The sequence below is a fragment of the Kitasatospora sp. NPDC101157 genome (assembly GCF_044768255.1).
GTDB lineage: Bacteria > Actinomycetota > Actinomycetes > Streptomycetales > Streptomycetaceae > Kitasatospora.
This window is the reverse complement of the sequence record NZ_JBIWPL010000031.1, coordinates 1-56,809: the sequence shown is the minus strand read 5'-3', so window position 1 is coordinate 56,809 and position 56,809 is coordinate 1. Positions and strand designations below refer to the sequence as shown.

The window sequence follows — 56,809 nt, the reverse complement described above, 5'->3', positions numbered from 1 at the left end:
CCCGGACGGTCCGGTCGTCCACGTCAGCTGCGGCGGCCTCGATCAGTTCGAGGGCGGCCGGGTCACGCTGGTCGACCAGGTAGCGCAGGGCGGCCCGCCGGGCGCCGGGCAGGCCGTCGCGGGCGGCCTCCAGCAGGAGGGGACGGTCCTCGGGCCGGACGACGGCGGTCAGACAGCGGGCGGCCGCGGCTGCGCGGCGGTCCACGGCGTCCGGGCCGGACGGGTCCTCGTCGACGCGCACCGGCTCGGGGCGGCCCAGGAAGGCACCGGCGCCGAGGTCGCCCAGCTGTCCCCGGTCGGCCCAGGCCAGCACGTCGGCGGTGGACCAGCCCGGGGTGACGCCGCTGCGGTTGAGCTGGCGCTGCCAGAGGTCGAAGGGCGACTGCTCGCTGGCCGCGGCCACTCTGGGGTGGTAGGCCGCCCAGAGCCGCCAGGGCCGGGGCTCGTAGGCGTTGCGGATGAACTCGCGCAGCTCGGCGTCGCCCTCGGGGCCCGGTGCGAAGCGGTCCAGCACGGCGGTGCCGAGCAGCAGCAGGCCCCGGTCGTCGTCGCGCAGGGCGAGCTCGTCCAGGGCCCAGGCCCAGTTGGCACCGGTGGCGGCGTACTCGCGCAGCATCAGCAGCGCGTCGCGCCGGCCGTACGCGGCGAGGTGGCCCAGGACGGAGAGGGCGAGGCCGGTACGGCTCTCGTCGTCGCTGACGAGGTCCTCGGCGGAGTGGAGGTGGTCCTCGATGCCGTCGAGGGGGGCCTCCAGCTCCATGTAGAGGCGGGCGTAGTAGAGGGAGCGGCTCTCGACCTGCCAGTCGGCCCGCGGATCCCTGGTGACGCACTCCTCCAGCGCGGCGATGGCCTCGGCACGGTCGGCGGCCAGCGCGTGGAGCTGCCCGTCACCGCGGCCTCGCTGAAGGAGGCCGAGGAGGCTGGCACTAGGTGCTATCACTGGCTCGAACATGAGGTCAGCATCCGTTGCGGCGGTCGTAGTGGCAACGGGATTTCCGTCGCCGGGGTCTCTGGTCGGTACTGCGGTGGGCGCCCGGGCGCCGGAATCACCGAAGGTTACCGCCTCGGACCCCCTTCCGCACACAGGGCGACGAAGGCCACTGCCACAGTGGCATATGCCAGGGGAATTTTGCCTGCGTTCTGTCCAAATCGCCCACACCCGCGTGGACGCTGTGCGACAGTCTTCTCACCACCCCGACGACCCGCACGGGGGCCGCACCGAGTGATGGACCCGCCATGAACATGCCCTTAGGCGCCGCCCGCCCGCCGGACACCGCCACGGTGGACGGCGCCCCGGCGGGCGACCCGGAAGGCACCGCCGACGACTCCGACGGCGGGTCCGACAGCGGAACGGAGGGCGGAGTGGACGGCACGACGCAGGGGCCGTCCGGCCCCTTCCTCGACAGCGGCGGCCACCCCGGACGCCGCGACCGCGACGACAAGCCGATCATCGGCTCGGCGGAGTGGGACCTGCTGACCGACGGCGTCCGCTGGAACGCGGAGACCTACCTCCTCCTCGGCTGCGACCCGGGCCACGGCCCGCTCAGCCTCGACCGGCTGCCCGACCGCCTCCCCGAGGCGGACCGGCCGCTGCTGCGCCGGATGATGACCGACGCCCTGGTGCACGGACGCCCGGCCGCCGGCACCCTGCGGGTCCGCCGCCCCGGCGGACGGCACGACAGCGTGGAGTGCGCGGGCGAACCCGTGCTCGGCACGGACGGCACCGTCACCGCGCTGCGCATGCTGCTCCGGCCGGCCCCGTCGGCCTGATCCGGCGTCCGGTCCCGGGTCCGAACGGCGGCCGGAAACGCGGCTGCTCGCGGACCGCCGACCGGTCGCGGACCCCACGCCGGTCCCCGATCCCGGACTGCTCCCGAACCCCCGGCCGGTACCCGACCGGCGCCCCGCCGGCCGCCCCGTCTCACGACGGCCGCGGCCGGTTCTTGGCGTCCGCCGCCCGCAGCTCCCGGCCGAGTTCCGCCCGCAGCTCGTCCACCACCGGCAGCCCCCGGTACCGCGCGGTCAGCCGGTACATCTCGCGCAGCCGGTCCCAGGTCCGGTGCGAGGAGTTCTGGCCGATCAGGTTCATCACCATCTTGGCCTGGAACGCCGCCGCGTCCGGCTCCCCGGTGATCCACTGCACCGAGGCCAGGGTGATCCGGTCGAACAGCGCCGAGCGCAGCTGCCCGGTGCCCTCCCGCAGGGCGATCACCCGCTCCGCGTGCCGCCGGGCCCGGGGGGCGGCCGCCTCGTCGTGCTCGGCCAGGGTGCGCAGCACCAGCCCCTGCATGCCGCGCAGTTCGGCCTCGTCGAAGACCTGCATCCAGGACGGCGCCGGTTCCGGCGACTCCTCGGTGAACAGGTCCTCCGCCTCGCCGAGCAGCCGGTAGGTGTCCTGGGAGTGCCCGATCGAGGCGTGCGCCCAGGCCTCGACGGTGTTGAACATCGCACGGGTCCTGGGCAGCAGCAGACCGCCACCCGCCTTGGCCGCCGACATCAGGTCGATCGCGTCGTCGGCCCGGCCCAGGTGCACCATCTGCCGGGCCGCCCGGGAGATCGCCTCGCCGGCCCGCGGCCGGTCGCCGGCCTCCTTGGCCGCCTCGGCCGCGATCATGAAGTACCGCTGGGCGGTGGGCTCCAGGCCCACGTCGTGCGACATCCAGCCGGCCAGCACCGCCAGGTTGGCCGCGACCAGCCACAACCGCTGCTCCACCGCCGGGGCATGGCGGTGGGTCAACAAACCGCCCACCTCGTTGAGTTGACCGACAACCGCCTTGCGCTGGAGCCCGCCGCCGCGAGCGGCGTCCCAGGCCCGGAAAACCTGCACCGAGCGCTCCAGCGACTCCACCTCGTCGAGCCCGACCGGGCCCGCGTCGTACACGTCCACCACCGGGCGGGCGCCGCCCCCGGTGACCACCTGTCGGGGCCCGGGCACGGAGGCCGCGTACGCCACCGCGTCCCCGCCCAGCCAGCCCTTCAGCGAGTCGGCGATGACCGCCCCGGTCGTGAGCGCGGCTCCGGCGCCCATCAATCCACGTCGGTTCAGCATGAGGTCCATTCCCGTGAACTCGGTGAGGACCGCGGCTGTTCGATCCGGCGACCACGGCGCTGCTGCGGAGGGCTCCGCTCCGGACCTGGTGGGCCGGTGTCGTTCCAGACCGAGGTCCTCAGTGGTGACGACACGGCCGAGCCGCTCCGTGAACACGGCTGCCAGCACCCTCGGCACCGGATCGCGCGGGATCTCCCCCTGCTCGATCCACCGCCGTACCCTCGACGTGTCGGTGGACAGCTGCTGCTGCCCCAGCGCGGCACCGCGACGGTTGACCAGCCGCGCCAACTCGCCCTTGGACCATCCGGTCAGGACGAACAGATCGGCGAGTCGGGTGTTGGGTTCCCTGCTCAAATGAAGCCCCCAGGTTCCTCGGCACTTCGAGGCTAGAGGCTCCGGCAAGTGCCAGGCGAGCATTCGCCACCGTTCGCCAGGGCCCGCCAGACTACTAAGCCAGTGCCCGACGGGTGTGTTGTAGGGGTGCGCCACCTCGCCCCTCGGGTCGGGCGGCGTCCCACCAGGGCCGGGGCAGTCCCCCGACCGTGGCACGGGGCGCTCCCGGTCCTCACCCGAGGGGGTGGCGCGGCCGGGTGGCGCGGGGGCGCCGGGCACGGCCACGGCAGTCCGGCCGACCGCATTCCCCAGGGTGCGGACGGCCGGAGCACTGTCGAACAGGGGTTCCCGACCCCGCGTCCGTGCCCGGCGCCCGCGCTCCACCCACCGCCCGCAGCAGGGCCGCCGCCGTGCCAGGAAGCACCCGGCGGCGGCCCTCCCCGCCCCCGCGGGGCGCACCCGCCGACGGACCGGAAGGGACCACCCTCAGCCCATGTACTCCTCAGCGACGACCCCCACGCCGACCGCGACCCGCACCGCGCTGCGCCCCCCCAACGCAGCCGCCGGCCGTCCGGGGCCCAAGCAGGTGCCCCCGGCGAGCCGTCCGGTCGCCCCGCGCGGCACCGAGGGCCGGTCCACGGACGCCCGGGTCCCGGCCGGCCGTACGGCGCTGGGGCTGCGCGCCCCCGAGGCCGCCCCGCCGGTCGGCCACCGCCTCCCGCTGGCCCGGCAGGCCGACGGCCAGGTGCTGCGAGCCCGGCGGCCCGGCCAGCCGGTCGGGCCGGAGCGGATCGATCCGTCGGCGCTCCAGACCCCCGCGGTGCGGGCCGCGCTGGGCAGTGTCGCGCGGATATGTCCCGCGTTCACCCCGCGCCAGGTCCTGCGCGAGGGCAGCCGCCACATCCTGGTGGCGGGCACCATCGGGCGGGCTCCGGTGGTCGCCAAGTGCCTGGCGCCGCAGGCGGTGCGGAGTGAGTACTTCGAGCAGTTGGTGACCGACTTCCACCACGAGGTCGCGGTGTACCGGGCGTTCGTCCGGCACCGCCCGCCGGTGCGGCTGCCCCGGCTGGTCGCGGCCGACCACGACCGGTGCGTGCTCGTCATGGAGCGCGTTCCCGGGCGACCGGCCGCCCGGGAACGCCACCCGGTCAACGCGCCCACCCCGGGCGAGGTGCGGGCGCTGCTCGGCGCAGTCCGCACGCTGAACCTCTGGCGGCCGCCGAGCGACGTCTTCCAGCCGCGCCTGGACTACCAGTTGGAGATCGCCCGCTACCACTCGGTGGGCCAGCTCACCGACCGGGACGCCGGCGACCTGCGCGGCCTGCTGCACGGCCTGGGCCAGACCCCGCTGCAGCTGTGCCACGGCGACGCGCTGCTCAGCAACATGCTGCTGGCGCCGTCCGGCCCGGTGCTGGTCGACTGGGAGCAGGCCGGCTGGTACCTGCCGGGCTACGACCTGGCGGTGCTGTGGAGCGTCCTGTCCGGCGACACCGCCGCCCGCCGCCAGATCAGCCAACTCGCCCAGAACGGCGGCACGCTGGCCCGGGACGCGTTCCTGGTGAACCTGGTGCTGGTGCTGATGCGGGAGATCCGGCTGTACGACGTGCCGGGCGCCGGTGAGGAGCAGCGGATCATGATCCGCCGGCTCTACGACGATGCCGCGCTGGCCCGCCGGGCGGTCCGGGCGGCGGTCGGCACGCGCTGAACAGTGGTTGAACAGTGGTTGAACGGTGGCTGAACACTGCTTGAGCGGCGGGGGCCCGGCGGTCGGATCCGGCTGAACCGCCGGGCCCGCGGGACCCGTTGGACCACAGGGCCGCTTTACGGCCGGGCGCCGCGTTCCAGGGCGGCCCGGCCGGCGGCGTCCAGGACGGCCTCCTCGGGCGCCAGGTGCACCCGGCTGCTGAGGACGTCCCGCAGGTAGCGCTCCAGCGGGTGACGCCGGCTCAGCCCCGGGTTGCCGGTGAGCGCGACGGCCTGCTGGACGGCCGCCGTGGCGGCCCGGGTGGCCAGCAGTTGGGCGGGCCCGGTCCGGGCCACGGCGTCCGGCTCACCCCGGTCCACCCGGGGCGCCAGGCCGTGGACCAGCTCCTCGGCGCCGATCAGCTGGGCCTCGATCTCGCCGAGGGCGCAGCGGTAGCGCGGCAGGGTGCCGAGCGGTTCGGTCAGGTTGGCCGGAGTGCGCTGGTTCAGGAAGCGGACCAGCCAGCCCTCGGCGGCCCGGGCGACCCCGATCGCCACCGCGGCGAGCGCCAGGTCCTGCCAGGCGCGGGCGAGTTCGGCCTCCGCACCGTCCTCCCGGCCGGGTGTGCGCAGTCCGAGCGCGTGTTCGGCCGGGACCCGCACCCCGTCGAGCACCACGTCGTGGCTGGCGCTGGCCCGCAGGCCGAGCTGGTCCCAGGTCGGGTCGATCTCCAGGCCCTCGCTCTCGCCGCGGACCAGGAACGTCCCGACCCTGGGCTCGGGTTCGTCGGTCCGCGCGGTGACGGCCATCCAGGCCAGCGCCTCGGCGCCGGTGCAGTACGTCTTCCGGCCGGTCAGCAGCCAGCCGGCGTCGTCCCGCCGGGCCACCGTCCCGGGCAGCGCGTCCGGTCGACCGCCGGGCTCCACCCGGAGGGTGTTGACCAGCGCGGGCCCCCGGCGGGACTCGGTGAGCAGCCGCCGGTAGCCGGCCGCCGGCCAGCCGGCGCGGCGGGCCTGCTCGGCGTGCTGGAGCAGGGTGAACGCGGTGACCACGGCCACCGAGGCGTCGCCGCGGCCGAGTTGGGCCAGCACCCGGACGGTGTCGGCGAGCGTGCCGCCCGGTCCGCCGTACCGCGGGGAGACGGTCAGGGTGAGCAGTCCGGCCTCGTGGACGGCCTCGATGCCCTGGTACGGGAAGGTGGCGTCGCGGTCGTGCTCCTCGGCGCGGGCGGCGAGCAGGTCGACCACCCGGGGCAGGCCGGCCAGCGCGGCCTCGATCGCGGCACGGTCGGGCGCGGGCGCGGGCACGGTGGTCCGGGTGGGCGCCTTCGACCGCGCGGGCAGCGCGGGCTGCACCGCCGGGGCGGGCGGGGCAGGCTGCACCGCCGGGGCGGGCGGGACGGACGGCGCGGGGTGGCCGGAATCCGACGATTCGGTTCGAGGACGATCGTTCGGTGAACGATCGTTGGCGGCGATGGTCGTCATGGGGCTGGTGCCTCCGGGCGGCAGCGTGGCTCAGCGAGTGCGGGCGGCACGCCGTACGGGCGCGCGGAACCGGCCGGCGGCCCCGGAGGCAGGAACCCGACCCTCCCCCGGGATATCGGCGCCGACCCGGTCCGGTCGGCCGCCCGCCGCCACGGGGGCGGAATCCCCCTCAGCGGCCCGGACAGACCGCGCTGGCGGTCCGGCGCAGGTCCAGATGCCTGCGGCGGGTCAACAGCGGGAGACGGCACGGCATGTCCGCGACTGTACGAACCGGTGATCGATACCGTCAAGCAGCGTCCGAGGCCCGGGCGGCCCGGTCAGCCCTGCTGGAACATGTCGGCCGGAAGCGGCTTCAACAGCTGATACAGGTCGTCCGAAATCGGTCGGTCCCAGGACGCGATGGTGACCAGCACGCCGTCGCTGCGGCCGAACTGGGCGCAGAACACGCGTTCCTCGCTGACCTTGACCTTCTTCACGATCAGCAGGTCGTCCCCGAGCATGACCGGGAAGTCCTCGGCCGAGACGAACTCGACCGGCTCCTCGTTCTCCAGCGCCGCGAGCAGCTGCCGCACCTCGAAGGGCACCTCGTCGCCGGTCTCCCGGGCGGGCGAGCCCTCGGGGAGGTTGCCGATGAACATCGCCGGGCCTCTGCCGCCGAACAGGTCGTAGCGCAGGAAAATGCCCTGGCAGGAGCCGTCCGGGCCGGTCATCATGGCCGCACCGAAGTCGCCGGGCCAGTCGCCCGGGTCCATCGCGAGCACGTCGAAGTCCGGGCCGGCGGGCTGTCCGGAGCGACGGCGGAGAAAAGACATGGGAACATCGTACGTGTCCGGCACACCACACTCGCGAGGCGGGTGGGACCGCGACGGGGAACGGGCGGGAGGTCGACGCTCAGAGACCAATGTTGACTCTGAGCAACCGTCCGGGCTACGTTCGGTTCAGCACGACAGCCGTTCTGGGGTTCACCCTCCGGGGGGACGGCATGTCGCAACGCGGCCCTACACGCGTATCCCTCACTGTGCACTTGTCGTGCCGAACCGCCGAGCACCCAGCTTCGTCGTCGCACACAGCACAACACACAAGCCAACAGTTCCACTGCAGTTCCGTGCAACAAGAGCCAGATCCGCGGGGCCCCGGCCCGTCGCTCCCGTGGATCTGCTCGGGACGCCGCCGCGTGGGGGCGTGCGGGTCCCGAGCAAAAGGTGCCGTTGTCCGAGTCGCTCTCGGCTTCGGCGCCAGCCTCCCGGCGACTGCCGGCCCCTCGTGGGCCGGGACCGGCCGACGCACCCCGGTGCGCAGGGGATGACTGGGAGGTACGGCCTGGCAGTGCTGCCGGGCCGCACAGCAGGCGCCGTGTCTGGCCGCGTGGGGGCGGTGGGCACGGCGTCTGCCTGTGCTCATACTCTGAGCTGCGTTTGTCTAACAGTCAACAGAAATTCTGACGGGGCACGCTCAAAAGATCGTCAGTTGTGTTGCTCGGTCCCGGAATCAGTGCCCGCGCGCTCCCCGGGACCCACCTGCAACCACCCGCGGAGCGGCCCGGACGCTGCACGTGTTCCTGCAGCTCGGACCGCTCCGCGGGTGTGCCGGCCCAGGTGGAGCCGGCCCAGGGGGACCGGCTCAGGTGAGGTCGAACTCGCCGTCGCGGGCACCGAGCACGAAGGCCCGCCACTCGGCCGGGGTGAAGACCAGGACCGGCCCGTCCTCCTGGCGGCCGTCCCGCATCCCGATGTAGCCGTCCACGAACGCGATCTGGACGTCCCCGACCCCCTGGCTGCTGCACAGCCACTCGGCCCCGGTGAAGTCCACCTTCGGCTTCCCGTTCGGTGCGAGCTCCGGCCCCGCCCCGGCCGCACCGGCGTTCACCCCGATGTCCGTACCGCTGTTCACTGCCACTGACCGATCTCCTCCCGACGGCGTTCCACGATCAGCCTAGCCACACCCCCTGGTCCCGGTCAGCGGGTTGACGAGGTCTCCGCCGGGCGGGGAAGGAGGGCCGACGGAGGAGCGGTCGGGGCGTGGTGGGGCGTGTCCCGACCGGCGGGGCCCGGGGCAGCTGCCAGAGTGCTGCCAGGACGCGTACGGAGCCGCCCGCCGGGCAGGGGTCCGGTCGGCGGTGCCGTGCGGGCCCCGAGCCGTCGCCGCGGCGTCGCCCGGACACTCCTGGGCGGCCCGGGCCGTCCCGCACGTCGGCGGCGGTTCGCCGGCGGTCCGCCCACGACCCGCCCAGGACCCGTTCCTGAGCCGTTCACGACCCGCACACGATCCCGCCCACGACCCCGCCCTAGGGAGCAGCCGATGAGCCGCCGGGACGGCACCCGCACCCGCGCCGACGTCATCCCCATCTCCGACGCCCCCTCGGCCCACCCGCCGGCGCCCCGCACCCCGACCTCGCCCACCCCGCTGCCCCGGCCCACCCCGGCCCGCACCGCCGTGCACGGCCGGGTCGGGATCGTCCTGGTCTCGCACAGCCAGGAACTGGCCACCGCCGTACGCTCCCTGGCGCTCACCCTGACCGGATCCGACTCCCCCGCGCCGGTCGCCGCGACGGGCGGCGACCCCGCCGACGGGCCGGGCATCAGTGCGGTGCTGGTGGCCGCCGCCACCCGACGGGTCGACCAGGGCCACGGCGTGGTGGTGCTCGCCGACCTCGGCGGAGCGGTCACCACCGTACGGGCCCTGCTCTCCGACGCCGACGAGCACGGCCTGCCGTTCCCGGTGCGCTTCGCGAACGCACCCTTCGTCGAGGGCGCGGTCGCCGCCGCCGCGACCGCCACCGCGGGCGGGGACCTGGCGGCCGTGCTGGACGCGGCGGAGGAGGCCTACCGGCAGCAGAAGGGCTGAACGGGCCCTACGGGAGCTCCTTGCCCGCCCAGGTGAAGACCGCCGGGCCGCCGCACCGCAGCGCGTGGCGCAGCCGCTCGTGCTCGAAGTCGAGCATCGGCGGCAGCTCGTCCAGGGCGAACCAGCCCACCTCCAGCGACTCGTCGTCGTTCACCCGGGCCTCGCCGCCGACAGCCCGGCAGCGGAAGGTCAGCACCAGGTACTGCGTCACGTCGCCGTTCGGGTAGGTGACCGGCTGGGTGACGGTCACCGAGGCGAGCAGCTCGGGCACGACCTCCACCCCGGTCTCCTCCAGGCACTCGCGCACCACGCCGTCGGCCGGCTGCTCGCCGGGGTCGAGGATGCCGCCGACCGACGCCCACCGGCCGTCGTCGACCCGGCGGGCGAGCAGCACCCGCTCCCGGTCGTCCACGACGACGGCGCAGACGGCGCTCAGCCAGAGCGGACGGTTGCCCACGAGGGAGCGGAGTTCGAGGAGGAAGGGGGGAATCGCCATGCGGCGCAGCCTACCGAGGCGGCCGGCCGCTCCCTCCGGGGGCATTCACGGGAGAGGTTCGATGACGGGGAATGAAGCCGTTGTCCGAAAATGGTGAAAGAAGAGAGCGCGTGATTGTCGGATGAGATGTAATTCGGTCGTTCTGACCAATTTCGCTCGATCTGTTGATCAATCGCACCGGGGCGGCCGGTGGAGTGACCCGTGAATTTGTCGGGACGCCGTCAAAGTGTGGCGCCCCGCCGCCGGAGCACTCCGAAGACGATCCGGCCGAGCAACAGCACCCCCGCCGCCAGGCAGCCGGCCACTGCCATCGCCCACGCCGGGCCGTCACTGTCCGGAACCACCACGGCCACGACGATGCCCAGCGCGAGGCAGGCCACACCCGCCACGGCCAGCGGAATCCGGTGGGTGACCAGGGCTCCACCGCTGCACGCGCGGCCCCAACGGCTCGCACCGTGTAGGTGGAAGGGATCACGGTCCGCATCTGCCATGAGCCCAAGGTACCCCGGGCTGGCCGGGTGGGCAGCCCGCACGGAGTGAGCCCCCGGGCACCCCGGCCACCGCCCGTCCGGGAGTTCCGGCTGCCCGCGGAAGCGTGTGCGTGCTCCACAATCAGTCCACGAAAAATCCTCGTCATCGCGGTACAACCATCCGTCCGGTGCAGCGGTCTCAATGGCATCGAGTGATCCAGGAGCCGTTCACGGGACGGGTGAGAACCCCCCACCGAGAACCGGAATACCCAGGGGGCGGAGCCGCCGCCCCCTGGAGCCGGAGGCCGGGCTCCGTCCTCCGGCGGTACCGCCACGCCGCTCGGCGACCAAGGGGGAACCGTTGCCGCAGACCCAGTCCACCTCATCGACCTCCCCGGCCCGCGCCAGGCCCGTACCCGGCGTCCGGGCACTGCCACCACCCACCGGTTGCGCGTCCGACCACCACGGCGCCGGCCGACCCCGACCGGCCGTCGAGGCGAAGCGCTTCGAGACCACGCGCCTCGATGCCAAGCACCTCGACGCCAAGCACGTCGATGCCAAGCGCCACGACAACAGACGACTCGACACCAAGCGACTCGATACGACGCTCCTCGACGGTAGGCGTCTCGGCACGAGGCCCGTCGACGCGGGCAGCGTCGACACGCGGAGCGCTGGTACGAGGAGCGTCGGCACCGGGAACGCCGATGCTCCGGACGTCGGCGCGGGGAACGCCGACGCCGAGCGGCCCCAGACGGAACGGCAGGACGGACGGGGCGAATGGCTGCGGTTCGCCCCCGTACAGCCGCTGTTCCGGGCCCGGGCCGCCCAGCGACTCGCCGTCCTCGCCTACCACGGGGTCACCGACCACCGCTCCTTCGGCGCCCAGCTCGACCGACTGCGGCGACTCGCCACCCCGGTCTCGCTCGACGCCGTCCTCCAGGCCGTCACCGAGCGGCGGCCGCTGCCGCCGCGCAGCGTCCTGGTCACCTTCGACGACGCCGACCGGAGCGTCCTCACCCACGCCCTGCCCGCCCTCGACGCACGTGGCATCCCCGCGACCGCCTTCGTCATCTCCGAACTCATCGGCACCGAGCGCCCCTTCTGGTGGCACGAGGCCGACTTCCTCGCCCGCCACGGCGGCCGCGCCCGCTCACTCGACTGCGGCCACCCCTCCCAGCTGCTCCCGCGGCTCAAGGCCATGCCCGATCCGGACCGGCGCCGCAGCCTGCACGAACTGCGGGTCAGCGCCGACCGGCGGCCGCCGCGCCAGGAACAGCTCACCCCCGCCGACCTGCTCGCCCTGCGGGACGGCGGCGTCGCCATCGGCAACCACACCCAGGGGCATCCCTGCCTCGGCCGCTGCGACGATGCCACCGTTCGCACCGAGATCACCGGTGCCCACGAGGCCCTCACCGCCTGGCTCGGCGAACCTCCGATGGCCTTCGCCTACCCCGACGGTGGCCACGATCCCCGTGCCGAAACCGTTCTGCAGGAACTCGGCTACCGCCTCGGCTTCCTCTCCGACCACCGCCTCGGCCCCCGACTCCCCACCCACCCCCTCCAGATCAGCCGCCTCCAGGTCGACTCCACCACCAGCATCCGCCGCTTCGACACCATCCTGTCCGGCCTCGAACCCGCCTACCGTCGCTGGCGCCGCCAAGAGGTCGCCTGACCCCGACGGCGCTGTGCGGGGCCCGCTCCCCGCACAGCGCCGTCCCGTTCAAGCCATTCCCGCACGCCGGGCGCGCTGCCCCGCAGGCACACGCCATGCCCGTCCGGCACCACCCGGGCATCTGATCCAGCCACCTCCCGCACGAGCAGTCGGCCCGACCTTGGCCGAGTCAGACCCACAGCGGGCTCCCCACAGGTGCCCCCACCCATCCGCGGCTCTCCCCCAACCGCACGAAAGCCGGCCCGTTCGACTTCCTGCGCACGAGCCGGGCCTACGGCCTCGGTGGATTGTGCCGTTCGGGCGCCGCGTGGTCCGGTTGTTGTCGCTCGCGTGGATGCGGGCGCTCTTGCACGAGAAGTCGGCATGCTGACTCTGCTGGCGAAGTCGCTCGGGGTGGGTGGCCTCCGGCAGGCGCCGACCGCGGCCAGGCGGGTGGCCGCTAGCGGTCCTGTCGTTCAGGTACTGCGAGGATCCGGTCCGGTCGGGCCCGCGTGCGTGAGAAGTCGGCGTGGTCGACTTCCCGCGGCGGCCCGGCGTCAGCCGGGCGCCGGGCCGTGGCTCGGGTGGGCGGCGGGCGGTCGTGTCGTACAGGCGCTGCGTGGTTCGGTCGCTGGCCTGCGTGCACGGGAGGCGGGACCGGTCGGATCGGGGTGAGGTCAAGCGGTGATGGGGGTGAGGGTGAGGCCCTGGGGATAGAGGGTGGCGGTGGGGGGCAGGGTGGTGGGCAGGCCGGCGTGGAGGACGGTGAGGGTGCCGGTGCCGGTGCGGGTGGGGTCGGCGACGCGCCGGAGGGCCTGGGCGGCGACGGCGTCGGCGGAGCCGAGGAAGGTGAGCGCCGGGGAGGCGGTGGGGGCGACGGCGGCGCGGATGCGGTCCTCGACGAGTTCGTAGTGGGTGCAGCCGAGGACGAGGACGTCGGTGCCGTGCGGGGTGCGGGCGGCGGCGTCGGCGATGGCCGCGGTGACGGCGTCTTCGTCGCCGTGCTCGATGGCGTCCGCGAGGCCCGGGCAGGCGACCTCGGTGATGTCGGCGGTGCCGCCGAAGTCGCGGATCAGCCCGCGCTGGTAGTCGCTGCCGGTGGTGGCCGGGGTGGCCCAGATGGCGACGCGGCCGCCGAGGGCGGCGGCGGGCTTGATCGCCGGGACGGTGCCGATGACGGGCAGGCCGGGCTCCAGCTCGGCGCGCAGGGCGGCGAGCGCGTGGACCGAGGCCGTGTTGCAGGCGACCACCAGGGCGTCGGGTTCGTACGCCGCGGCGGCCCGGCAGCAGCCGAGGGCCAGTTCGGTGATCTCTTCGGGGGTGCGCGGTCCCCACGGCATCGAGGCCGGGTTGGAGGAGAGCACCAGATCGGCGTCCGGGCGCAGCTTCCGAACGGCGGCGGCGGCGGCCAGCAGGCCGATTCCGGAGTCCATCAGTGCGATCTTCACGGGGCAAGACTTTAGTCGATCCCCCGTGCCGGCCGGTTCTGCGGCAGACTGCCGGGGTGACCGTCCTGCTGTGGATCGCCGCGTTCTCCCTGCTGGTCTGGCTCTGGCTGGCGTGCTGCCACGGTTTGTTCTGGCGCACCGACGTGCGGCTGCCGCCGCGTCGTCCGCCGGTGCGGTGGCCGCAGGCGGTGATCGTGGTACCGGCCCGGGACGAGGCGGCGGTGCTGCCGGTGAGCCTGCCGACGCTGCTGGCGCAGAAGTACCCGGGGCGGGCGCGGGTGATCCTGGTGGACGACCACAGTTCGGACGGCACCGGGGCGCTGGCCGCGGCGCTGAGGACGATCGACGGGCTGGAGCTGACCGTCACCACGCCTCCCCCGCTGCCGCCGGGCTGGACGGGCAAGCTGTGGGCGCTGCGGCACGGGGTGGAGCTGGCCGGTCCGGACGCCGAGTACCTGCTGCTGACGGACGCGGACATCGCGCACGGGCCGGATTCGCTGGCCGAGCTGGTGGCCGCGGCCGAGGGCAACGGGCTGGACCTGGTGTCGCAGATGGCCCGGCTGCGGGTGGAGACCGGTTGGGAGCGGCTGATCGTTCCGGCGTTCGTGTACTTCTTCGCCCAGCTGTACCCCTTCCGCCGGAGCAACCGCCCCGGTTCCCGGACGGCGGCCGCGGCGGGCGGCTGCTCGCTGGTGCGGCGGGAGGCGCTGGAGCGTGCGGGCGGGGTGGCGGCGATCCGGGGGGCGGTGATCGACGACGTGTCGCTGGCCCGGGCGGTGAAGTCCTCGGGCGGGCGGACCTGGCTGGGGCTGGCCGGGGAGGTGGACAGCGTCCGCCCGTACCCGCGGCTGGAGCAGTTGTGGCGGATGGTGTCGCGCAGCGCGTACGCGCAGTTGCGGCACTCGCCGTTGCTGCTGCTCGGGACGGTGCTGGGGCTGGCGCTGGTGTACCTGGTGCCGCCGGTGGCCACGGTGGCCGGGCTGGTGGCGGGGGCGCCGCCGGTGGCGGTGGTGGGCGGGGCGGCCTGGGCGCTGATGGCGGGCACCTACCTGCCGATGGTCCGGTACTACGGGCAGCCGGCCGCGGCCGTGCTGCTGCTGCCGTTCACGGCTTCGCTGTACCTGCTGATGACGGTGGACTCGGCGGTGCAGCACTGGCGCGGCCGGGGCGCCGCCTGGAAGGGCCGGACGTACCCCGGGGCCTGACCGGGCAGAAGAGGCACGACCGGGCACGGCCCGGGCCCGTAGGGACACGACCCGGCCAGGGGCAGGGGCGGGGGCAGGGGCAGGAGCGGGCACCGGAAACCGCGGGCGCGCCGGGCCGGTCCGATCCATACTGCTCGGATGGACCGTCAGCGGATCTCCCGGCTCGCCCATGCCCACCACCCGATCGCGGCGCCGTTGTCGGACGGGTCGGTGGCCCGGTTGCTGGACCGCGCGCTGGCCGGGCAGGAGGCCGGCCGGGTGCTGGATCTCGGCTGCGGCGGGGGCGCCTGGCTGCTGCGGGCGCTGGCCGCGCGGCCGGGCTGGCGGGCGGTGGGGGTGGACGCCGACCCGGCGGCGCTGACCCTGGCCCGGGAGGCGGCGACCGCGCTCGGTGTGGAGCGCCGGATCGGCCTGCACCACCGGGACGCCCGGGAGTTCACCGACCGGGAGCCCTTCGACCTGGTGCTCTGCGTGGGCGCCACCCACGCCTTCGACGGGCTGCTGCCCACGCTCGCGGCGGCCCGTGAACTGCTGGCCCCGGGCGGGCGGTTGCTGGTCGGCGAGGGTTTCTGGGAGCGCGAACCGTCCCGGGCCGCGCTGGACGGGCTGGGCGCCGTCCCGGAGGACTTCGCGGACCTGGCGACCACCACCGACCGGGTGCTCGAAGCCGGTTGGACGCCGGTGTACGGGCACGTCAGCACGGCACGGGAGTGGGACGACTACGAGTTCTCCTGGACGGGTTCGCTGGCCGGGTGGGCGCTGGACCACCCGGACCACCCCGATGCGGCGGCCGCCCGCGAGGCCGCGGACCGCCACCGCACCGAATGGCTGCACGGCTACCGGGGCACGCTCGGCTTCGTCACCTACCTGCTGCGCCGCGGCCGGACTCCCTGACGCGACCCGCTACTTCTGCGTCCGCGCGAGGAAGTCGTCGATCAACGGGGCGATTTCGGGCAGCTTCTCCTCCAGTGCGAAGTGCCCGGTGTCGAAGACGTGCAGTTCGGCCCCGGGCAGGTCGCGCAGGTAGGCGCGGGCTCCGGCCTCGGTGAAGAAGGGGTCGTTCCGGCCCCAGACCAGCAGCGTGGGCGGCTGGTGGGCGCGCAGCCAGTCCTGCCAGTCCGGGTAGAGCTCGACGTTGGAGAAGTAGTCGAGGGCCAGTTCGACCTGGATGTCCTTGCGGCCGGGCAGGTCGAGGAAGTGCTGGTCGAGGGTCCAGCCGTCGGGGGCGACCAGGCTGGGGTCGCCGGTGCCGCCCTCGTACTGGCCGCGGGTGACGTCCAGGGTGAGGATCGACCGGGCGGCCTGCTCGGCGCCGGGGACGCCGCGCCGCTGGGCGATGAACTCCCTTGCCTGGTCGGAGAGTCCCTCCTCGTAGGCGTTGCCGTTCTGGACCACCAGGCCGGTGATCCACTCCGGTCGGCGGGTGGCCAGGCGCAGACCGACGGGTGCGCCGAAGTCGAAGACGTACAGCGCGAAGCGGTCCAGGCCGAGGGCGAGGCAGAAGCGCTCGATCACGTCGGCGAGGGTCTCGAAGCGGTACGGGAAGGCGTCGGGCGCGGGGCTGTCGCTGTTGCCGAAGCCGGGGTAGTCGGGGGCTATCAGCCGGTAGCGGGTACCGAGGGCGTCGAGCAGCCGGGCGTACTGATGCGAGGCGGAGGGGAAGCCGTGCAGCAGCAGGAGGACGGGGGCGTCGGCCGGGCCGGTCTCGCGGTAGAAGACGCGCAGGCCGTCGAGGTCGACGTGGCGGTGGTGGACGTGCGGGATCGTCAGCTCGCTCATGCTAACCATTAAACAGCATCTGAACGGTTAGACAAGGGCCTTCGAGCGAGCTGATCCTCCGTCATCCACCACCGGGTGCTCAGTGCTTCTGCAGCTGCTCCCGCTGCACGAGGTAGTCCAGCACCTCGGGCATGCCCTCGACGCCGCCGGCCTTGGTCGGCGAGGTGCGGTACTCGCCCTGGACGACCACCGTCGGCAGCTCGTTGATGCCGTAGCGGACGAACTCGACGGCCGCGTCGTCCACCGACCGCGCGACCTCGGCGGAGCGGTAGGCGATGCCGAAGCGCATGGCGTCGACGCCGTGGCGCACCGCCCAGTCGGTGGCGGCGGCCTCGGTGGTGAGGTCGGCCCGGTCGGTGTGGATCGAGCGGAAGGCACTGGTCTGCAGCTGCTCGACCAGGCCCAGGCGCTCCAGCGTGTAGTACAGGCGCGCGTGGGCGCGCTGCACGCCCTCGTCCGGGCTGCCCGGCCAGATCGCCGGCACCCGGCGCAGCTCGACATCGGCGCGGTGCTTCTCGGCCCAGGCCTGCAGTGGCTGCTCCAGCGCCTGGGAGTGGCTGCAGTCGTACCAGAAGAACTCGACGGCCTCGGTGCGCACGCTCTCATGCACCGGCTGCGGCTCGTCGAGCCGGACGAACTGGGCGCCCTCGGAGGGGTGTTGATGGGAGATCGCGCCGGCCTGGACGGGGGATGCGGCGATCCCGGCGGCAACGACGAGCAGGACGGTGGACCGCAGCAGCGACTTCGATTTCACACCGGGCAGTTTGCTGGTGACGGCCAGTTACCGACGAGTCGCGGCGGGACGGCGGGCCCGGGTTCACCCGAACGGCGTAGCTCCGGGGCGCGTCGTTCGGATCGGGCCGGGCAGGGCCCGTCAACTCGCGGGATCGGCCGTCCACACCTCGGCGACCAGCCGCTGCCAGTCGTCCACCACCGCGCCCAGCTCGAAGTGCTCCAGCGCGTGCGCCCGGGCGGCCGCACCGAGGCCCGCGCGGTTGCAGGCCAGCACCTTGCCCAGCGCCTCGGCCAGCGCCAGCGGGTCGCCCGGGGCGACCAGCGCCCCGGTGGCACCGTCCTGGACCACCTCGCGCACCCAGCCGACGTCGGTGGCCACGGCCGGCACCCCGGCGAGTGCCGCCTCGATCAGCGCGCCGGGCACGCCCTCGCTGTCGCTGGTGAGCAGCAGCGCGTCGGCGGCCCGGTAGAGCGGCGCCGGGTCGGGCAGCGGGCCGAGGAAGTGGGCGCGGGCGGCGGCCGGGTGGCGGGCCAGCGCCTCCAGCAACGGGCCCTCCCCGGCGACGGCCATCCGGACGTCGGGCAGCCGGTCGAGCACGTCGAGGGCGAGGTCGAGTCGCTTCTCGGGTGATATCGCACCGATCCAGGCGACCAGCAGGACGTCCGCCGGCAGGCCCAGCGCGTGCCGGGCGGCGCGCCGGGCGGCCCGGCCGTCGGCCGGTGGATAGCTTTCGGCGGCACGGGAGTTGGGTATCACGCGGACCTTGCCCTCGGGCAGCCCGAACTGCTCCTCCAGCACCTCGCGCGCCTCGTCGGTGAGCGTGGTGACGGCGGCAGCGCGGTGCATCAGTGCGCCGCCGCGCAGTCTGCGCAGCCGGGTGGCGGTCCAGTAGCGGGGGTGGCCGACGGAGACGTAGACGAAGGGGGTGCGGGTCCCGGCCAGGGCGAGGGCGCAGGCGGCAAGGGTGTCGGAGCCGTGGGCGAGCACGACGTCGGCGGCGCGGGCGGCGGAGCGCAGCGCCCGCAGGGTGCTGGGGCGAAGGCGGCCGGGGCCGAGGACGGCGGCGGCGCGCGGCCGGGCGGTGTCGGGACACCCCTCGCCGCAGGTCCCGGGAACGGCCGTCCCCGCGGTGCACACCCCCGACGCGTCCGCACCCGGCCGCGCGGGTGGCACGGCCGGGTGCGGGGCGAGGGCGCACAGCGCGGAGGCCTGGCCCCGGCGGCGCAGTTCCCGGTGGAGGTCACGGGCGAAGTTCTGGGCGCCGCCCCGGCGTTCGTCGCTGATCAGGTGCAGGACACGCGGGCGGGCTCCGGCCGAATCGGCCGCCGTGTGGTCGGGCATGGACCGACCTTGGCACAGCGCTCTGCCCGGTACAGCCCCTTCGCGCAACCTGGCGGTGGCCCGCACGCCCGCGCCCGTACACCCGGTGTGCGCTGAAGACCCGCCGTCGTGCGCCGGTTGCGACCGTCGTGCGCCCCGTCTCGCCCCCACCGCTCCGCGGTGCCGCCCTCCGCTCCCCCCGTACGCCGCGTCAAGTACCGGCTCACACCATCGGGTGGGGAACGAGCCGCGTGACGCCGGCGGAGCGGTACGCGGAGGGCCCGCCCGCCGCCCGGGCGCATCGGGCACGGGCCGGGGCGGGGGAACGGCCCGCGCCCTCGGCCGGTTACGCGGATCGGGTGAACGCTGGTTGGACCTCGGCCCCGGCCGCTCGGCAGGATGTCCGGCCGGGGCGGCCCCCGCGCTGCCCCATCTCCCCCTTTCCCGTTCGGATTTGGAGTCACCCGGTGTTCAAGGGATTCCGCAGCTTCCTGCTGCGCGGAAACGTGGTGGACCTCGCGGTCGGCATCGTGATCGGCGCGGCCTTCACCGCCGTCGTCACCGGGTTCGTCAGCGCCTTCCTCACCCCGCTGGTCGGGGTCGCCACCGGTGCGGTCGGCGACTTCACCCAGAAGACCTTCGAGGTGGGCGGCACCAAGTTCCCGTACGGCGTGTTCGTCAACGCCGTGATCGGGTTCGTGCTGGTCAGCGCGGTGATCTACTTCGCCGTGGTGGTGCCGGTCAGCAAGCTGCAGGACCGCTTCGAGAAGTCCAAGCCCGCGCCGGCCGCCAAGGTGGACTGCCCGGAGTGCCTGAGCTCGATCCCGGCCGCCGCGACCCGCTGCTCGTTCTGCACCACCGAGGTCGCCGCCCGGCCCGGCCTGCCCGCCCAGTCGCAGGCACTGCAGTCGCACTGACACCCCGACGGCGGTCCGTGCGGTGCTCGCGCGAGCGTGTCCGGATCGCCCGCTCCGGGCGCTGACGGGAAACTTATTCCCGAAACATTCACGAGCCCCCGTCGTACCGTCGGCGGGGGCTCGAATGCGCCGGGCGCACGCCCCGTCCGCAAAAGTTTCTCCATGGGCCCCGGGCAGCCACCGGCCGGTCACCGCAAGACCTCCCGGCCGCCGCGTCCGGGTGGTGTTCGATCACTGACGGGGTGCCAGAGTTGTCCGGAACTGAGCGCCGGTATGTCCGTTCTTACTACTTTCGAAACCTTTGTGCGAGCGAAGACTGTGTAAACACTCGAACTGCTCCCCCTCCCGCTCTCCTCAGCAGGCGCATTGTGGGCTTACCGTATGCCCCATGACCTCGCCCCGCTCCTACGACGGAGTCGGCTACCCCTCTCCGTCCTTCTCCTCCGGCACGCCGATCTACGACAGCCTCGTGGCTGAGCGCGGCGTCCCCCAGATCGCGCCCATCAACGTGCCGGCCGCCCTGCCGCCTGCACTGTCCTCCGGTTACGGATCCGGCCTCGGCCCGTCCTACGAGAACCGGTACGGCAACGGGTACGAGAATGCCGGCAGCAACCTCCCCGCGCTGCCGCCCGCCCGCCTCGCCCTGGGCCCCGGCCCGAGCAGCGGTCCCTCCGCCGGCCCGGCCACGGCATACATCCCGGCGCAGTCCGCGCCGGCGTACGCCTCCGCCCCGCAGCCACCCGCCCCCGGTTACGGCGCCCCCCAGCCGTACCAGCGGCAGCAGCCCGCCGCCCCGACCTTCGCCCAGACCGCCAGCGGCGGCTACCAGCCGACCGGCGGCCAGAGCTTCGGCGGCCAGAACACCTTCATCGGCCAGGGCGGCCAGCAGACCTTCGGCGCGCAGCCGACCGGCGGGCCGGCCGGTTTCGGCCAGGGCCAGCCCGGCACCCTGCCGCAGGGCGGTCCGCAGAGCTTCGGCGGCCAGCAGTCCTTCGGCGGTCCGAATCCGGCCGGCTCCGGCTTCCAGGGCCAGGGCGCCGACCAGGGCTTCGGTGGTGCCCAGCTGCGCCCGGCCATGGCGCCGGTCGCGCCGGTCCGCCCGATGCAGCCGCAGCGCCCGGGCCCGTACGGCGAGCCCGGTGGCTTCCAGCAGGGCGGCTACCAGCCGCAGGGCCAGGGCTACTGAGCACCGCCACCCAGGGGCCGTCCCCACCGGCCCGCACCCGCACCACCTGAGCACCACCCGGCGGCCCCTGAACGCCGGGCGAACGGAGAAACGGGTCATCCACGGACCGCCCGGAACGCCCCCCCACGGCGTACCGGGCGGTCCGTGCGCGTACCGGGCCCCGGAGGCGCCGCGACCGCCGTGGGACCGCGGTTGCCCGAGCGGTTCCCGGGGCCGTGCGTCCGGCCGCATCGCTGCTGGCAGGATGGGGGGATGCACCTCACCGGACTCCACGTCTACCCCGTCAAGTCGATGTACCGCCTGAGCCCCGACAACGCCGCGGTCCATCCCTGGGGTCTGGCCGGAGACCGCCGCTGGATGCTCGCCGACCCCACCGGACGCTTCGTCAGCCAGCGCGAGAACGCCGCCCTCGGACAGATCCGGGTCCGCCCGCTGGCCGACGGCACCCTCGTGCTGACCACTCCCGACGGCTCCCGGATCGAGGTCGCCGCCCCCGCCGCCACCACCGGGGACCCGGTCGCCGAGGTCGAGGTCTGGGGCACCCGCTTCCGCGCCGTCGAGGCCGCCAAGGAAGCGCACGTGTGGATCGGCGAACACCTCGGCGACTACCGCCTGGTGCACCTCGACGACCCTCGCGCCCGGCCCGTCGACCCCGAATACGGCGAGCCCGGCGACACCGTCTCGATGGCCGACGGCTTCCCGCTGCTGCTCACCTCCACCGCCTCGCTCGACCGGCTCAACGAGCTGATCGCCGCCGAGCACCCGGACGGCCACGAGACCCTGCCGATGGAGCGCTTCCGCCCCAACGTGGTGGTCGGCGGCTCCGAGCCCTGGGCCGAGGACGGCTGGCGCCGGATCCGGATCGGCGCGCTCACCTTCAAGGTGGTCAAGCCCTGCGGCCGCTGCGTGGTCACCACCACCGACCAGGAGAGCGGCGAGCGGCGCGGGCCCGAGCCGCTGCGCACCCTGGCCCGGCACCACAAGTTGCTGCGCAAGGCCGCGTTCGGGCAGAACCTGATCCCCGAGCGGCCGGCCCGCGTCGAGGGCGACGTCCTCGGCACGCTGCGCCTCGGCGACGACGTCCAGGTGCTGGAGGACGGGGCGCACTGGCCGGCCGACGGGCGCTGAGCGCCGCAGCGCCCCCTGGGGGGCGGTTCCGCGTCCCGCCCGCCGGTACGGAACTCCGGCTGTGCGCGCTCGTTGAAACAAGTGGTCGGAACCTGTGGCCGCGGTGGGCTCCCCCGGTGTCCGCGCGGCGGCGGGCCGCCGGGCCGGCCGTCCGGGCGGGCCGGAACGACCGGACGGACCACCCGCCGGGGCGCGCTACGGTGGGCGGACGGCCCGCGCGCCCCCGCGCCCACGGCCCGTTGATCGCCGGCACGACGAAGGTGGGGACGACAGACCGTCATGGCTGAGCACAGGGTCCGGGTCACCCAGGACAGCGCATCCCGCTGGCGTCGCCGCGCGGGCGAGTACGACACGCTCGCGGAGGCCCTGGCGGCCGCCGAGCCGGGCGACACCGTGACCGTCCGGCCGGGCACCTTCCGGGAGAACGTGCTGCTGGACAAGCCGGTGACCATCGTCCCGGCCCAGGGCCCGGGCACCGTCCGGATCGAACCGTCCTCCGGGGTGGCGATCACCGTCACCGCCGCCGCAACCGTGAAGGACCTGGTGGTCGAGGGCGGCGACAGCTCCGCCCCGGCCGTCCTGGTCACCGGGCCGCAGGCGACGCCCGCGTTCAGCGGCTGCCGGATCGAGACCCGCTCCGCCACCGGGATCGAGATCGGCGGCGGGGCCCGGCCGACCCTGCGCGGCTGCGTGGTAGCCAACCCGGGCGGGCTCGGGCTGCGGCTGCGCGGCGAGGGGACGGCCGCCGCGTTCGAGGACTGCGAGGTCGCCGCGGCCGGCCAGGCCGGACTCGCCGTCCTCGGCGGGGCGACCGCCGTGCTGGACCGCTGCCGGGTGCACCACGCCTCCGGCGCCGGGGTGCTGCTCTCCGACCCGGGCAGCGCGGCCGAGCTCACCGGCTGCGAGATCTACGAGATCCGCGGCAGCGGCGTGCAGGCCGAGGCGCAGGCGGGCGGACGACTGGTCGACTGCGACATCCACCGGGTCACCGGCAACGGCCTGACCCTGGACGGCGAGGCCGAACTGGTGCTCACCGGCTGCCGGGTGCACGACCTGCCGGAGAACGGCGCCGACCTGCGCGGGCGCGCCAGGCTCAGCCTGGTCAACAGCACCGTGCGGGACTTCGGGCGCGGGGCGCTGTCGGTCTGGGACCAGGGCACCGAGGCGGTCGCCGAGTCCTGCCAACTCCACGGCTCCAACGGCGAGTACCCGGCGCTGTGGGTCAGCGACGGCGCCCGGCTCACCCTCACCGACTGCTCGCTGCACGACCTGCCGGACGCGCTGTTCGTCCTCGACCGGGACTCCGCCGCCGTCGCCCGGGGCTGCTCGTTCAGCCGGATCCGCAGCTCGGCGGTCTCGGTCAGCGGCGGGGCCACGGTCACGCTGGCTTCCTGCCGGGTGCAGGAGGCCGGGACCGGGCTCTGGTTCCGCGACCACGGCAGCGGGGGGCTGCTCAGCGACTGCGAGATCTCCGACGTCTCCACCGGGGTGATCGTCACCAAGGGCGCCGACCCGGTGCTGCGCGAATGCACCGTACGGGCGAGCACCGACGCCGGGGTGTACGTCTCGGCGCAGGGGCGGGGCACCTTCGAGGACTGCCGGGTCTCGCACGGCAAGGGCTTCGGCTTCCACATCATCGACGGGTGCCGCACCCGGCTCACCCGGTGCCGGGCGGAGCAGAACGAGCGGGCCGGGTTCGAGTTCTCCGAACCGGGACCGGTCGCCGAGGGGTGCACCTCGGACGACGTCGCACCGGCCGTACCCGCGGGCGCGAAGACCTCCGGGCGACCGGACCTGCCTGGTCCGCGAGGCGGACAACTGGCCCCGGGCACGCCCGCGTTGACGGCCGCCCCGTTGTCCTCGGCCGGCTCCTCCGGCGGATCGGCGGCTTCGGCTCCAGCGGTTGCAGCGGCTTCGGCGGCTGCGTCGGCGACCGCGGCGATCGCGCCCATCCCGGACTGCCGGCCGGCCGACGAGGCGCTCGCCGAGCTGGACGCGCTGGTCGGACTGGCCACGGTGAAGGAGGAGGTGCGCACCCTGATCGACCTGATCTCGGTCGGCCGGCGCCGCCGCCAGGCCGGACTCAAGGCGCCCTCGCTGCGCCGGCACCTGGTCTTCACCGGCGCCCCCGGGACCGGCAAGACCACCGTCGCCCGGCTGTACGGCGAGATCCTCGCCTCACTCGGCGTGCTCCAGCGCGGGCACCTGGTCGAGGTGGCCCGGGTCGACCTGGTCGGCGAGCACATCGGCTCGACCGCGATCCGCACCGCCGCCGCCTTCGACCGGGCGCGCGGCGGGGTGCTCTTCATCGACGAGGCTTACGCGCTCGCGCCCGAGGACGGCGCACGGGACTTCGGGCGCGAGGCGATCGACACCCTGGTCAAGCTGATGGAGGACCACCGGGACGAGGTGGTCGTCATCGTGGCGGGCTACACCGCCGAGATGGAGCGTTTCCTGTCCGCCAACCCCGGTGTCTCCTCACGGTTCTCACGTACCATCAGCTTCCCCGACTACACGGCGGACGAGCTGCTGGAGATCGCCCGGGCGCAGTGCGCGGAGCACGAGTACGCGCTCTCCGAGGAGGCCGAGGGCGCGCTGCTGGAGCACTTCGCCCGGCTGGAGCGCGGCCCCAACTTCGGCAACGGGCGCACCGCGCGGCAGATCTTCGAGACCATGGTCGAGCGCCACGCGGTGCGGGTGGCGGCCCTGGCCGACCCGTCCACGGAGGAGCTGCAGCTGCTGGTCCCGGCGGACCTGCCGACGGCGCCGCTGCCGTAGGCGGCGGAACTCCGCAGCGGCTGCGGGCCGTTGGGTGCGCATGGGCATGTTGTTGACGGGCGCGGCGGGCGGATTGCTGTTACCGGCCGGGCTGGTGGTGCTGTTCTTCCTCGGCGCGGTGGTGCGGCGGTTCCGCAGGCGGCCGGCGGTGGGCGGACCGGGCACCCCGAGGGACGGCCGGGGCGCCGGAGCGACCGCGACGGAGGAACTGCACGCGCTGCTCTACCCGAGCAAGCGGGTGCAGCTGGAGCAGCGGCGGGTCGAGCTGGTGCTGCGGGACGACGAGCACGACGGTGCGCCGAAGCGTACGGGGATCGACCTCGCGGGCCGGCGGGCGGTGATCCGGCGAGGGGCGGGACCCGGAGCTGACAGAGGGGCGGGACCCGGGGCTGACAACTGACAGCAGACGGATAACAGCTGACAGATGACAGATTTCAGATTCTGTCGTCTGTCATCCGTCAGCTGTTAGCTGTTGCCTGTTGCCTGTTGCCTGTCAGCCCGTCCAGGCGCCGCCCGCCAGGAAGGACTCCATCGCGGCCCGGTACGGCGTGATGTCGATCCGCTCTCCGGCCAGCCAGTCGTCCGAGTAGTACTTGTCCAGGTAGCGGTCGCCCGGGTCACAGATCAGGGTGACCACGCTGCCCGTCCGCCCGGCCGCCCGCATCTCCGCGACGATCCGCAGCGCGCTCCACAGCCCGGTCCCGGTGGAAGCCCCGGCCTTCTTCCCCAGCACCTGCTCCAGCACCCGCACCGCGGCGATGGAGGCGGCATCCGGCACCTTCATCATCCGGTCGACCGCTCCCGGCACGAAGCTCGGCTCCATGCGCGGCCGCCCGATGCCCTCGATCCGGGACCCGCTCCCGCACACGGCGTCCGGATCGTGGTCGACCCAGCCCTCGAAGAAGCACGAGTTCTCCGGGTCCGCGACGCAGATCCGGGTGTCGTACTGCATGTAGTGCACGTACCGGGCGATGGTCGCCGAGGTGCCGCCCGTCCCGGCGGTGGCGACGATCCAGGCCGGCTCGGGGTGCGGCTCCAGGCGCAGCTGGGCGAAGACCGACTCGGCGATGTTGTTGTTGCCGCGCCAGTCGGTGGCCCGCTCGGCGTAGGTGAACTGGTCCATGTAGTGCCCGCCGGTCTCCTCGGCGAGTTGCGCGGAGGCCGCGTACACCTCGTCCGGGCGCTCGACCAGGTGGCACTCGCCGCCGTGGAACTGGATCAGGTCGATCTTGGCCTGGCTGGTGCTCTTGGCCATGACCGCGATGAACGGCACCCCGATCAGCTGGGCGAAGTACGCCTCGGAGACGGCGGTCGAGCCGCTGGAAGCCTCGATCACCGGCTTGTCGGGGCGGATCCAGCCGTTGCAGAGCCCGTACAGGAACAGCGAGCGGGCCAGGCGGTGCTTGAGCGAGCCGGTCGGGTGGGTGGACTCGTCCTTGAGGTAGAGGTCGATCCCCCACTCGGCCGGCAGCGGGAAGCGCAGCAGGTGGGTGTCGGCGGAGCGGTTGGCGTCGGCCTGGACCTTGCGCACCGCTTCGTTGAGCCAGGCCCGGTAGTTCGGGTCCGAGCGGTCGACGTCGATGGTCGGCTCGATGCCGGGGCTCACACCGGACTGGGTACTCATGGTCACTACTCCCTCGTTGCGGCCCCCCGCTGCTCACTACGAGTGTACGAGGGTCACGATAAGTGACCGTTTTCAAAGACCCAGCTTCCGCTTATCGCCCGTGGCCCCGGCCCGTCCGCTGACGGGTGCCACCGCTCCGCTACACCGGCACCGACTGCGGGTCCGCCAGGTACGGGCCCCAGCCCAGCTCGGCCGCGCCCGCGAGCGCGCCGTGCGCCAGCTCCGCGCCGACGATCGGCACCCGGCCGCTGCGCCCCCACAGGCTCCGCTCGGCGACCACCGCGCGCAGCCGGTCGGGGGCGGCCTCCAGGAGGTCGAGGTGGAGCCCGCTGAGCACCACCCGGTCCGGGTTGAGGATGTTGGCGACCCCGGCCAGTCCGAGTCCGAGCCGGTCGATCACGTGCTCGACCGCCGCCCGCGCCCGCTCGTCGGTCGCGGCGGCCCAGCACAGTTCGCGGGCCTGGTCGAGCAGCGGACGGCCCGGCGCCGGGGTGAGGCCGGCGGCGGCGAACAGCGCGTCCGGGTCGGTCTCGGAGTTGAGGCAGCCCCGGTTGCCGCACACGCAGGGACGGCCCTGCGGGTCGACGGTGAGGTGGCCGACCTCCAGGGCGAGCCCGGCGCTGCCGGTGTGCAGGTGGCCGTCGATCACCAGGGCGCCGCCGACGCCGCGGTGGCCGGAGGTGACGAAGAGCAGGTGGCGGGCTCCGCGCCCGGCGCCGTGCCGGTACTCGGCGAGCGCGGCGAGGTTGGCGTCGTTGGCGATGGCGGTGGGCAACGGGTGCACCGCCAGCGGGCCGTGGTCGGCGCGACCGACCTCGACGTCGTACAGGTCGGCGACCGGGGTGCCGCTGGGCCAGGCGAAGTGCAGTGCGGCGAGCGCGGTGCCGTCCGGTTCGGTGACCGGGTTGGGCAGCGCGAGCGCGGCCGCCAGGCAGCGGCGGCTGGTCGAGCGGGCCAGTTCCGCACCGGCCTGGGCGACGGCGCGCAGCATCCGGACCGGGTCGGTGGCGGCGGGCAGCGGCAGGTGGACCGGCGGGTCGAGGAGTCCGCCGAGACCGGCCAGGGTGACGCTCAGCCCGTCGGCGTGGATCTGGCCGGCGACCACGACCGGACCGTGGGGGTCGATCGCCAGCCGGTGCGAGGGGCGGCCGCGACCGCCGCCGGCCGGGCGCGAGTCGACGGTGATCAGCCCGAGCGCCTCCAGCTCGGCCGTGACCGCGCCGGCGGTGGCCCGGGTGACGTCCAGCGCGCGGGTGAGCGCGGAACGGGTGGGCGTCTGACCGGTGTGGATCAGTGAGAGCGCAGGGCCGAGCAGCGTCCGACCCCGGTCGGGGGCCGCGCGGCGGTGGGCGTCGCGCTGCGCGTCGGGGTCGACCCCAGAGCGGGGCCGCGGGCTTGATGGTGAGAGCTGCACGCCCCTATTGTGACTTTGTGCCGCTTCGAAACAAAATCCGTTCCCACCGCCACGCAGACGAATCCCTCCCCCAGTCTCGCAGCACACCCCCGGCGCCCGACAGACCCTGGGGCGCCGCACGACTCGCACTCACCGCCTTCTTCGCCGTCGACGGCTTCCTGTTCGCCGCCTGGGTCGTCCGCATCCCGGACGTCCGAAGCCAGGTCAATGCCTCGCACAGCGCCCTCGGGCTCGCTCTGCTCTGCCTCTCCATCGGCGCCGTGCTCACCATGCCGCTGGTCGGACGGCTCTGCCTCCGGTACGGCTCGCGGCCGGTCACGGTGGGCTCGCTCGCCCTGCTCAGCCTCGCCGTACCGCTCCCCGCGCACGCCCACTCGGTGCTGTCGCTCGGTGCCGTGCTGCTGCTGTTCGGCGCCGGGTACGGGGGCGCCAACGTCGCCATGAACAGCGCCGCCGTCGACCTGGTGGCGCAGCTGCGGCGGCCCGTCATGCCCAGCTTCCATGCCGGGTACAGCCTCGGCGGACTGGTCGGCGCCGGGTTCGGTGGGCTGCTCGCCGACCGGCTGACCACCGCCTGGGCTCTCGCGCTCGGCGGGCTGCTCGGACTGGCCGTCACCGTCGGCGCAGGCGTCGTGCTGCTGCGCAGCCCGGCGGCGCCAATGGTCGCGCCGGAGCGTGGCGGGGCAGGGACAGGGACGGAGCCCGGGACCGGGGCCGAGACCGGGGCCGGGGCCGGGGAAGGGGCCGGGGCCGGGGAAGGTGGCGCCGCCACGGTACCTGCCGAGGACTCCACCGGCCGCCCGGCCGGGGCGCCCGTCCGACTGCTGGTACTGGTACTCGGGCTCACGGCGCTGTGCACGGCGTACGGCGAGGGCGCCATCGCCGACTGGACCACCCTCCACCTCACCGACGACGTGCACGCGAGCGCGGGGACGGCCGCCGCCGGGTACGCCGCGTACGCCTTCGCCATGACCAGCGGGCGGGTGGGCGGCACCTGGCTGTCCATACGGCTCGGCCAGAACCGGCTGATGCTGCTCGGCGGCCTGACCGCGGCGGCCGGGATGCTGGTGGCCGCGCTGGCCCCGGCGGTGTCGGTGGCCATCGGCGGGTTCGTCCTGGTCGGCCTGGGGTTGGCCAATCTGTTCCCGCTCGCGATCGCACGCGCGGGCGCGGCGGGCGGACCGCAGGGCGTCGCGCTGGCCTCGACGCTCGGGTACGGGGGCATGCTCATCGGGCCGGTGGTGATCGGCTTCCTCGCCGACGCGGCCGGACTGCCGCTGGCCCTCACCACGGTCGCGGTCGCGGCGACGACTGCGGCCCTGCTGCCGTTCGCGGTCGGGCGGCGCGGCCGACAGCGAACAGATGACAGATGACAGATGACAGATGACAGATGACAGATGACAGCGAACGGATGACAGATTTCATCATCTGTCATCCGTTCGCTGTTCGCTGTCATCTGTTCGCTGTCACCTGTTTCCGGCCGTCCGCACAAGTGGGAGGATGCGGCCTCATGACCACCAGCGGACGCATCCAGGTACTGCGGGCGAGCGAGCGCCCGGCCACCCCGTGGCTCAACGGGGGCGGGGTGACCAGGGAGGTCGCCGGGTTCCCCGCCGGGGCCGGGCTGAACGACTTCGACTGGCGGGTCAGCCTCGCCGATGTGGCCTCGGCCGGGCCCTTCTCGCCGTTCCCCGGGATCGACCGGGTGATCACCCTGGTCGAGGGCGCCGGCATGGTGCTCACCGTGGACGGCGTGGAGCGGTCGGTCGACGCCCCGTTCCGCCCGTTCGCCTTTCCCGGCGACGCCACCACCGACTGCCGACTGCTGGGCGGTGAGGTGGTGGACTTCAACGTGATGACCCGCCGCGGCCGGACCGAGGCCGCCGTGGACCTGGTCACCGAGCCCGGCGCCGTCCAGGTCCCGCCCGCCACGACGGTGCTGCTGGTCTGCCTCGCCGGTTCGGCCTCCCTCGACGGCGCCGAACTGACCCGCTACGACGCCGCGTTGCTCGACGCACCCGGCACCCACCAGCTGCGGCCCGATGGCGTCACGGCCGTCATCACCTTCCGCACCGCCATCACCTTCGGCAGTGTCGCCACTGCGGAGGCCACCACGAGCTGAGCAGCGCGCTGCCCGTGCCCCGGAGCGCCCCGGGGACACGGGCGGCGCGACTCGGCCGTGCCGACCGCGAAGCGTCAGCCGCAGAACACCGGCGTGGCGTGCGCCGGGTCCAGGGCATTGGTCACCAGGTGCAGCGCCGTCGGCGAGAAGGCGATCGCCACGTGCTCGGCCGGCGTGACCGGGCAGTGGTCCTGCAGCACCTCGTTGTCCACGTCCGGCCCGTTGAGGAACTGGGTCCGCCACGGGGTCACGACTTCGTCGTACACGGTCGAGATCACCGTGTAGTGCACGCCCGGCACGGTGTCCGGTCGCGAGGCCATCGTGGCGTTGAATTCGGAGCCCACCGCCTGGTCACGGCAGGCCTGGCAGACCGTGTAGATCAGGTCGGCCACCCCGGGGAAGTACGGCGCCAGGTTGGTGATCCCGTCGAGGCTCGTGCCGTGGTTGGACGGCGCCAGGCCGATCAGCCTGTCCACCTTCGAGGCACCGCCGAGGAACTTCAGGTAGTAGTTCGGCAGCATGCCACCCTGCGAGTGGCCGACGATGTCGACCTTGGCGGCACCGGTCGTGGTCCTCACCAGATCGACGAAATGGGCGAGTTGGGCCGCCGAGGCGGGCACCGCCCCGAGGCCGCCGATCGGCAGCAGCAGGCCGCTGCCGGTGGAGGTGATGCCGGGGACGGTGCCGTAGTCGAGGGCGAAGACGCAGTACCCGAGGCCCTTCAGCAGCGGGGAGAGCGTCAGCCAGTTCTCGTAGCGGTTGGCGAAGGTTCCGTGCACCAGCACCACCGGGTCGGGGTGCGCGGCGGACGGCCGGCAGCTCCAGTCGTTGGCGCCGGGCGGCGAGGCCACCGTGTCGCCGTCGGGCGGGAGTTCGGTCGCGGTGGCGGCGGCCGGCGCCGCCGCTGGGGCCGCGGAAGCGGGCACCGCCGCCGCGCCGACCAGCAGCGCGCCGGCCAGTACGGCCACACCGAAGGCTCCTCCGAGCCGACGGCGCAAGGGAGTTGCGGAGAAGCGGAGAAGTGGGGTTCTCAACTGTTGCCTCCACGGCGGAAGTTTGTTACCAACAGGTAACCCGAGTGGCTCAATGATGCGGTCGCCCCTCCGGCCCGGCCCTTGGGCGTTCCCCAGACCTGGACGGTGTTCTCTGTGACCGGTCACAACGCACCCCACTGCACCCCCACGACCCACTCCGCCCCAGCGCCCACCACCCGCCCCGGCGAGCCCTCCGCCGACTCCCCCACCGGCACCGGCCACCCCACCCGGTGGCGCGTCCCGGTGATCGGCGGACTCCCTGCGGACCAGCGACTCCTGGGCGGCGCCCGTGAGTTGGCCACGAGCGTGGTCGCCGCCCTGCTGGACCGTGTGCCGCTCTACCGCCGCCTCCCCCGCGAGCAGCTCACCGGCGAGCTCACCCGGGACGCCGAACGCCGCATCCGCGCCCTCGCCCACGCCGTGCGCACCGGATCGCCGGCCCCCGCGGAGGAGTTCACCGACGTACGGGAGGCGGCCGCCCGCCGCGCCGAGGAGGGCCTGCCACTGGACGCGGTCCTGCTCGCCCACCACCTCGGGCTCGAAGTCTGCTGGGAGTTCCTCACCCGGGACGCCCACGCCGGTGACGCCGCCGACCTGCTGCTGCTCAACCGCCTGCTGCTCGACCAGCTCCGCCGGGCCGCCATCGCCGCCGGTGCCGGCTACCTGGACGGGCAGCGTTCGGCCGGCGACCGACGCTCCACCGCCCGGCAGTCCCTGCTCACCGCACTGCTCGCCGGCACCCCCACCGAGGAGGCCGCCGCCCGGGCCGGGACGGAGCTTCCGCCGGGCTACGCCGTGCTCTGCCTGTCCCTCGCCGACCACCCGGACGAGCACTCACCCGGCATCGACCCGGGCATCGCCGCCCGCCGCAAGCTCCGCCGCTTCGGCGCCGAACTCGACCACCGCACCCGGCGGTCGGCGCTCACCTCACTCACCCCCTCGGGCGGCCTGGTACTCGTCCCGCTCGACACCGCGCCGGACCGTTCCGCCGATCCGGCGGACGGGCGGGTGGCGGACGAGCCGTGGCCTCAACTCTCCGCCGCCCTCGCCGCAGCGGCCCGCGCCGCCGGTGTACCCGTCCTGGCCGGAGCGGCCGCCGCGGCACCGGCGGAGATACCCAGTGCCGCTGCCCTGGCCTACGAAGTCCTCGACGTGGCACGGGCGTTCGGCCGACCGCCGGGGCTGCACCGACTGGACGACGTCCTGCTGGAGTACCAGCTGACCCGGCCCAGCCGGGCCCGCTCCCGGCTCGCCGCGCTGCTCGAACCGCTCGGCGACGGCGGGGAGTTGCTCACCACCCTGCGCACCCACCTGGCCGGCGGCCTCAACCGCCGCCACACCGCGAGCGCCCTGCACCTGCACCCGAACACCGTCGACTACCGGCTGCGCCGGATCGCCGTCCTCACCGGCCTGGACCCGGCCCGCCCGGCCGACCTCCTGCGGATCACCGCCGCCATCGCCGCACGGACCGCGGAACGGTCGGCCCCGGCCCGCCGCTCACCGATCGAACCGCCTTCTCCCGCAGTCCAGTTGTGACATGACGCGGCCCGCTCCACCGGATACGGGATGGCGCGGGCCGCGGTGACACGCCGGTGCTCAGCAGTTCAGAGCGCTGGAGGGTCCGGACGGCGGCGTCGGTCGCCGGGCCAGGAAACGGGAGAGTTCGTCCAAAAGATCTGCAGAACGATCCTCAGGCCCGCTCCCCCGGCAACCGCAGGTCCCACCCGACCAGGGCCCGCAGCTGCTCCGCCGTCACCCCGTCCGGCACCGGCCGGGGCGGTTCGTGGCGCAGCGGCGGCTGCCAGCCCTCCTCCTCGCTCCAGCGGCGGACCACCTTGGCCGGGGCTCCGGCCACCACGCTGTGGTCGGGCACCTCGCCGCGCACCACGGCGCCCGCCGCGACCACCACGTTGCGCCCGATCCGCGCCCCCGGCATGATCACCGCGCCGGTGCCGATCCAGCTGCCCGCGCCGATCTCCACCGGCTCGTTGCGCGGCCACTGCTTGCCGATAGGCAGCTCGGTGTCGCGGTACTCGTGCGCCTGGTCGCTCACGTACACGCCGGGGCCGGTCCAGACGTCGTCGCCGATGACGATCGACTGGTGGCCCACGATGTGGCTGTCCCGGCCGATCACGCAGCCGCCGCCGATCCGCACGATCGGCTCCGGGCCGAGGTCGAGCCCGGGGAGGAAGCCCGCGCTGATGGTGACCCGCTCGCCGATGATCGAGAACGGCCCGATGGTGATCCACTGCTCGTTGAACACCGCCCCGAGCGGGAATGCGAGGCTCGTGCCGTCACCCAGCTCGCCGAACCGGTACGGGCCGGGGTTCCGGTTGGTGACCGCACCGGTTCGCTGCATCCAGCGCCAGCCCCGGTGGACGAGGCGTCCTGCGGCCCGGCGGCCACCGGCCCGGACGGCGGAGAGGAGGGAACGGGTTATCGGCATGCGCTCACGTTACCGGCCCGTAGCATCCGCCCGTCGGCCGGGAGGCCGACATCACACCCGTCCCGGTAGCCACTCCCGTTCGCGTCGGCGCGTCGCTCCGACCGGCCTTCGCGCACCGGCCCCCGGCCGTCCGAACTCCGCCACGGCTGTCGGACCCCGGTGCGAGACTCCGCCCCATGGAGATCTCCGAGCACATCGACGCGCTGCGCCGCGAGGGCGCCCTGCTCGCCGACGCCGCCGCCCGCACCGACCTCACCACCCCCGTCCCGACCTGCCCGGACTGGCGGCTGGGCGACCTGGTGCGGCACGTCGGCCAGGTGCACCGCTGGGCCGCCGCCTACCCGGCGAAGGGGCTGGGGGCCGTGCTGGACGAGGTCGGCGAGAAGGCCGTCATCGGTCCGGACCCCTCGGACGCCGCGTTGCTCGACTGGTTCCGCGAAGGCCACGCGGCGCTGGTGACGACGCTGTCGGAGGCGCCGTCCGACATCCAGTGCTGGACCTTCCTGCCCGCACCCAGCCCGCTGGCCTTCTGGGCCCGCCGCCAGGCCCACGAGACCGCCGTCCACCGCTTCGACGCCGACGTGGCGGCCGGCTCCCCGGGCCCGGCCGTGGACACCGCGCTCGCCCTGGACGGCATCGACGAGCTGCTGCGCGGCTTCATGGCCCGCGGCCGGGCGAAGGTGCACAGCGACAGCCCCCGGACCGTTCGGATCCGAACCACTGGCGGCCCGGGCTCCTGGCGCCTGGCCGTCTCCCGCGAGCCGCTCGCCGTCACCACCGAGGAGAGCCCCGAGCCGGCCGACCTGACCGTCACCGGTCCGGCCCGCGAGCTCTACCTGCTGCTCTGGAACCGACTGACGGTCGAACAGGCCGAACGGCAGGCGCAGCCCCGGCGGATCGAGCTCAGCGGGGACCGGAGCCTGCTCGGCCTCTGGCGGGACGGTGCGGCGATCCGCTGACCCTCCGGTGGCCCACCGGTGCCCCACCGCGCCGGCCCGCCCGGTCACCGACACGGGCGGGCCGGGCCCGAACCACGGGCCCCGAGCTCCAGGCCCGCCGGCCGGCCGTCCCGCCGGCCGGCTCGGCCCGGCGCACCGTCCTCGGCGCCCTACCTCGGCGCGCCCGACCTCAGCGCACCCAGGCGGCCGGCCGCTTCTCCAGGAACGCCCGCATCCCCTCCTGCGCCTCCGCCGACCCAAACAGCCGCGCCGACAGCTGCACCAGCTCGTCCGCGTCCCGCTTGAAGGACCGCACCACCTCGGCGTTCGCCAGCCGCTTCGACTCCGCCAGCCCCTGCGGCGAGCCCTGGCGCAGCGCGTCCAGCAGGCCCTTCAGCACCACTCCGGTGTCCTCGGTGGACCCGGCGGCCTGGGTGATCAGCCCGATCCGGGCCGCCTCGGCGGCGTCGAAGACCTCACCGGTGAGGTAGTAGCGGGAGGCGGCGCGCGGCTCCAGCTTGGGGCGCAGCGGCAGCGAGATGACGGCGGGCGCGAGGCCGAGGCGGACCTCGGTGAAGGCGAAGGTCGCGGCCGGTCCGGCGATCGCGAGGTCCGCCGCGCCGATCAGGCCGAGGCCGCCTGCCCGGGCGTGCCCGTCGACCACGGCGATCACCGGCTTGGTGCAGTCCACGATCGCCTTCTGCAACTCGACCAGGCCGCGCGGGCCCACCGTCGGGTCCGCGCCGGTCGCCTCGGAGAGGTCCGCGCCCGCGCAGAACACCTTGCCGGTGTGGGTGAGCACCACCGCACGCACGTCCCGGTTCGCCGCGGCCACCGCGAGTCCGGCGTGCAGCTCGGACATCAGGCGGGAGGAGAGCGCGTTGCGGTTGTGCGGCGAGTCGAGGGTGAGCGTGGTGACGGCGTCGGCGGTGGTGACGCGGACGAGGGGCTCTGCGCTGGTCATCGGCGTGGGCCTGCCTTCCGGCTGAGGGTGGGTCGGACTGCGGGCGCGGTCCGGGGTATCCGGACCGCGCCCGCACGACTCTGGCACGCCCACCCGCCCCTCGGCCAGAGCCAACCGCGGACCGGCGGACCCAAGCGACCGACGGCCGGACAAAAAACCGCTGGTCGCGGCGGTCCGCCGCCCGGCAGCATGGGCGCCATGGCCACCGAGACCCCCGTCCTGCTGCTCGCTCCGCGCATCAACGAGACCGGCCTCCAGCTGCGCACCGCTGCCGGGCTGCGCGGACTGCGGGCGTTCACCGCCGCCTCCTGGCGGGCGCCTCGCGAACTGCTCGGCGCGCCGGTGCACGTGTACGGCGGTCCGCTGTTCGCCGACGCGGTCGGCCGGGAGCTCGGTCTCGCCCTGCTGGAGCCCGCCGAGGACTGGCCGGCCCGGCTGCCGCTCGCGCTGACCGGTCGACGGGTGTCCGCGACCACGCTGGCCGAGGCCCGTACGCTGCGCGGCCCGGCCTTCGTGAAGCCCCCGGCGGACAAGCTGTTCGCCGCCCGGGTCTACCCCGACGGCGGCGCGCTGCCCGGTCCCGACCTGCTGGACGGCGACACGCCGGTACTCGTGAGCGAGGTGGTGCGGTTCCACGCCGAGTACCGACTGTTCGTCCTGGACGGTGCGGTGCGGGCGGGTTCGCGCTACGCGGTGGACGGCGACCTGTCCGTGGCTCCGCTCGGGCGGGACGCCTCCGAGGTGCAGGCCTTCGCCCGCGACGTACTGGCCGCCTCGGCCGAGCACGCCCCGCTGCCGAGCGGGGTGGTGGTGGACATCGGACGGACGGACCGCGGCTGGGCGGTGGTGGAGGCCAACGCGGCCTGGGCGAGCGGGGGTTACGCTGCCGAGCCGGAGGACGTCCTGGACGTGGTGCTGCGCTCCTCCGGCCCGGACGCCCAATTGTCGAGCGCCGACGGGCCGTTCCGACGCGCACTGCCCGAAGTGGTGCGCTGAAGGACCGCGTTGGTCACGCCGGAGCGATCGGCCGGCGCCACCACTTGCGCCACCGCCTGCGACACCACCTGCAACACCACCTGCAACATCGCCCGTCGGCACCGCTTGCGGCACCGACGGGCGATGGCCCACGATCGTGCGCCATGACCACCAAGCACCTCACCCACATCACCGAGCCGCCCGGCGTCGCCCCCGGGACCGGCTACACCCAGGTCGTCACCGGCAGCGGCCGACTGGTCCAGGTCTCCGGGCAGGTCGCCTTCGACGAGCACCGGAACCTGGTCGGTGCGGGTGATCCGAAGGCCCAGGCCCGCCAGGTCTTCGAGAACCTGCGCCGCTGCCTGGCCGCCGCCGGGGCCGACTTCTCGGACGTCGTCAAGTTCACCTTCTTCATGACCGACATCGCCCACCTCCCGGCGATCCGGGAGGCCCGCGACGAGTACCTGGGCGACCTCCCGCTGCCGGCGGCCTCCGCGATGCAGGTCGCGGCGCTCTTCCGGCCGGACGTACTGATCGAGATCGAGGCGATGGCGATCGTCCAGGAGTAGCCGCGGCTCGGCGCGTCACGGGGACGCGACGCGTCAGGCGGCCCGCAGCTGTGCGTCCCGCCGTCCGGCCCACCGGACGGCGGGGCCCATCGCCAGGCCGGCCGCCGCCAGCACCGCGCCCAGGACTGCCCATCCGGCCGGCCCGAAGCCGATCACCGCCGTGCTGACCAGCGCCGGACCGGCCATCATCGCGGCCGCCGTCCCGGCGTTGAACACGCCCTGGTAGGCGCCGTGGCCGCGCTCGCCCGCGAGGTCGTAGCTCAGCGCCCAGCCGCCCGCCTGGCCCATCACCTCGGCGAGCGACTGCAGCGCGACCCCGGCCAGCGCCACCACCGCGGCGACGATCCCCGGCAGTCCGTGCGCGAGGGCGATGACCAGGCAGGAGGCGGCGAGCAGCAGCCCGGCCCGACGGCACGCCCGGGCGGCGGCCGTCCGCTCCTCGGTACCGCGGGTGGCCCGCACCTGCAGGGCGATCACCATCAGGGTGTTGACGACCAGGCTGCCCGCGACGGTGATCCGCGGCGCTTCCGTGTGCTGGACGATCCACAGCGGCACGCCCACCTCCAGGACGGCGAACTGCAGGCCGAGCACCGAGCACAGCAGGGTCACCATCAGGAACGGCCCGTCCCGCAGTGCCGGGTTGCCCCGGCGGCCCTGCTCACCGCCCTTGTCGGCGGGGCCCGACGGCTTCGCCGTACCGGACCCGCTCGCCGGACCCGTCACCGCGGGCAGCCGGTGGAGCAGGAGCGCGACGGCCACGTAGGACACGGCGTCGGCCAGGATCGCGGTCAGGTAGACCGCCCGGGTGTCGAGTTGGAGCGCGATCGCGCCGAGCCCCGTTCCCAGGCAGATGCCGATGTTGGTCACCACCCGCAGGTGCGCCCGGCCGGCCACCCGGCGGTCGGCGGGCAGTACCTCGGCGTAGAGGGCGTTCCGGGCCGCGGAGGATCCCCGGTCGACGGCGGAAACGGCGCAGGCCAGGGCCACGAAGGCCGGGTAGCTGTGCACGAACGCGTACCCCGCGGTGCCGATCGCCTCCGCCGAGACCAGTGCCACCAGGACCCTCCGGGCGCCCCAGCGGTCGGCGGCCCGGCCGGCCGGCACGCTGGCGACGACCCCGCAGAGGCCGGCCGCGGTCATCCCGAACCCCAGCTGGGCGGCGCTCAGGCCGAGCACCCGGGTGAAGAACAGCACCGCGACGGACAACGAGAGGCCGTTGCCCACCGTGTTGACCAGGGTGATCCCGGCCAGTCGGCGGACCGTCGGGTCCGGGTGCAGACGGCGTCGGAGGGCCTCGGGAAGGCGGCCGGGCCGGACGGGTTCGGGCATGGCGAAGGACGGTGCGGAGGACTCCGCCGGTGAGGTGGTCACGCGACGATTCCACCGGCGGACGGGGTGGACCAGCTATTCCTTTAGGCTCTGGCTAAAACTCCGTGGGTCGGCAGTCGGACGTCGGCAGTCGCACGTCGGCAGTCGCACGCCGGCGGTCGCACGCCGGCTGCCGTACGTCGGCATCGGAAGGACAACGCCCGTGCACCGCTTCACCCTCCGCCTGGCCGACCTCGCGACCACCTGGTTCGCCTACTCCCCGATCCTGGAGGCCACGCTCAGCCTGCGGATGTGGACCCACCCGGGCGTGTACCGCCTGCAGAGCCGGGCCTTCGAGCGACTCCGGCCCTCGTTCGAGCGCCTGGACTCCCGGCTGCTGCTGTCACTGGTCACCGACAACCGCTGGGTCCCCGACTTCCTGACGCCCCGCCCGTCCGCCCCCGCCCCCGAGTTCCGCACCGAACTCGCCACCGTGCGTGGGCTGCCGCCGGAGCTGCTGCGCGGCGAACTGGAGCAGACGTTCCTGCCGAACGGACAGCCGCTGCCCGCTCTGCTCGAAGCCGGACTGGCCCGGCCTGAGCGGCTGTTGGCGCGGATCTGCGACGCGCTGGAGGAGTACTGGGAGACGTGCCTGGCGCCGACCTGGTGGCCGCAGGCCCGCACGGTGCTGGAGGCCGACCTGGTGTACCGGGCGCGGGTACTCGCCCAGCACGGCGCCGCGGCCCTGTTCACGGACCTGGACCACCGGCTGCAGTGGAGCGACGGCGTGCTGTCGATCAACCGGCAGTGGACGGACGGGGACGTGGAGACCGCGGTGGACGGCCGCGGGCTCGTCCTCTGCCCGACCTTCTTCGTCCGGGGCGCGATCACCATGATCGACAGCAGCCGCGCGCCACAGATCAGCTACCCGGCACGCGGGCAGGCGGGCATGGCCGACCAGGGCTCACCGGTGCCCCCGCAGGCCCTGGAGGCGCTGGTCGGCGCACCGAAGGCCCGACTGCTCGCACTGCTCGTCGAACCGGCCTCCACCACCGAACTCGCCTACCGCCTCGGCGTCACCCCGAGCGCGGTCAGCCAGCACCTCTCGGTCCTGTCGGCCACCGGGCTGGTCACCCGAGCCCGGCACGGCCGCTCGGTGCTGTACCGGCGCAGCGTGCTCGGGGACGAACTGACGGGCGGCAGGTAACCGCGAACAGATTTCAGCCGACAGCTTTCAGATGACAGAAAACAGATAACAGATTTCAACTTCTGTTCGCTGAAAGGTGTTACCCGTCGGCCGACACCTCACGCCGCCCACCGCCCGCCGCCCACCGCCCACCAGTAACTCCCCAGTGGTACAGACCTGTTGACGCATTGGTCCAGTCCTCCTACAGTGCCCATGCCCCGCCTCCCCACGGTGCGGGCACCCGGTCGCACCCGGACCACCCCGGTTCTACGCCCCTGTCCAACCCCCACAGCCACAGGGAGAACCATGTCCGCTCGATCCCGGGCGGGACGCCCTCGCGTGCGCAGCAGACTGCTGGCACTGCTGTCCGTCCTGCTCCTCCCCCTAGCCGCGCTGACCGCACTCGCCACCCCGGCGAGCGCCGCCGGCAAACTCACCGCCACCTTCACCACCGCCGACAACGGCTCGTGGTGGCAGGGCACGTACATCGTCCACAACGACAACGCCACCGCCGTCTCCGGCTGGACCCTGGACTTCGACCTCCCGGCCGGCGTCACCATCGGCAGCAGCAGCAACGGCACCGCGACCGTCAACAGCCGGCACGTCACCGTCGCCGCCGCGTACTACAACTCGACGGTCGGCGCCCACAGCACCACCGAGCCGTACAGCTTCTGGTTCGTCGGCAACGGCCCGGTCTCCACCCCGCTCAACTGCCGCGTCAACGGCGACAAGTGCGACGGCACCCCCGACGTCCCGCCGTCCGCCCCGGGCGCCCCCACGCTCACCGGGTCGACCGCGCACACCCTCGCCCTGGCCTGGCCGGCCGCCACCGGCGGGGACTTCCCGGTCGCCTCCTACGACGTGCTGAGCGGCTCCACCGTGCTCGCCTCCAGTCCCACCACCGGCGTCCTGGTCACCGGGCTCACCCCGGCCACCTCGTACACCCTGACCGTCCGGGCCAAGGACAGCCGCGGCAACACCGGCCCGCTCAGCGCGCCCCTCACCGCCGCCACCTTCGACCCGTCCACCGACACCGTTCCGCCCACCGCTCCGACCGACCTCCGTGCCACCGCGGTCGGCTCCTCGGACGTGACGCTCGCGTGGAACGCCGCCACCGACAACGTCCGGGTCGCCGCGTACGACGTCTACCAGGGCGACACCCTGGCGACGACGGTCGGCGACGGCACACTGACCGCGACCGTCTCCGGCCTCTCCCCGTCCACCGCCTACGCCTTCACCGTGAAGGCCCGCGACCCCGCCGACAACTCCTCGCCCGCCTCCGCCCCGCTCAACGTGACCACCGCGGACATCGTCGGCGCCGGGAAGTACGCCCGGGTCGGCTACTTCGTCCAGTGGGGCATCTACGGCCGCCAGTACTTCGTCAAGAACCTCGACACCTCGGGCGCCGCCGGCAAGCTCGACATCATCAACTACGCCTTCGAGAACATCGATCCGGTCAACCTGACCTGCCTGGCGGGCGTCACCAAGGGCACCTCCAGCAACCCGGAGGACCCGGACCAGGGCACCGGCGCCGGTGACGCCGACGCCGACTACGCCCGCCCGATGAGCGCCGACCAGTCGGTGGACGGCGTGGCCGACGACGGCTGGCGCAAACTCCGCGGCAACTTCAACCAGTTGAAGAAGCTCAAGGCCAAGTACCCCAACCTGAAGGTGGTCGTCTCGCTCGGCGGCTGGACGTACTCCAAGTTTTTCTCCGACGTGGCCGCCACCGACTCCTCCCGGCAGAAGTTCGTCAAATCCTGCGTCGACACCTGGATCAAGGGCAACCTGCCCGCCTACAACGGCGCCGGCGGCGACGGCACGGCGGCCGGGATCTTCGACGGCATCGACCTCGACTGGGAGTGGCCCGGCTCCGGCGACGGCCACCCCGGCAACCACTGGAGCGCCGGCGACAGGGCCAACCTGACCCTGCTGGCCGCCGAATTCCGCAAGCAGCTCGACGCGTTGGGCGGCCCGCACAAGCTGCTCACCGCCTTCACCCCGGCCGACCCGGCGAAGGTCGCGGCGGGCTGGGACCTCGGCAGCATCTTCAAGTCGCTCGACATCGCCAACGTCCAGGGCTACGACTTCCACGGCTCCGGCAGCGACAACTCCTGGGAGCCCAACCGCACCGGCCACGCGTCCAACCTCTACCAGGACCCGAACGACCCGTACAACTTCCACTTCAGCGTGGACGCGGCCGTCCGGACCTACCTGGGCGCCGGGGTCAACCCGCGCAAGCTGACCATCGGTTTCCCGTTCTACGGGCGCGGCTGGCAGAGCGTGGCGGACGGCGGCGCCCACGGCGCCTGGCAGTCCGCGAACGGCGCGGCACCGGGCCAGTTCGCCGAGGAGGCAGGCACCCGCGGCTACCACAACCTCGTCACCGGTGTCCCCGGCCTGACCGTCTACCACGACGCCAAGAGCGTTGCCACGTACGGCTACACGGGCGCCAACGGCCAGTGGTGGACCTTCGACGACCCCTGGTCGATCGCCCAGAAGACCGCCTACCTCAAGTCGAAGAACCTGCTCGGCGCCATGATCTGGGAGATGTCCGGCGACACCCCGTCCGGCACCCTGATGAGCTCGCTCGACACCGGGCTCAAATAGCCGACTCCGCAAGGCGGCCGGGCCGGCGCTCCTCTTCGATCGGAGGAACGCCGGCCCCGCCCGCGCCCCGAGAACCCGCGCCCCGAGGCCCGGCAACCGCTACCGCTACCGCTACCGCTACCGGAACCGCTACCGCGCGGCCATCGCCATCAGCTTGCGCGCCGCCCGGTTCTGCCGCAACAGCTGCGCGAAGGTGGTGTGCCCCTGGGTGGTCCGGGCGAACGCCCGCCACGCCGCCGGCACCAGGCAGACCGCCGCGTGGAACAGGTACGGCCGCCGCTCGAAGGCCCCCAGCAGCTGCTTGCCCGCGCGCATCTCCACACCCAGCCCGGCCTTCACCGCGAACGCGTAGTTCAGCGCCTCACGCCGCACCGCCCCCGCGTCTCCCGCCTCCGCGACCCGCACCGCCCACTCACCGGCCAGCCGGCCGGAGCGCAGCGCGTACGAGATGCCCTCGCGGGTCCACGGCTCCAGCAGCCCGGCCGCGTCCCCGGCGACCAGCACCCGGCCCCGGGAGAGCGGCGAGTCCTCGGCCCGGCAGCGGGTCAGGTGCCCGGACTCGACCCGCGGGGTGAAGCCCGACAGGCCCAGCCGCCGGATGTAGTCGGCGAGGTACTGCTTGGTCCGCTCGCCGTCGCCGCGCGCCGAGATGACGCCCACGGTCAGGCTGCTGGTCTCGGTCTTCGGGAACACCCAGCCGTAACTGCCGGGCAGCGGACCCCAGTCGAGGTGGATCCGGTCCGACCAGTCGGCGGCCACCTGCGGCGGCACCGGGATCTCGGCCTCCAGGCCGAGGTCGATCTGGTCGAAGGTGACACCCACGTGGCGGGCGATCCGGCTGGCGCTGCCGTCCGCGCCGACCACCGCGCGGGCCTCGAAGCTGCGCCCGTCGGCCGCCGTCACCAGCGCCGTCCGGTGCTCGCCGCCGCGCTGCTCGACCCCGGTGACGGTCACCCCGGTGACCAGCACCGCCCCGGCCTGCTTGGCCGCCTGCACCAGGCGCAGGTCGAACTCGTCCCGGTTGACCAGCCCGAACAGCATCCGCCGATTGCGGCGCGTCCGGGTGTACCGGCCGTCGTACGCGAAGGTGACGGCGGACACCCGGTCCTGCAGCGGCAGTTCGAAGTTCGGCGGCAGGCTGTCCCGGGACGGGCCGATGATCCCGCCGCCGCAGGTCTTGTAGCGGGGGTGCTCGGCCTTGTCGAGCAGCAGCACCCGGCGGCCCTGCGCGGCGGCGGCGTGAGCGGCCGAGGCCCCGGCCGGTCCGGCGCCGACCACCACGACGTCCCAGACGCCGTCGGGCGGCAGCGGCACCCCGTCGAGCGGGCTGTCGAGCACTCCGTCGAGCGGGGTGTCGAGCGGGCTGTTGAGCGGGCTACGGGAATCGGGGCTTCCGGAGTCAGTCACGTCGAGCAATCCTATGCGTCCGACCACCCGCCCGGACGCCGCACCGCCCACCGATCCCGAAGCTCCCCGAAGGCTCCCGAACGGCTCCCGAGCAGCTCCGCCTATGATCGGCGGTACCCCAACCGACCTCCTCCGTCCGAACCACCCCCCGGGCGGACCTCCCCCTCGGAGCACCGATGTCACAGCCCCTGGCCGACGCCGTCCGGTCCTTGATGGACCGTGCCCGCACCGACCTCGCCGAGCTGGTCGCCTTCCCGTCGGTCGCCGACCCGCGCCAGTTCCCGGTCGAGGAGTGCCAGAAGGCCGCCCAGTGGGTCGCCGACGCCTTCGCCGCCGAGGGCCTGGGCAACATCCAGCTGCTGGACACCCCGGACGGCACCCAGTCCGTCTACGGCGAACTGCCCGGCCCGGAGGGCGCACCGACCGTCCTGCTCTACTCGCACTACGACGTCCAGCCCCCGCTCGACGAGAACGACTGGCTCAGCCCCGCCTTCGAGCTGACCGAGCGTGACGGCCGCTGGTACGGGCGCGGCGCCGCCGACTGCAAGGGCAACATCCTGATGCACCTGACCGCCCTGCGGGCGCTGCGCCAGGTGTACGGGGACGGCTACCCGGTCGGCCTGAAGATCATCGTCGAGGGCTCGGAGGAGCAGGGCACCGGCGGCCTGGAGCGCTACGCGGAGGCCCACCCCGAGCTGCTCGCCGCCGACGTGATCGTGATCGGTGACACCGGCAACTTCGCTCCCGGCCTGCCCACCGTGACCGCCTCGCTGCGCGGTATGACGGTGGTCGAGGCCTCGATCACCACCCTGGCCGGCAACCTCCACTCCGGTGCCTTCGGCGGCGCCGCCCCGGACGCGCTGCAGTCCCTGGTCCGGGTGCTCGCCTCGCTGCACGACGAGAACGGCGACGTCGCGGTCGCCGGGCTGGCCTCCGACCAGACCTGGGAGGGCGTGCAGTACCCGGAGGAGCAGTTCCGCGCCGACGCCAAGGTGGTCGACGGCGTCGCGCTGACCGGTACCGGCACCGTCGCCGACCGCCTCTGGGCCCGCCCGTCCGTCACCGTCCTCGGCATCGACGCCCCGCCGGTGATCGGCGCGACCTCCTCGGTGCAGGCCACCGCCAAGGCGCTGATCAGCCTGCGCGTCCCGCCGGGCATGAGCTCGGACGCCGCCCAGGACGCCCTGGTCGCCCACCTGGAGGCACAGGTCCGGCTGGGCGCCCGGCTGACGGTCCAGCGCCAGGGCAACGGCGCCCCGTTCCTCGCCGACACCGACGGTCCGGCCTACGAGGCGATGGGCGAGGCGATGGCCGAGGCCTTCGGCACCCCGATGGTGACGGCCGGCGAGGGCGGCTCGATCCCGCTCTGCAACACCCTGCGCTCGCTCTACCCGCAGGCCGAGATCGTGCTGATCGGTGTCGAGGAGCCGACCACCCAGATCCACGCCGTCAACGAGAGCGTCGACCCGCAGGAGCTGGAGCGGATGGCCCTCGCCGAGGCCCTGTTCCTCCGCCGCTACGCCGAACTGCGTTCCAGCTGACGCGAGTTCGCACCGGGCCCGGGCCGCCCGCCACGCCAACGGCGGGCGGCCGCGACCACCGCCGCGTAGCCGACCGCGCCCACCGCGAGTCCGGCCCCGGCACCGAAGCACACCTCCGGGACGAAGTTGCGCCGCAGCGGGCTCAGCCGGTGCAGCACCCCGGCCGCCGTCGCCGCGCCCAGCGCCGCGGTGGCCAGCCGCCGGGTCCGCGGCGCGAGCCGCACGGCCGGGCGCACCGGTTCCACGGCCCGTACCGCGCGCGCGGCCCAACCGCCCATCGCGGCCAGCGCGAGCGCCGAACTCCCGTACTGCAGAGCCTCGTAGACCGGGACGCCGGCCACCTTCCGGTCCAGTACGGGCAGCAGCCGCACGCCCAGCCGACCGCCGTGGGTGAAGGCGTCCCAACCGACGTGGGTGGCCGCTCCGACGGCCGCGGAGGCCAGGAACCACGCCGCGTCGACGCCCCGCGGGCCCGCGCCCGAGCCGCCCGGCCGCCGGACCGTCAGCGCCTCCGCGCCGGCCGCCCAGTGCTCGGGCAGCAGTCCCACCAGCGGCGCCCGCAGCAGCCCGTGCCACCCGGCCACCAGCGCACCGGCGATCGCCACGTCCAGCGTCGGGACCGCCCACCAGGCGTGCGTCAGGCCGCCGTGCCCGTACACCCCGGGCACCAGCGACTCCGCGAAGAACGGCACGTCGGGCGCCATCGACCCGGCCACCAGCGCCGAGGCCACCAACGGCCCGCGCTCCCCGGCGGCGCGCAGCAGGGGCAGGACGGCGGCGGGGTGGCTCAACGTGAAGGGCATGTCCCCATCCTGACGCCCCCACCGCCCGCCCGACCAACCAGGGCCCGCGCTCCCACCGCACCGGCCGTCCCCACCGCACCGGCCGTCCCCACCGCACCGGCCGTCCCCGCGAGTCCTACACGGCGTCCGCCGTGCTGGCCAGGCCGAGCGCCACCCGGCACCCCGCCTCCAGGTACCGCAGCTCCCCGCTCCGCCGGGCGTCCAGCGCGGCCGCGAGGCGCCGGTAGCGGCTCGGCGGCAGCAGGTCGGCCGCCTCGTCCAGCGTGACGAACCGGCAGCCGCGCAGTTCCTCCTGCTGGAGCAGCAGGTTCTGCCGGCCGGCGTCGTCCAGCAGACCGCCGTCGTACATCAGCCGCAGGCCGCCGCGGCGTGGGCCGGTGCGCGGTTCCCAGTCGACGGCGAGCAGGCGCAGCACCGAGGGGTCGAGCCGCAGCCCCAGTTCCTCGGCGGTCTCGCGCAGGGCGGCATCGGTGGGGGCCTCACCGCGTTCGACCACGCCGCCGGGGAAGTCCCAGTCGGGCTTGTACACCGGGTCGACGAGCAGCACCCGGTCCTGCTCGTCGAAGAACAGCACGGCCGAGGCGACGGTGTCCCCGGTCTGGTCGGGGGCCTGGACGATCGGGCAGCGCGCGTCGCCGACCCGGACCAGCTCGGCTATCCGGTGCGCGGTCTCGCGCGGGGTGAGCGCGCTGGTGTCGAGCATCCGGGCGTCGCCGACCAGCCAGCGGCGGGCGGCCCGATAGCGGGGCAGGTGTTCGAAGCACCAGGTCCGGACCCGCTCGCTGGCCTCCGGGTCGCCGGGGCACTCCTCGCGGCTCGCGATGCGGTCACGCAGGATCGTTTCTTCTGGGTCCAGGACGAAGTGGTGCACCGCGATCCCGTGCGCGGCGAGGTCTCCGAAAATCTCGTCCCGGTAGTCCTCTCTGAGCAGCGTCATCGGTACCACCAGCGGGCCGCCGACCTCGCCGAGCAGCGCGGCCGCCGTTTCGGGCACGAGCCGGCGCCAGGCCGCGAGGTCCTGGAAGTCGGACACCGTGGCCAGCCGGTCGGCCGGGAGCATCCGGCGCAGTGCGAAGCCCACCAGCTCGGGATCGAAGAGCACGCTCCCCGGCAGCAGTTCCACCAGCTCGCGGCAGGCGCTCGTCTTGCCCGCCCCGAATGTGCCATTGACCCAGACGATCACAACGTCCCCTGCCCTCGACTTGCCCCGATGCCGTTCGCACCGGGCAGCGCCCCCGTCGGCCGAACCAGCGCCACCCGTGGTGGTACCCGCGCCGAGCCGCTCCCCAAAACTGCTCGCCGCGCCCGTCCGCGCGCCCCGGCCCTCCCCTTGACAGGGGCATGTGCCCAGGCCACGGGCCCGATACGGACATGTGTCGGAGCGGCCGACATCAAAGCCGCACCCTGCGGCCACGCCATGCGCACGGGAACCCGGACCGGCCGACTTCCCGCGCGCGCCCCACCCGTACGCCGCTCACCCCGCCCCTGCGCCGCCCCGCGCCCCTCCCCGCCACGAGTCGGCCACGACCCAGCCACAACCCGGCGCGATCCGGCCCGACCCCGCACGACCCCGCACGACCCCGCACGACCCCGCACGGCCCGGCACGACCGACCGGCCTCCGCCCGCCACGGTGCGTACCCCTTGCGCCGCACGCGCCCCCGCGCGTACAGAGGGACGATGAAGCTGCTCCCCGCCGGCCGGGTCATCGTCATCGGCTCGGTCAACACCGACCGGATCCTCCGCTGCCCGGTACTCCCCTCACCCGGCGAGACCGTCCTCGCCGACGACGCTACCCAGGGGTTCGGCGGCAAGGGCGCCAACCAGGCGGTGGCGGCGGCCCGGATGGGGGCCGCGACCCACCTGGTCGCCAAGGTAGGGCGCGACGCCGACGGAGAGGCGGCGCTCGCCGATCTGCGCGGCGCGCAGGTCGAGACGGGCGCCGTGCACACCGACACCGGTGCGCCCACCGGTCAGGCGATCGTCATGGTCGACCCCGGCGGCGAGAACAGCATCGTGGTCGTCCCGGGCGCCAACGCCCGGCTGACCCCGGAGGAGGTCACCGCCGCCCTGGCCCGGCTCCACGTGCTCCCGGTCGACGTGGTGCTCACCAGCAACGAGGTCCCCGCGGACTGCATCCGCGCCACCGCCGCAGCGCTGCCCGCCACGGGCCCCAACGGCGGCACCCGCTGGCTGCACAACACCGCCCCGGCCGGCGACCTGCCCGGCCCCGGTCCCAGCGGCCGCCGCCCCCTGGTGGTGGCCAACGCCGTCGAGGCCCGCCAGCTCACCGGCGCCGCGACCACCGCCGAGGCGGCCCACGTCCTGGCCCGACGGGCCGAGGGGGCGGTGGTCACCCTCGGCGGCGAGGGCGCCCTGGTCGTCACCGGGGAAGGACTCACCCGGCTGCCCGCACCCGCCGTCCGGGTGGTCGACACCACCGGTGCCGGCGACGTGTTCTGCGGCGCGCTCGCTGCCCGGCTCGCCCGCGGCGCGTCCCTCCCGGACGCGGCCGCCACCGCCGTGGCCGCCGGGGCCTTCGCCGTCACCGCGCTCGGCGCCCGCGGCGCACTCCCCCGCCCGGCCGACCACTGACCGACCACTGACGGACCGCTGACGGACCGAAGACCGACCGTTGACCGACCGACGTTCGACGGCGAGGCCCGCACGCGGGGCACCCGGCCCGCAGGCCCGGGCGCCCCGCGCGGCGTGCGCTACGGCCGTCCCATGAACGCCGGGTAGTACCCCTTGCTGATCGACGAGATCCGGATCCGCGTCCCGGGCCGCGCGGCCTCCACGTACTGGTTGTTGCCGAGGTAGATCGCCACGTGCTGGATGCCCCGGGCGGTCCCGCTCGGTGACCAGAACAGCAGGTCACCGCGGCGCAGCTGGCTCGCCTTGATCGGCGTGGTGGCCGCGTACTGGTCGTTGGCGACCCGCGGCAGGGAGATGCCGCCGCGCCGGAAGGACTGCTGCACCAGGCCCGAGCAGTCATACCCGTCGGGCCCGTTGCCCGCGGTCCGGAACGGCTTGCCGAGTTGGGCGAGCGCGTACTGCACCGCCGTCTCGACGTTGTGGTCCGCCGCCACCGAGCCGCTGGAGGCACCGCCCGAGGAGCCGGACGACGAACCGGACGAGGAGCCGCCCGAGGACGAGGAGCCGCCGGTCCGCTCCAGGTAGACGTCGTAGTGGGAGGTCCAGCGCCACTCCCCCTTGCTGTTCTTGAACCAGTACCGGGAGCCGTCCCAGCCCTGCTTGATGCCGCCGTTCGAGGACTTCGACGACGATTTGGACGAGGCCGAGGACGAGGACTTCGACGACGAGGACTTCGAGGAGGACTTCGCCCCGCCGGTCCGCTCCAGGTACACGCTGTAGTGGCTGGTCCAGCGCCACTGTCCCTGGCTGTTCTTGAACCAGTACCGCGAGCCGTCCCACCCGGCGTGCGCCGGCGCCCGCTCGGCCGCGGCGGGGCTCACGCCGGTGCCGAGGCCGATGGCCCCCGCGCCGACCGCGATCACGGCCGCCATGCCTATCCCCCGGCGGATCCGCCCGGCCCGCCCGGGACGGTCGGCGGCGGCGGAACGGGCGTCGATGGCGGGGGCGTGCTGCCCGGTCGGTTCGTCGGCGGCATCCGGCGCGCCGGTGTTGACGGTGGTCATCCTGCTGACTTCCTTCACTGCTGCGAACGCACTGCGGCGAACGGCCGCCGAGGGGGCGGCTGCGGAAACTGCTGCGGACACGCGGTACGCCCCGGAAGGACCGGTTCGTACGGCTCGGCAGATCCCGTCCGACGTGCCGCGGCCTCCGGCCGTGCGACCGGAAGTCGCGACACGTCGCCCGGGATTCAGTTCTGCCTGCGTGTCACGTTAAGCACGCGTTCGCTCACTGCGCGCAGTGGAGTGCGCCAAAGGAAGGTTTCCGGGCTGGGGGCACCGACGGCGCATCAGGGTGAACACCCGTCACCGCCGGGCGCTCCCGACGCCCCCTCATCAACGGCCCTCGGCCTCCGCTAGCAGCTGCTTCTTCAGCACCTTCCCCAGGGCGTTCCTGGGCAGTTCGGGCACGAGCACCACCCGGCGCGGCCGCTTGTGCACCGAGAGCCGCTCCGCCACGAAGGCCGTCAGCTGTTCTCCCGTCACGGCGCCGTCCGGAACGACGTACGCGACGATCGCCTGTCCGAGGTCCTCGTCCGGCGCGCCGACCACCGCCGCGTCGGCGACCGCCGGGTGGTCGCGCAGCGCGGCCTCCACCTCACCCGCGCCGATCCGGTAGCCGCCGCTCTTGATCAGGTCCACCGAGGCGCGGCCGACGATCCGGTGGAAGCCGTCCGCCCCGATCACGGCGACGTCCCCGGTGCGGAACCAGCCGTCCGCCGTCCACGCCTCGGCGTCGGCGTCCGGCCGATTGAGGTAGCCGCTGAACAGCGTGGGGCCGCAGACCTGCAGCTCGCCGACGCTCTCCCCGTCGTACGGCACCGGCTCGCCCTCCTCGCCGACCAGCCGGGTGCGCATCCCCTCCAGCGGCAGCCCGACGCTGCCGGGGCGCCGCTCGCCGTCCGCCCGGGTGCTGACGGTGATCAGGGACTCGGTCATCCCGTAGCGCTCGATCGGGGCGTGCCCGGTGAGCGCCGCCAGCTTCTCGAACACCGGTACGGGCAGCGGCGCGCTGCCGGAGACCAGCAGCCGGGCCGAGGACAGTCGCCCGGCCGCCTGCTGATCCGCCGCCAGCCGGGACCAGACGGTGGGCACACCGAAGTACAGGCTGCCGCCCGCCGCCGCGTACGCCGCGGGGCCGGGCCGGCCGGTGTGCACCAGCCGGCTGCCGGTGCGCAGGGCGCCGAGCACGCCGAGCAGCAGCCCGTGCACGTGGAACAGCGGCAGCCCGTGGACGAGGGTGTCCTCGGCGGTCCACTGCCAGGCGGCGGCGAGGGCGTCCAGGTCGGCGGCGATCGCCGCCCGCCGGATCACCGCGCCCTTGGGCGCGCCGGTGGTGCCCGAGGTGTAGAGCACGAAGCCGGTGGCGTCGGCGGCCGGCTCGGCGTACGTGGTCGACGAGCGCTCGGCGGGGTCGACGGGCAGGGCCGTCACCGACACGCCGTCGGGCGCGGTCTCTCCGGCGGCGTGCGCCAGCAGCGTCGCGCCCGAGTCGCGCAGGATGTGCTCACGCTCCTTGGGGCCCGAGTCGGGCGGCAGCGGCACCACCGGGACGCCCGCCAGCAGGCCGCCGACCACGGCGGTGACCGTCTCCACGGTGGGCCGGGCGAGCACGGCGAGCGCGGGAGCCCCGGCCACCCGGTCGGCCACCGCGGTCGCCGCGCCGAGCAGCTCCTCCCGGGAGAACGCCCGGCCGTCGATCCGCAGCGCGTCCGCCGCGTCGCCGTGGTCGCCCTGAAGTGCCGTCAGCAGTGCCATGCTTCCGTCCTCGCTCTCGTCCTCGCCCTGATCGCGCCGCCGGGCTCCCGTGCCCGGCCGCCGTCGGCCGACTCTACGGGCCGGCGCCGCGCCGCCTCCCGCACGGGGGCGGAAACGGCGGAGGGCGCGGCACCGAGCACCCGGTGCCACGCCCTCCGGTCCACGGGACCGCTCGGATCAGCCCTTGCGGGCCTTCACCTCGGTGGTGAGCTGCGGCAGCACCTGGAAGAGGTCGCCGACCACGCCGTAGTCGACCAGCTCGAAGATCGGGGCCTCGGGGTCCTTGTTGACGGCCACGATGGTCTTCGAGGTCTGCATGCCGGCCCGGTGCTGGATGGCACCGGAGATGCCCGCCGCGATGTACAGCTGCGGGGAGACCTGCTTGCCGGTCTGGCCGACCTGGTTGCTGTGCGGGTACCAGCCGGCGTCGACGGCGGCGCGCGAGGCGCCGACGGCCGCGCCCAGGGCGTCCGCGAGCTCCTCGACCACGCCGAAGCCCTCGGCGGCACCGACGCCGCGGCCGCCGGAGACCACGATGGCGGCCTCGGTCAGCTCGGGGCGGCCGGTCGAGACGCGCGGGGTGCGCGAGGTGACCGTGGCGGCGTTGCCGGTGAACTCCACCGACACGTTCTCGACGGTGCCGGCGGCCGGGGCGGCCTCCGGGGCGACGGCGTTCGGCTTGACGGTGATGACCGGCGCGCCCTTGGTGACCTTGGACTTCACCTGGAAGGACGCGGCGAACACCGACTGGGTGGCGACCGGACCGCCGTCGCCGGCCTCCAGGTCGACGGCGTCGGTGATGATGCCGGAGCCGATCCGCAGCGCGACGCGCGCGGCGACCTCCTTGCCCTCGCCGGAGGACGTCACCAGCACGGCGGCCGGGGACACCGTCCGGGCGATCTGGGCCAGGGCGTCCACCTTGGGGACGACCAGCTGGTCGGCGAACTCGGCGCCGTCCGCGACGTACACCTTGGCGGCGCCGAACTCGGCGGCCCTGGCGGCGATGTCGGCGGCCGCGGCACCCGCGCCCAGCACGACGGCGGACGGCTCGCCGATGCGGCGGGCCAGGGTCAGCAGTTCGAGGGCGGGCTTGCGGACCGTGCCCTCGGCGTGGTCCACCAGAACCAGGATCTCAGCCATGATTCGTTGCTCCTGATCGATCGTTGGATGCGCTGACGGGCGGGACTAGATGAACTTCTGGTCGGCGAGGAACGCGGCGAGCTGCTTGCCGCCCTCGCCCTCGTCCTTGACGACCGTGCCCGCGGTGCGCGCCGGACGCGCCGCCACCGACTCGACCGCCGTCCACGAACCCGCCAGGCCGACCTCGTCCGCCTCGATGCCCAGGTCGTCCAGGTCCAGCGACTGCACCGGCTTCTTCTTCGCCGCCATGATCCCCTTGAACGAGGGGTAGCGGGCCTCGCCCGACTGGTCCGTCACCGAGACCACGGCCGGCAGCGGGGCCTCGACCAGCTCGGTCGCCGCGTCACCGTCACGACGGCCCTTCACCACGCCGCCCTCGACCGACACCTCGGACAGCAGCGTCACCTGCGGCACACCCAGCCGCTCCGCCAGCAGCGCCGGCAGCACGCCCATCGTGCCGTCCGTCGACGCCATGCCACCGATCACCAGGTCGAACCCGGTCTTCTCCAGCGCCTTCGCCAGGATCGCCGACGTCCCCAGCACATCCGAACCGTGGATGTCGTCGTCGTTCACGTGGACGGCCTTGTCCGCACCCATCGACAGCGCCTTGCGCAGCGCGTCCTTCGCGTCGTCCGGACCCACCGTCAGCACCGTCACCTCGGCACCGTCGTTCGCCTCGGCGATCCGCAGCGCCTGCTCGACGCCGTACTCGTCCAGCTCCGACAGGAGGCCGTCCACACCCTCCCGGTCGGTGGTGTGGTCGTCCGCGAAACGACGGTCACCCGTCGCGTCCGGCACGTACTTCACACAGACAACGATCCTCAAGCTCACGGCCTTGTCTCCTGTACTGGTCTCGTCCGGCGGCTGCGGCGTGCAAGCGGGCGCGAACACGGCACGCACCCGCTCCGGGCAGCGAGTTTCCCGTGCCGGTCCGGAACTTCCTGGCAGCATACTCGGCGGTAGTCCAGGGGTCACTACTGGCCAGTAGCTTATGCCGGACGGCCCGCCCCGCAGCCTGCGCCCATCCTGCCCCAGCGGGGGTTACCCGTCACCCGTCACCCGACCGCCGCGCCCAGCGCCGCGATCACGTCCGCCTTGCGCGGCATCCCCGCCGCCCGGCGCACCACCCGCCCCGCCGCGTCCAGCACCAGTACGGTCGGCGTCCGCAGGACCTCCAGCCGACGGACCAGCTCCAGTTGCGCCTCGGCGTCCAGCTCGACGTGCTCGACGCCGTCGACCATCACCGCGACCTCGGCGAGCACCCGCCGGGTGGCCCGGCAGGGCTGGCAGAAGGCGGTGGAGAACTGCAGCAGGGTCGCCCGCTCACCGAGCGGGCCGCCCAGGTCCGCCTCCGACAGCTGTACCGTCCCGTCCTTGGTGCGCACCCTCAGCCTTCCGTCGCGCCCGGCCCTCAACAGCCCGAACGTGGTCGCCAGCGCAAGCACGACAACGCACACCACCAGTCCGGTCATCCCCCCAGTCTGCGACAGCCCGTGCGAGCTCCGAAAGGGAGGTCGACCCGCCGACACCGGGCCCGTACGATCGGCAGGTGGACTCCGACCCCCTTCCCCCGCCGCTGCTGACCACCCGTCGCGCCGTCGACCCGCAGCCGGCCGCCACCGCCAGCTGTCGCTAACGCGCCCCGCCGCAGCCGCTCGCCGCAGCCGTCCGTCGCGACCCTCCCGGAGCCCCCGTGCAGACCGACCCCCGCGCTCCCCGCTTCGCCGCCGCACTCACCGCCCTGGTGCTGGCCGCCGTCCTCATCACCGGCAGCGGGCTGCTGCTGGCCGCCCAGACCGTCGTGTTCGTCATCGGCGCCATCGGCGGCCCCCGAGTCTCCCCGTACGGCCGGCTGTTCCACACCTTCATCGCCCCGCGCCTGGCGCCGCCCACCGAGACCCAGGACGAGCGACCGCTGCGCTTCGCCCAGGGCGGCGGGGCCGTCTTCGCCGCCGTCGGCACCCTCGGCCACCTCACCGAGGTCACCTGGCTCGGCCTGCTGTCCACCGCGTTCGCCCTGGCGGCCGCTTTCCTCAACGCCGCCTTCGGCTACTGCCTGGGCTGCGAGATCTACCCGATCGTCCGACGCGCCCAGGGGCGCCTGGGCGCGGGCGCCTGACGCAGCCCCGACACCACCCGGCCGGGAAACGAGAGAGGAACGGGAAGGTTCCCGACCGAATTCATCACGGAGATCACACCGTGAATATTCGCTTGACCGCACGCCTCAGGTGACAGCAGGCACTCGTTCGGGGGATCATCTCCGTGTATCACCCGTGACCGCCGCGGCGTGCCGTGCTCCGGTCGGCTCCCGCGCACGGCGCGGGTACCCGCCGTACCGGGCTCCGGCCCGTAGAAGTCAGGACTGACCGTGGCAGAGTTCGTCTACCCGCCGGTGATCGGCGCCGCACTCACCGCCTTCCGCGCGCTCGACGTGCGGATCAAGATCATCGGTGCCGAGAACATCCCCGCCGAGGGCGGAGCGGTGCTGGTGAGCAACCACATCAGCTACCTGGACTTCCTCTTCGCCGGACTCGGCGCCTACCGCGGCGGGAAGCGCAAGACGCGCTTCATGGCCAAGGACGACGTCTTCCGGCACCGCATCTCCGGTCCGCTGATGCGCGGCATGAAGCACATCCCGGTCGACCGCGCCGACGGCCAGCCCGCCTACGAGGCCGCCGTGCGCGCCCTCAAGGCCGGCGAGGTCGTCGGGGTCTTCCCCGAGGCGACCATCAGCCGCTCGTTCATGCTGAAGAAGTTCAAGACCGGTGCGGCCCGGATGGCCGCCGACTCCGGCGCCCCGCTGCTGCCCGTCGTCCTCTGGGGCACCCAGCAGCTCTGGACCAAGGGCCGGCCCAAGACCCTGACCAAGCGCCACGTCCCGGTGACGATCATGATCGGCGAACCGATCCACCTCGGCCCGAACGACAAGCCCGTCATGGTCACCAGAAAGCTGCGCGCCGCCATGAGCGAGATGCTCGACAAGGCCCAGCGCGAGTACCCCGGCAAGCCCTCCGGGCCGGACGACACCTGGTGGCTGCCCGCCCAGCTCGGCGGCACCGCGCCGACCCTGGAGGTCGCCGAGGCCGAGGACGAGGCGGAGGCCGCCGCCAAGGCCGAGCGCCGCGCCGCCCGGGGCTGACCCGCGCTCCGGAGACCTTCCGTCCACTCCGCGTGACCGCGCAGACGCGATCCGTCGCGTGTCGCCCGGCTCCCGGCGCTTCCGTCTGGCACAGTGACAGCTCGTTCCAGGGGCCTTCTTCCCCTGGATTCGTCCTGAGCCCGTCCCGCCATCGGAGCCGGGCGCACGTCGGAGCGGTCGGAAAGGTCGGAATCGGAGATGACGCGGAGCGCCGGTACACGGCAGTCCCCCACGAGCAAGGCCCGCACCCGCGCGACCGCCGGTGCGGGCCTTCTGCTCATGGGCGCCCTCATCACCGGCTGCGGGGCCGAGCCGGGCGAGATCCCGCTCTCCGAGATCCGACCCGAGTCCCCCACCGCCACTCCCCAGCCCACCCAGTCCGCGACGCCGGGCGTCGTCGGCGCCGCGAACGCGGAGGCGCACAACGGACTGATCGTCAGCCGGGCCTACACCGACACCACCCGCACCACCAGTGCCATCGTCACCGTCGGCCCCGACGGAACCGGCCAGCGCCAGATCACCCAGCCGCCCGAGCGCGCCCGCGACGACCGCCCCGACTGGTCCCCCGACGGCAGCGCCATCGCCTTCGACCGCACCGACCCCCGGACCGGCGCCGCCCGCCTCTGGACGGTCTCCGCCACCGGCGACAACGCCCACCAGATCAGCCAGCTCTGCGACACCGCCAGCGCCGGCGCCGACTGTGCCAACGAGGACGAACGCGCCCCCGCCTTCTCCCCCGACGGCAAGCAACTGGCCTTCAGCCGCTCCTGGGGCGCCCTCGACCAGGCCCACGGCAACCAGGTCCAGTACTCGGACCTCTACCTGATGAGCCCCGACGGCACCAACGTCCAGCGGCTCACCTTCCTGACGAACGACAAGCCCTACTCCGGCGCCGTCGGCAACCCCAGCTGGTCGCCCGACGGCAAGCAGCTCACCTTCGAGTACCGCACCAGCGCCACCGGACAGCCGGCCAACGGTCGCGCCATCTACGTCGTCGGTGTCGACGGCACCGGGCTCCGCCAGCTCACCCCCTGGGAACTGCGGGCCGGCGACCGCGCGGTCTGGTCCCCCGACGGCACCCAGATCCTCTTCACCACCTACCCGGCCGGCGCCGACAACGCCCCCGGCGGGGGCATCTACACCGTCCACCCCGACGGCACCGCCATCGGCGCCCTCACCCCCGCGCCGTCGACGACCTTCTACGGCGGCGCGGCCTACGCGCCCGACGGCAAGTCCATCGTCTTCACCCAGGCCCCCGCGGGCTCCGGCCCGGATCTCTACAGCATGCGGCCGGACGGTACGGGCGTCACCAAGCTCACCAACAGCGCGGACAAATGGCTCAGCCGTCCGGCCTGGGGAACGGCGGCCGTACCGGCCCCGACCGCCCAGCCGTCCGAAACGCCGTCAGCTTCGGCTTCGGCTCCAGCCTCGGCGGCGCCGTCCGGGGGCGCCTCGGCGGCCGCGTCGGCATCGGCCGGGCCGACGCCGGCTCAGGCACAGGGACAGGGACAGGGACAGCCGAAGACCGATGACAACCAGCAGCCCGGCGGCGAGAACGACGACAACTGAGCAGAAAAGCGAAAAGCCCCTGATCCGATTGGATCAGGGGCTTTTCTGAATGATTGTTCGGCGGCGTCCTACTCTCCCACAGGGTCCCCCCTGCAGTACCATC

General features: G+C 74.0%; 50 protein-coding genes (1 of these 50 cut by a window edge). 24 read left to right on the top strand and 26 right to left on the bottom strand.

The features are described 5' to 3' along the window. Positions 1–952, bottom strand: the 5' portion of a protein-coding gene (locus tag ACIRVF_RS37420) for a HEAT repeat domain-containing protein (protein WP_402828477.1). It extends 548 nt beyond the left edge of the window; the window shows 952 of its 1,500 coding nt (coding positions 1–952); the start codon lies at positions 950–952; the stop codon falls past the left edge of the window. 284 nt (positions 953–1,236) lie between these two features. Between ACIRVF_RS37420 and ACIRVF_RS37415 the strand changes: the two genes are divergently transcribed. Further along, entirely contained in the window at positions 1,237–1,770 is a 534-nt protein-coding gene (locus tag ACIRVF_RS37415; protein ID WP_402828474.1) for a hypothetical protein, read from the top strand. Positions 1,771–1,921: 151 nt separating this feature from the next. Here ACIRVF_RS37415 and ACIRVF_RS37410 read toward each other — a convergent pair whose 3' ends face one another. Next, a complete protein-coding gene (locus ACIRVF_RS37410) occupies positions 1,922–3,403 on the bottom strand; it encodes a hypothetical protein (RefSeq protein WP_402828471.1) in 1,482 nt (493 codons plus the stop codon). A 472-nt stretch (positions 3,404–3,875) separates the two neighbouring features. Here ACIRVF_RS37410 and ACIRVF_RS37405 point away from each other — a divergent pair, with 472 nt between their 5' ends. Further along, positions 3,876–5,087: a phosphotransferase gene (locus ACIRVF_RS37405; RefSeq protein WP_402828468.1), complete on the top strand. Its 1,212-nt coding sequence runs from the start codon at positions 3,876–3,878 to the stop codon at positions 5,085–5,087. A gap of 116 nt (positions 5,088–5,203) precedes the next feature. Here ACIRVF_RS37405 and ACIRVF_RS37400 read toward each other — a convergent pair whose 3' ends face one another. The 4 genes from ACIRVF_RS37400 to ACIRVF_RS37385 form a co-directional block, all read right to left on the bottom strand. Next, positions 5,204–6,448: an acyl-CoA dehydrogenase family protein gene (locus ACIRVF_RS37400; RefSeq protein ID WP_402828465.1), complete on the bottom strand. Its 1,245-nt coding sequence runs from the start codon at positions 6,446–6,448 to the stop codon at positions 5,204–5,206. Positions 6,449–6,719: 271 nt separating this feature from the next. Next, positions 6,720–6,803, bottom strand: coding sequence for a putative leader peptide (locus ACIRVF_RS37395; RefSeq protein ID WP_355211871.1), 84 nt, complete (start codon positions 6,801–6,803; stop codon positions 6,720–6,722). A gap of 64 nt (positions 6,804–6,867) precedes the next feature. Next, positions 6,868–7,362, bottom strand: coding sequence for a hypothetical protein (locus ACIRVF_RS37390; protein ID WP_402828462.1), 495 nt, complete (start codon positions 7,360–7,362; stop codon positions 6,868–6,870). Between the two features lie 808 nt (positions 7,363–8,170). After that, positions 8,171–8,416 carry a DUF397 domain-containing protein gene (locus ACIRVF_RS37385; protein WP_402828546.1) on the bottom strand — a complete coding sequence of 82 codons (246 nt, stop codon included), beginning with the start codon at positions 8,414–8,416 and terminating at the stop codon, positions 8,171–8,173. Positions 8,417–8,848: 432 nt separating this feature from the next. Between ACIRVF_RS37385 and ACIRVF_RS37380 the strand changes: the two genes are divergently transcribed. Beyond that, positions 8,849–9,394: a PTS-dependent dihydroxyacetone kinase phosphotransferase subunit DhaM gene (locus tag ACIRVF_RS37380; RefSeq protein ID WP_402828459.1), complete on the top strand. Its 546-nt coding sequence runs from the start codon at positions 8,849–8,851 to the stop codon at positions 9,392–9,394. Positions 9,395–9,401: 7 nt separating this feature from the next. Here the strand turns inward: ACIRVF_RS37380 and ACIRVF_RS37375 are convergent, their stop codons facing one another. Then, positions 9,402–9,890 carry an NUDIX hydrolase gene (locus tag ACIRVF_RS37375; RefSeq protein ID WP_402828456.1) on the bottom strand — a complete coding sequence of 163 codons (489 nt, stop codon included), beginning with the start codon at positions 9,888–9,890 and terminating at the stop codon, positions 9,402–9,404. A 221-nt stretch (positions 9,891–10,111) separates the two neighbouring features. Continuing rightward, positions 10,112–10,381: a hypothetical protein gene (locus ACIRVF_RS37370; RefSeq protein ID WP_402828453.1), complete on the bottom strand. Its 270-nt coding sequence runs from the start codon at positions 10,379–10,381 to the stop codon at positions 10,112–10,114. A gap of 340 nt (positions 10,382–10,721) precedes the next feature. Here ACIRVF_RS37370 and ACIRVF_RS37365 point away from each other — a divergent pair, with 340 nt between their 5' ends. Then, the gene (locus ACIRVF_RS37365) at positions 10,722–12,032 is read left to right on the top strand and encodes a polysaccharide deacetylase family protein (protein WP_402828450.1); all 1,311 of its coding nucleotides are present in this window, start codon (positions 10,722–10,724) and stop codon (positions 12,030–12,032) included. A gap of 656 nt (positions 12,033–12,688) precedes the next feature. On the opposite strand, the gene ACIRVF_RS37360 is transcribed toward ACIRVF_RS37365, so the two are convergent. After that, positions 12,689–13,459: a glutamate racemase gene (locus ACIRVF_RS37360; RefSeq protein ID WP_402828447.1), complete on the bottom strand. Its 771-nt coding sequence runs from the start codon at positions 13,457–13,459 to the stop codon at positions 12,689–12,691. A gap of 56 nt (positions 13,460–13,515) precedes the next feature. Between ACIRVF_RS37360 and ACIRVF_RS37355 the strand changes: the two genes are divergently transcribed. Beyond that, positions 13,516–14,664, top strand: coding sequence for a glycosyltransferase (locus ACIRVF_RS37355; RefSeq protein WP_402828444.1), 1,149 nt, complete (start codon positions 13,516–13,518; stop codon positions 14,662–14,664). Between the two features lie 138 nt (positions 14,665–14,802). Then, positions 14,803–15,558: an SAM-dependent methyltransferase gene (locus ACIRVF_RS37350; protein WP_402828441.1), complete on the top strand. Its 756-nt coding sequence runs from the start codon at positions 14,803–14,805 to the stop codon at positions 15,556–15,558. Positions 15,559–15,567: 9 nt separating this feature from the next. Here the strand turns inward: ACIRVF_RS37350 and ACIRVF_RS37345 are convergent, their stop codons facing one another. The 3 genes from ACIRVF_RS37345 to ACIRVF_RS37335 all read right to left on the bottom strand — a co-directional run bounded on the left by ACIRVF_RS37345 (position 15,568) and on the right by ACIRVF_RS37335 (position 18,520). Further along, a complete protein-coding gene (locus tag ACIRVF_RS37345) occupies positions 15,568–16,443 on the bottom strand; it encodes an alpha/beta fold hydrolase (RefSeq protein WP_402828438.1) in 876 nt (291 codons plus the stop codon). 79 nt (positions 16,444–16,522) lie between these two features. After that, positions 16,523–17,197 carry a thiol:disulfide interchange protein DsbA/DsbL gene (locus ACIRVF_RS37340; protein ID WP_402828435.1) on the bottom strand — a complete coding sequence of 225 codons (675 nt, stop codon included), beginning with the start codon at positions 17,195–17,197 and terminating at the stop codon, positions 16,523–16,525. 120 nt (positions 17,198–17,317) lie between these two features. Continuing rightward, positions 17,318–18,520, bottom strand: coding sequence for a glycosyltransferase family 4 protein (locus ACIRVF_RS37335; RefSeq protein ID WP_402828432.1), 1,203 nt, complete (start codon positions 18,518–18,520; stop codon positions 17,318–17,320). A gap of 446 nt (positions 18,521–18,966) precedes the next feature. On the opposite strand from ACIRVF_RS37335, the gene mscL reads away from it, so the two are divergent. The 5 genes from mscL (at position 18,967) to ACIRVF_RS37310 (ending at position 24,908) form a co-directional block, all read left to right on the top strand. Then, positions 18,967–19,416, top strand: coding sequence for a large conductance mechanosensitive channel protein MscL (gene mscL / locus ACIRVF_RS37330; protein ID WP_402828429.1), 450 nt, complete (start codon positions 18,967–18,969; stop codon positions 19,414–19,416). A 388-nt stretch (positions 19,417–19,804) separates the two neighbouring features. Then, positions 19,805–20,602: a DUF6643 family protein gene (locus ACIRVF_RS37325; RefSeq protein WP_402828426.1), complete on the top strand. Its 798-nt coding sequence runs from the start codon at positions 19,805–19,807 to the stop codon at positions 20,600–20,602. Between the two features lie 252 nt (positions 20,603–20,854). Further along, positions 20,855–21,730 (top strand): MOSC domain-containing protein, encoded by an 876-nt coding sequence (locus ACIRVF_RS37320; RefSeq protein ID WP_402828423.1) that lies wholly within the window; start codon positions 20,855–20,857, stop codon positions 21,728–21,730. Between the two features lie 279 nt (positions 21,731–22,009). Then, a complete protein-coding gene (locus ACIRVF_RS37315; protein ID WP_402828420.1) occupies positions 22,010–24,508 on the top strand; it encodes a right-handed parallel beta-helix repeat-containing protein in 2,499 nt (832 codons plus the stop codon). 40 nt (positions 24,509–24,548) lie between these two features. Further along, positions 24,549–24,908: a DUF6191 domain-containing protein gene (locus ACIRVF_RS37310; RefSeq protein ID WP_402828417.1), complete on the top strand. Its 360-nt coding sequence runs from the start codon at positions 24,549–24,551 to the stop codon at positions 24,906–24,908. A gap of 93 nt (positions 24,909–25,001) precedes the next feature. Here the strand turns inward: ACIRVF_RS37310 and ACIRVF_RS37305 are convergent, their stop codons facing one another. After that, a complete protein-coding gene (locus tag ACIRVF_RS37305) occupies positions 25,002–26,132 on the bottom strand; it encodes a PLP-dependent cysteine synthase family protein (RefSeq protein WP_402828415.1) in 1,131 nt (376 codons plus the stop codon). A 139-nt stretch (positions 26,133–26,271) separates the two neighbouring features. Then, a complete protein-coding gene (locus ACIRVF_RS37300) occupies positions 26,272–27,546 on the bottom strand; it encodes an ROK family protein (RefSeq protein ID WP_402828412.1) in 1,275 nt (424 codons plus the stop codon). A 17-nt stretch (positions 27,547–27,563) separates the two neighbouring features. On the opposite strand from ACIRVF_RS37300, the gene ACIRVF_RS37295 reads away from it, so the two are divergent. Together ACIRVF_RS37295 and ACIRVF_RS37290 are read left to right on the top strand one after the other, a co-directional pair. Beyond that, positions 27,564–28,919 carry an MFS transporter gene (locus tag ACIRVF_RS37295; RefSeq protein WP_402828409.1) on the top strand — a complete coding sequence of 452 codons (1,356 nt, stop codon included), beginning with the start codon at positions 27,564–27,566 and terminating at the stop codon, positions 28,917–28,919. Positions 28,920–29,056: 137 nt separating this feature from the next. Then, complete coding sequence (locus tag ACIRVF_RS37290; RefSeq protein WP_402828406.1) at positions 29,057–29,668, top strand: HutD family protein; 612 nt, start codon at positions 29,057–29,059, stop codon at positions 29,666–29,668. 74 nt (positions 29,669–29,742) lie between these two features. Here the strand turns inward: ACIRVF_RS37290 and ACIRVF_RS37285 are convergent, their stop codons facing one another. After that, complete coding sequence (locus ACIRVF_RS37285; protein ID WP_402828403.1) at positions 29,743–30,636, bottom strand: esterase/lipase family protein; 894 nt, start codon at positions 30,634–30,636, stop codon at positions 29,743–29,745. A gap of 180 nt (positions 30,637–30,816) precedes the next feature. Here ACIRVF_RS37285 and ACIRVF_RS37280 point away from each other — a divergent pair, with 180 nt between their 5' ends. Beyond that, complete coding sequence (locus ACIRVF_RS37280; protein WP_402828400.1) at positions 30,817–32,238, top strand: PucR family transcriptional regulator; 1,422 nt, start codon at positions 30,817–30,819, stop codon at positions 32,236–32,238. Between the two features lie 154 nt (positions 32,239–32,392). Here ACIRVF_RS37280 and ACIRVF_RS37275 read toward each other — a convergent pair whose 3' ends face one another. Further along, on the bottom strand, positions 32,393–33,148 hold the full coding sequence (locus ACIRVF_RS37275; protein ID WP_402828397.1) for an acyltransferase: 756 nt from the start codon (positions 33,146–33,148) through the stop codon (positions 32,393–32,395). A gap of 176 nt (positions 33,149–33,324) precedes the next feature. On the opposite strand from ACIRVF_RS37275, the gene ACIRVF_RS37270 reads away from it, so the two are divergent. Continuing rightward, complete coding sequence (locus ACIRVF_RS37270) at positions 33,325–34,107, top strand: maleylpyruvate isomerase family mycothiol-dependent enzyme (RefSeq protein ID WP_402828394.1); 783 nt, start codon at positions 33,325–33,327, stop codon at positions 34,105–34,107. 169 nt (positions 34,108–34,276) lie between these two features. On the opposite strand, the gene ACIRVF_RS37265 is transcribed toward ACIRVF_RS37270, so the two are convergent. Further along, positions 34,277–35,050 (bottom strand): enoyl-CoA hydratase family protein, encoded by a 774-nt coding sequence (locus tag ACIRVF_RS37265; protein WP_402828391.1) that lies wholly within the window; start codon positions 35,048–35,050, stop codon positions 34,277–34,279. A 198-nt stretch (positions 35,051–35,248) separates the two neighbouring features. Here ACIRVF_RS37265 and ACIRVF_RS37260 point away from each other — a divergent pair, with 198 nt between their 5' ends. Together ACIRVF_RS37260 and ACIRVF_RS37255 are read left to right on the top strand one after the other, a co-directional pair. Next, the gene (locus ACIRVF_RS37260) at positions 35,249–36,046 is read left to right on the top strand and encodes an ATP-grasp domain-containing protein (protein WP_402828388.1); all 798 of its coding nucleotides are present in this window, start codon (positions 35,249–35,251) and stop codon (positions 36,044–36,046) included. A 143-nt stretch (positions 36,047–36,189) separates the two neighbouring features. Next, on the top strand, positions 36,190–36,594 hold the full coding sequence (locus tag ACIRVF_RS37255; protein ID WP_402828385.1) for a RidA family protein: 405 nt from the start codon (positions 36,190–36,192) through the stop codon (positions 36,592–36,594). A 33-nt stretch (positions 36,595–36,627) separates the two neighbouring features. On the opposite strand, the gene ACIRVF_RS37250 is transcribed toward ACIRVF_RS37255, so the two are convergent. Next, positions 36,628–37,965, bottom strand: a complete 1,338-nt coding sequence (locus ACIRVF_RS37250; RefSeq protein WP_402828382.1) for an MFS transporter — start codon at positions 37,963–37,965, stop codon at positions 36,628–36,630. Between the two features lie 160 nt (positions 37,966–38,125). On the opposite strand from ACIRVF_RS37250, the gene ACIRVF_RS37245 reads away from it, so the two are divergent. Both ACIRVF_RS37245 and ACIRVF_RS37240 read left to right on the top strand, forming a co-directional pair. Further along, entirely contained in the window at positions 38,126–39,109 is a 984-nt protein-coding gene (locus ACIRVF_RS37245) for an ArsR/SmtB family transcription factor (RefSeq protein ID WP_402828379.1), read from the top strand. A 285-nt stretch (positions 39,110–39,394) separates the two neighbouring features. Further along, entirely contained in the window at positions 39,395–41,698 is a 2,304-nt protein-coding gene (locus ACIRVF_RS37240) for a glycosyl hydrolase family 18 protein (RefSeq protein WP_402828376.1), read from the top strand. Between the two features lie 129 nt (positions 41,699–41,827). On the opposite strand, the gene ACIRVF_RS37235 is transcribed toward ACIRVF_RS37240, so the two are convergent. Continuing rightward, positions 41,828–43,036 carry a geranylgeranyl reductase family protein gene (locus tag ACIRVF_RS37235; RefSeq protein ID WP_402828543.1) on the bottom strand — a complete coding sequence of 403 codons (1,209 nt, stop codon included), beginning with the start codon at positions 43,034–43,036 and terminating at the stop codon, positions 41,828–41,830. Between the two features lie 245 nt (positions 43,037–43,281). Between ACIRVF_RS37235 and ACIRVF_RS37230 the strand changes: the two genes are divergently transcribed. Next, on the top strand, positions 43,282–44,646 hold the full coding sequence (locus ACIRVF_RS37230; RefSeq protein WP_402828373.1) for a dipeptidase: 1,365 nt from the start codon (positions 43,282–43,284) through the stop codon (positions 44,644–44,646). Here the strand turns inward: ACIRVF_RS37230 and ACIRVF_RS37225 are convergent. Then, on the bottom strand, positions 44,622–45,449 hold the full coding sequence (locus ACIRVF_RS37225) for a DUF4184 family protein (RefSeq protein WP_402828370.1): 828 nt from the start codon (positions 45,447–45,449) through the stop codon (positions 44,622–44,624). The genes ACIRVF_RS37230 and ACIRVF_RS37225 overlap by 25 nt on opposite strands. Before the next feature lie 115 nt (positions 45,450–45,564). Then, positions 45,565–46,632 (bottom strand): NUDIX domain-containing protein, encoded by a 1,068-nt coding sequence (locus tag ACIRVF_RS37220; RefSeq protein WP_402828368.1) that lies wholly within the window; start codon positions 46,630–46,632, stop codon positions 45,565–45,567. 495 nt (positions 46,633–47,127) lie between these two features. Here ACIRVF_RS37220 and ACIRVF_RS37215 point away from each other — a divergent pair, with 495 nt between their 5' ends. Further along, entirely contained in the window at positions 47,128–48,042 is a 915-nt protein-coding gene (locus ACIRVF_RS37215) for a PfkB family carbohydrate kinase (protein ID WP_402828365.1), read from the top strand. A 119-nt stretch (positions 48,043–48,161) separates the two neighbouring features. Here ACIRVF_RS37215 and ACIRVF_RS37210 read toward each other — a convergent pair whose 3' ends face one another. The 5 genes from ACIRVF_RS37210 to ACIRVF_RS37190 all read right to left on the bottom strand — a co-directional run bounded on the left by ACIRVF_RS37210 (position 48,162) and on the right by ACIRVF_RS37190 (position 53,470). Then, positions 48,162–49,106 (bottom strand): C40 family peptidase, encoded by a 945-nt coding sequence (locus tag ACIRVF_RS37210; protein WP_402828362.1) that lies wholly within the window; start codon positions 49,104–49,106, stop codon positions 48,162–48,164. Positions 49,107–49,436: 330 nt separating this feature from the next. Beyond that, the gene (locus tag ACIRVF_RS37205) at positions 49,437–50,858 is read right to left on the bottom strand and encodes an acyl-CoA synthetase (RefSeq protein WP_402828359.1); all 1,422 of its coding nucleotides are present in this window, start codon (positions 50,856–50,858) and stop codon (positions 49,437–49,439) included. A gap of 177 nt (positions 50,859–51,035) precedes the next feature. Then, positions 51,036–51,998 carry an electron transfer flavoprotein subunit alpha/FixB family protein gene (locus tag ACIRVF_RS37200; protein WP_402828356.1) on the bottom strand — a complete coding sequence of 321 codons (963 nt, stop codon included), beginning with the start codon at positions 51,996–51,998 and terminating at the stop codon, positions 51,036–51,038. Positions 51,999–52,043: 45 nt separating this feature from the next. Continuing rightward, positions 52,044–52,829, bottom strand: coding sequence for an electron transfer flavoprotein subunit beta/FixA family protein (locus tag ACIRVF_RS37195; RefSeq protein ID WP_402826657.1), 786 nt, complete (start codon positions 52,827–52,829; stop codon positions 52,044–52,046). A 224-nt stretch (positions 52,830–53,053) separates the two neighbouring features. After that, positions 53,054–53,470 carry a thioredoxin family protein gene (locus ACIRVF_RS37190; protein ID WP_402828354.1) on the bottom strand — a complete coding sequence of 139 codons (417 nt, stop codon included), beginning with the start codon at positions 53,468–53,470 and terminating at the stop codon, positions 53,054–53,056. Positions 53,471–53,691: 221 nt separating this feature from the next. Between ACIRVF_RS37190 and ACIRVF_RS37185 the strand changes: the two genes are divergently transcribed. The 3 genes from ACIRVF_RS37185 (at position 53,692) to ACIRVF_RS37175 (ending at position 56,706) form a co-directional block, all read left to right on the top strand. Continuing rightward, positions 53,692–54,117: a DUF4395 domain-containing protein gene (locus ACIRVF_RS37185; protein WP_402828351.1), complete on the top strand. Its 426-nt coding sequence runs from the start codon at positions 53,692–53,694 to the stop codon at positions 54,115–54,117. Positions 54,118–54,366: 249 nt separating this feature from the next. Next, on the top strand, positions 54,367–55,137 hold the full coding sequence (locus ACIRVF_RS37180) for a lysophospholipid acyltransferase family protein (protein WP_402828348.1): 771 nt from the start codon (positions 54,367–54,369) through the stop codon (positions 55,135–55,137). Between the two features lie 279 nt (positions 55,138–55,416). After that, on the top strand, positions 55,417–56,706 hold the full coding sequence (locus ACIRVF_RS37175; protein ID WP_402828345.1) for a TolB family protein: 1,290 nt from the start codon (positions 55,417–55,419) through the stop codon (positions 56,704–56,706). Positions 56,707–56,809: the final 103 nt, after the last annotated feature.

Coding starts and splice junctions, on each gene's coding strand:
- ACIRVF_RS37225 (WP_402828370.1), bottom strand. CDS start 45,449: ATGCCCTTCACGTTGAGCCACCCCGCCGCCGTCCTGCCCCTGCTGCGC.
- ACIRVF_RS37265 (WP_402828391.1), bottom strand. CDS start 35,050: ATGACCAGCGCAGAGCCCCTCGTCCGCGTCACCACCGCCGACGCCGTC.
- ACIRVF_RS37335 (WP_402828432.1), bottom strand. CDS start 18,520: ATGCCCGACCACACGGCGGCCGATTCGGCCGGAGCCCGCCCGCGTGTC.
- ACIRVF_RS37380 (WP_402828459.1), top strand. CDS start 8,849: ATGAGCCGCCGGGACGGCACCCGCACCCGCGCCGACGTCATCCCCATC.
- ACIRVF_RS37405 (WP_402828468.1), top strand. CDS start 3,876: ATGTACTCCTCAGCGACGACCCCCACGCCGACCGCGACCCGCACCGCG.
- ACIRVF_RS37320 (WP_402828423.1), top strand. CDS start 20,855: ATGCACCTCACCGGACTCCACGTCTACCCCGTCAAGTCGATGTACCGC.
- ACIRVF_RS37205 (WP_402828359.1), bottom strand. CDS start 50,858: ATGGCACTGCTGACGGCACTTCAGGGCGACCACGGCGACGCGGCGGAC.
- ACIRVF_RS37390 (WP_402828462.1), bottom strand. CDS start 7,362: ATGTCTTTTCTCCGCCGTCGCTCCGGACAGCCCGCCGGCCCGGACTTC.
- ACIRVF_RS37415 (WP_402828474.1), top strand. CDS start 1,237: ATGAACATGCCCTTAGGCGCCGCCCGCCCGCCGGACACCGCCACGGTG.
- ACIRVF_RS37240 (WP_402828376.1), top strand. CDS start 39,395: ATGTCCGCTCGATCCCGGGCGGGACGCCCTCGCGTGCGCAGCAGACTG.
- ACIRVF_RS37255 (WP_402828385.1), top strand. CDS start 36,190: ATGACCACCAAGCACCTCACCCACATCACCGAGCCGCCCGGCGTCGCC.
- ACIRVF_RS37310 (WP_402828417.1), top strand. CDS start 24,549: ATGGGCATGTTGTTGACGGGCGCGGCGGGCGGATTGCTGTTACCGGCC.
- ACIRVF_RS37175 (WP_402828345.1), top strand. CDS start 55,417: ATGGGCGCCCTCATCACCGGCTGCGGGGCCGAGCCGGGCGAGATCCCG.
- ACIRVF_RS37305 (WP_402828415.1), bottom strand. CDS start 26,132: ATGAGTACCCAGTCCGGTGTGAGCCCCGGCATCGAGCCGACCATCGAC.
- ACIRVF_RS37325 (WP_402828426.1), top strand. CDS start 19,805: ATGACCTCGCCCCGCTCCTACGACGGAGTCGGCTACCCCTCTCCGTCC.
- ACIRVF_RS37290 (WP_402828406.1), top strand. CDS start 29,057: ATGACCACCAGCGGACGCATCCAGGTACTGCGGGCGAGCGAGCGCCCG.
- ACIRVF_RS37275 (WP_402828397.1), bottom strand. CDS start 33,148: ATGCCGATAACCCGTTCCCTCCTCTCCGCCGTCCGGGCCGGTGGCCGC.
- ACIRVF_RS37345 (WP_402828438.1), bottom strand. CDS start 16,443: ATGAGCGAGCTGACGATCCCGCACGTCCACCACCGCCACGTCGACCTC.
- ACIRVF_RS37315 (WP_402828420.1), top strand. CDS start 22,010: ATGGCTGAGCACAGGGTCCGGGTCACCCAGGACAGCGCATCCCGCTGG.
- ACIRVF_RS37270 (WP_402828394.1), top strand. CDS start 33,325: ATGGAGATCTCCGAGCACATCGACGCGCTGCGCCGCGAGGGCGCCCTG.
- ACIRVF_RS37395 (WP_355211871.1), bottom strand. CDS start 6,803: ATGCCGTGCCGTCTCCCGCTGTTGACCCGCCGCAGGCATCTGGACCTG.
- ACIRVF_RS37215 (WP_402828365.1), top strand. CDS start 47,128: ATGAAGCTGCTCCCCGCCGGCCGGGTCATCGTCATCGGCTCGGTCAAC.
- ACIRVF_RS37230 (WP_402828373.1), top strand. CDS start 43,282: ATGTCACAGCCCCTGGCCGACGCCGTCCGGTCCTTGATGGACCGTGCC.
- ACIRVF_RS37210 (WP_402828362.1), bottom strand. CDS start 49,106: ATGACCACCGTCAACACCGGCGCGCCGGATGCCGCCGACGAACCGACC.
- ACIRVF_RS37190 (WP_402828354.1), bottom strand. CDS start 53,470: ATGACCGGACTGGTGGTGTGCGTTGTCGTGCTTGCGCTGGCGACCACG.
- ACIRVF_RS37370 (WP_402828453.1), bottom strand. CDS start 10,381: ATGGCAGATGCGGACCGTGATCCCTTCCACCTACACGGTGCGAGCCGT.
- ACIRVF_RS37350 (WP_402828441.1), top strand. CDS start 14,803: ATGGACCGTCAGCGGATCTCCCGGCTCGCCCATGCCCACCACCCGATC.
- ACIRVF_RS37375 (WP_402828456.1), bottom strand. CDS start 9,890: ATGGCGATTCCCCCCTTCCTCCTCGAACTCCGCTCCCTCGTGGGCAAC.
- ACIRVF_RS37260 (WP_402828388.1), top strand. CDS start 35,249: ATGGCCACCGAGACCCCCGTCCTGCTGCTCGCTCCGCGCATCAACGAG.
- ACIRVF_RS37200 (WP_402828356.1), bottom strand. CDS start 51,998: ATGGCTGAGATCCTGGTTCTGGTGGACCACGCCGAGGGCACGGTCCGC.